The organism is Nocardia sp. NPDC005746 (assembly GCF_040630785.1).
GTDB lineage: Bacteria > Actinomycetota > Actinomycetes > Mycobacteriales > Mycobacteriaceae > Nocardia.
This window is the reverse complement of record NZ_JBEXYE010000010.1, coordinates 170879-227799: the sequence shown is the minus strand read 5'-3', so window position 1 is coordinate 227799 and position 56921 is coordinate 170879. Positions and strand designations below refer to the sequence as shown.

Here is a 56921-nt window from a genome sequence, read left to right as displayed (position 1 = left end):
TGGATGAGCTGATCGGTGGCCGGTACCCGGCCTTCTCCATGAACGCCGGCATCATGCCGAGCGGTACGCCGTACTCGTTCCCCGAGGACCTGCCGAAGGTGAACGCCACCGGCGGCCCGCACTGCGAGAACACCTACGACCTGACGGGCGGCCAGAAGGCCAACTACCTGATGACCGATACCTCGGAGGGTCATATCTGGGCGCCGCCGACGCAGCCGCACGCGTCCAAGACCGTCTTCGAGATTCTTTTCGACCAGCTGCCTGGGGTGGGTAAGAAGTGAAATTCAAACCACACGCCACCACGGTCAAACTCAGCATCTTCGGCATCGCCATGTTGCTGATCCTGGCGCTGCTGGTGGTCGTCTTCAGCCAGATGCGGTTCGCCCGCGAGACCGGCTATCGCGCGGTGTTCACCTCGTCCTCGGGCATGCTGCCCGGGTCGAAGGTGCGGATCGCGGGCGTCCCGGTCGGTTCGGTGAGCCGGGTCTACGTCGGCAAGGACCACCAGGCGCACGTCGAGTTCGACGTGGACCGCAAGTACAAGCTCTACGCCAGCACCAAAGCGGCCATCCGGTACGAGAACCTGGTCGGCGACCGCTACCTCGAACTGATGGACGGCCCGGGCACGGCGACCGCGCTGCGCTCCGGCGGCACCATCGATCTCGACCACACCCAGCCCGCGCTGGATCTGGACATGCTGCTGGGTGGGTTCAAACCGCTGCTGCGCGGCCTGAATCCGACCCAGGTCAACAGCCTGACCGAGGCGCTGCTGCAGATCTTCCAGGGACAGGGCGGCACGCTGGTCTCGCTGCTGAACAGCGGCGGCGACTTCGGCAAGACCCTCTCCTCCCGCGATGCCCTGATCGGCAGCGTGATCGAGAACCTGAAGACGGTGCTGGCCACCATCGACGACCGCGACAAGGCCTTCGGCACCACCCTGGACGAATTGCAGCGTCTGGTCAGTGGATTGGCCGCGGACAAGGACCCGATCGGCGCGGCCCTGCCCCGGATCGCCGGAGCCACCGGTGATCTCACCGACCTGCTCAGGACGGCCCGGCCGGACCTGAAGAACACGGTGGAGCAGTTGGGCCGCGCGGCAACGGTTCTCGACGACGGCCGCGACGAGTTCCAGACGGTGCTCTCGGCGCTGCCGAGTACCTACAAGAAGCTGACCCGCATCGGTGCCTACGGATCGTTCCTGAACATCTACGCGTGCAGCACCGACATCATGTTCACTGGGCCCGACGGCAAGGACGTGCGTCTCGCCCTGCCTGGCAGCCAGTTCGACGGGAGGTGTGGATAGTCATGGGACAACGCGTCATCAATATCGGCGTCGTCGGCATCGTCGTGGTCGTGAGCATCTGCCTCACCGCCCTGCAATTCGATCGGCTGCCGTTCGTCCGCTCGGGCGCGCAGTTCAGCGCGTACTTCGCCGACGCGGGCGGACTGCTGCCGGGTGATCAGGTCCAGGTGGCCGGCGTGAAGTCCGGCCGGGTGGACAAAGTGGCGCTGGACGGCCCGAAGGTGAAGGTCACCTTCACCATGGACGAGTCGATCGTGCTGGGCACGAAGACCACCGCCGCGATCAAGACCAACACGGTGCTGGGCCGCAAGTCGCTCGAGGTGGCTCCGGAAGGGGACGGCGCGCTGAAGCGTGATCAGCCGATTCCCTTGGAGCGCACCACGTCTCCGTACTCGCTCAACGACGCGCTGCAGGATCTGTCCGGCACCGTGAAGGACCTCGACATGGACCGGGTCAACCAGACCCTGGACGCGCTGTCGAGCACCTTCAAGGACACGCCGGCTCCGCTGCGCTCGGCACTGGACGGCATCACCCAGCTGTCCAAGAGCATCAACACCCGCGACAAGGCGCTGACGGACCTGCTGGGCAAGGCCCAGGGCGTCACCAAGGTGCTGTCCGATCGGGCCGCGAAGATCAATTCGCTGCTCGTGGACGGCAACAACCTGCTCGGTGAACTGGATGCCCGCCGGGGCGCGATCAGCCAGCTGATCACCTACATCAACGGCCTGGCCAAACAGCTCAGCGGCTTCGTCAACGACAATCAGGTGGCGCTGAAACCGGCTCTGGACAAGTTGAATTCGGTGCTGGGACTGCTGCAGAAGAACAAGCAGAACATCTCCGACGCGCTCGACGCGCTCGGCCCCTACGCCGGTGCGCTCGGTGAGCAGGTCGGCAGCGGTCCGTATTTCCAGGCGTACATCGTCAACTGGAACAGCCCGATGCTGCAGGCTCTTTCCGACGCGCTGGTCTGGCCGCAGAACCTGCCCGAAGCGCTGAAGAACATGCAGAGCGGCGGCCTCCAGCCTCGCCCGCTGATCACGGAGCTGCCGAAATGACGACTTTGCTCGACAAAATCCGCGGTCTGCCGCGCTGGACCCGCGTGGCGGCGATCGTGGCATTGGCCGCGATCGTGGCCGGGGGTGCGTACACCGGGATCTCCCGGATCGGCAAGCCGCAGATCACCGCCTACTTCCCGTCCACCGTCGGCCTGTACAAGGGCGACGAGGTGCGGATACTCGGTGTCCGCGTGGGCACCGTCGACTCCGTGGATCCCGGCAAGGACAAGGCCACGGTCAAGATGACCATCGACCGCGGCGTCGACATCCCCGCCGACGCCAAGGCCGTGCTGGTCTCCCCGTCCGTGGTGTCGGCCCGGTTCATTCAGCTGGCCCCGGCCTACACCGGCGGCGCGAAGATGCACGACGGCTCGGTCATTCCGCTCGAGCGGACCGCCGTCCCGGTCGAGTGGGACGACATCAAGACCGAATTGAACAAGCTGGCAACGTCTCTCGGCCCGGTCGGCGAGGACAAGCAGGGCTCGTTCGGGCGCTTCGTCAATACCGCCGCCGACAACCTCGACGGCAACGGCCAGGCCTTCCGCGACACCCTCAAGGAGCTGTCGGCCACGCTGACCACGCTGTCGGACGGTCGCACCGACCTGTTCGGCACCATCAAGAACCTGCAGCAGTTCGTGGACGTGCTCTCCAAGAGCAACGACCAGATCGTGCAGTTCGGCGGCCGGCTGGCGTCGGTGTCACAGGTGCTGGCGGGCGTATCCGGTGATCTCGGAGCGGGTTTGGACAATCTGGACTCCGCGGTCTCCGATGTGAAGAAGTTCCTCGACTCGCACGGCGGGGCGCTCAGCACGGACCTGGCGCAGCTCGCCGACGTCACCAACACGCTGGTACAGAGCAAGCCTCAGATCGAACAGGTGCTGCACACCGCGCCGACCGCTCTCGTGAACTTCTATCAGCTGTACAACCCCGCGCAGGGCACGGTCGCCGGCTATCCGGTGTTCGCCGGCTTCAACTCACCTTTGAGCTTCATCTGTGGCTCCATCGACAACCTCTCCACCGGCAACGGCCATGAGAGCGCCCAGATGTGTGCGCAGTACCTGGCCCCGGTGATCCAGAACCTGGCGATGAACTACCCACCGCTGCTCATGAACGACGGTACGGGCGCCACGGCGTTGCCGCGCCAGCTGGTGCCCAGTACGCCCGACGTCGCCGCGCGCTACGCCGGACAGGGCGAACGGGCGCCGGTCGGGATCCCGAACGGGCTTTCGGGCCTCGCCATTCCGGGAGGGAACTGATGAATACTCGTCGCCGCGGGGTGGCGGGCCTGGCGATCGGTGTCGCGGTCGCTCTGAGCGCCACCGGATGTGATTGGGACGGCCTCAACACCGTCTCCATGCCGGGTTCCGCCGGAACCGGTTCCGATGCTTGGCACATCAAGGTGCAGATGCCGAATGTCACCACTCTGACCCGCAATTCGCCGGTCCTGGTGAACGACGTGACGGTCGGTACCGTCACCGGTATCGAGGTGCAGGACTGGCACGCGCTGGTCAGCATCGGGCTCGACAAGGACGTGAAGCTGCCCGCGAACGCCATCGCGAAGATCGGGCAGACCTCGCTGCTGGGCAGTAATCACGTCGAATTGGCCGCGCCGGCCGATATTCCCGCCACCGGGCAGTTGCACGACGGTGACACCATCACGCTGGAGCGGGCGGGACAGTACCCGACCACCGAGCAGACGCTGTCCTCGTTGTCGGTGGTGCTCAACGGCGGCGGTATCAGCCAGCTGGAGAACATCACCCACGAACTGAACACCGCGTTCACCGGCCGCACCGACGCGATCCGCGACCTGCTGCCGCAGTTGAACCAGATGGTCGGGACGCTCAACGCCCAGACCACCGACATCATCAACGCGATGAGCGGGCTCGACCGGTTGTCGGGAACGCTTGTGCAGGAGAAGGATCGGGTCGCGAGCGCGATCGACAACATCCATCCCGCGCTGACCGTGCTCGCGAACAAGCGGGAGCAGATCACCAACGCGCTGACCGCGGCGGGTGACCTCAGCGAGGTGGTCAAACGGATCATCGACAATGCCGGTGACGATCTGAAGGCCGAGATCGCCGATCTGGGACCGACTCTGGAAAAGATCGCCGACACCAGCGACAACTTCACCAGGTCGCTGAACATGATGCTGACCTTCCCGTTCCCCTTCAAGTACATCGACCGGTACATCCGCGGTGACTACATGAACGTGAAGATCACCTTCGACCTGACCGCGGCCCGGCTGGATTCCAACTTCCTGACCGGAACCCCGCTGGGTGGACGGTTCGGCGGTGTGGAGGGTGCGCTCGGCCAAGGAGCCGGTGTGGCGGGCGATCAGGGCGATCCCGCCAAGACTCCGCTGCAGCAGCAACCGTCCTCGACCCAGCCGTCGCCGACCGTGCCCGGCCTGCCGGGCCTGAACATTCCGGGCCTGCCCGCCATTCCCGGAATCACCGTGCCGCAAGGGGATCCGGGCAAATGAAACTGAGTCGCTTCGTCAAGATTCAGCTCGCCATCTTCACCGTGCTGACCGTCATCGGCATCACGGTGATGGGTGGGGAGTACGTGAAGCTGCCCGCCATGTTCGGCATCGGCCGGTACGACGTGACGGTGAAGCTGGCCGCTACCGGCGGTTTGTACGAGCACGCCAATGTCGCCTACCGCGGAACCAATGTGGGCAAGGTGGATTCGGTGGTGCTGACCCCGCAGGGTGTCGACGCCAAGCTGTCCATCGAGTCCGACTTCAAGATCCCGTCCGATGTGGACGCCTGGGTCAAGTCGGTCTCGGCCATCGGTGAGCAGTACGTGGATCTGGTGCCCAAGGACAACCCGCAGGGCGGCAATCTGCGCGACGGTTCGGTCATCCCGGTCGACCGCACCAAGCTGCCGATGGATATCGGCGGCATTCTGGACCGCACCGACCGGCTGCTCTCCAGCGTCGCGGACACCCGCCTGCAGCAGGTGATCGAGCAGGCGTTCCTCGCCTTCAACGGCGCGGGCCCGGATCTGGAACGGCTGCTCGACTCCGCGTCGCTGCTGGTCCAGGAGGCCAAGAACAACACCGATGCCACCAAGGATCTGATCGACAAGATCGGCCCGCTGCTGGACACCCAGATCGAGTCCGACTCCGCCATCCGCGGGTGGACCAAGGATCTGGCCACCGTCACCGATCAACTCCGCGAGCACGATCCGGCGCTGCGCAATGTGATCGACCACGGCCCGGGCGCGCTCAACAAGGCCACCGAGCTGTTCGAGGACTTGAAGCCGACCGTGCCGCTGCTGGCGCAGAACCTGGTCAGCCTCGGCCAGGTCGGCGTCACCTACCACGCCAGCGTGGAGCAGTTGCTGGTCATTTTCCCGCCGCTGATCGGTGCGCTGATGACGCTCGCCAAGGGCAGCCCGACCGAGTACGGCGGCAAGGTCGACTTCAAGATCGGCCTCAATGACCCGAAGGGCTGCACCACGGGCTTCCTGGCGCCTGAGGACCGGCGCTCGCCGGCCGACTACACGGGTCCGGTCCCGGAGACCCCGAAGGGGCTGTACTGCAAGATTCCGCAGAACTCCCCGGACGTGGTCCGCGGTGTCCGCAACAACCCCTGTATGGACGTGCCCGGGAAGCGAGCGGCCACGGTCGAACAGTGCCACGCCCCCGAGGGCTACCAGCCGCTCGGCGACAACCCGGCCTTCGGTAAGCCGAACCCGGTGGACAACAACGGCAAGCCCACGTTCACTCCGAGTTCGCTGGAGACCGGCGGGCAACCGGGAGCCGCGCCTGCGAGTGTGACGACGAGAACGTACGATCCGAAGAGTGGCACGTATCTCGGGCCGGACGGTGTACTCACCCGCCAGGCCGATATCGGGCCCGATGGTTCCGGCATCGTGCCGGCTAACTGGCAAACAATGCTTCAGGAGCAACAACGATGAGTGATCCCACGGTGGTGAACAGCAAGACCCGGCGGAAGGCCGTGCGGTCAGAAGGACCGCCGGTCCACGACGGGGATGCACCCATAGCGGAGGTCACCACCGTGAAGGCCGCGGGTGTCGAGGCTGCTGCCGCGACCCCCGAGGCCGAAGCCCCCGAGGTCGCCGAGACCAGCGTCACGATCGCGAAGACGGTCGTGACGCCGGAAGCCGGCGCCGACGCGGGGGAGGCCGTCGACGCTCCGGACGCGGCGGAATCGGCTGAGCCGGAGGACGAGTCGCTCGAGGTGGTCGAGGGCGCTCCGGCGGTCGCGGCCGACACCGAGGACTCCGAGGCAACCACCGAGGACGAGGAGTCGAAGGATGGCCGCAAGTGGCCGGTCCTGCTGCTCGGCGCCGCGGCGGCGCTGTGCCTGGTCGCGCTGGCGACCAGCCTGATCTTCTGGATTCCGGCACACAACGCCGCGGACAAGAACGAGCAGCTGCGCGCGGACTACACCCAGACCGCCAAGCAGGCCGTCCTCAATATCACCACCATCAAGGTGGACACCGTCAAGGACGACATCAACCGGGTGCTCTCGGTGGCGTCGGGCCAGCTCAAGGACGAATACTCCTCGCGCAGCGATGCTTACGCCGACGTCATCAAGCAGGCGAACGTGAAGGCCAGCGGCCAGGTCGTGGAGACCGCCGTCGAGTCCTACGACGACCGCTCCGCCCAGATCCTCGTCGCCGCCAAGCAGAACCTCACCAACGCCGGCTCGGATCAGCCGCAGCAGCGCGTCTACCGATTCCGTGTGACGATCACCCACGACGGTGACCAGTTCACCGCCTCGAAGCTGGAGTTCGTCTCGTGAGCAAGAACCGCATCCGGATCTCGGCCATCGCGGCCGTCATGGTGGCCATGCTGGCGGCAGCCGGCTGGTTCGGCTACGACGCCTGGCACATGAAGCAGCTCGACCACGCCCGCACCGATTCGGTGGACGCCGCCCGCAAGACGGTCGAGTCGATGTTCAGCTACAACTTCAACTCCGTCGACAAGGAGCTGCCCAAGGTCGCCGACGACCTCTCCGGCGGCTTCAAGGACGACTACCTCAAGCTCGTCAACGAATCCATCGCCCCCGGCGCCAAGGAAAAGCAGCTCACCGTCATCGCCTCCACCCAGGCGGCCGGCGTCATCGACGCCGACACCAAGCACGCCAAGGTGCTGCTGTTCCTCAACCAGATGACCACCAGCAAGGACAACCCCCAGGCCACCGCGAGCGGCAGCCGGGTGCGGGTCGACCTGGAGAAGAGCGGCAACCGCTGGCTGGTCTCCGAGGTCACCCCGATCTGACGAACACCGTGTAAGGCCGTGGCGCGCGGGATAACCCAGCGCGCCACGGCTTTTTCTGTGCGCGGATTTACGACAGCGGGCGACTCTCGCCCGTGCGCGCGTCCTGCCGTCCAGTCGGGTCGACAACACGCCAATCGCCGAAGCCGGTGGAAAGGGGGATGCCGGAGCGGGAGACGGTGCGGTGGGCGGTATTTCGAGACGGTCGATGGGCTAAGTGGAAGCGGACCGTTCAGGATGTAACGCATGGGTACCAAGAACACGCGCTGGACCGCCGCTGACATTCCGGATCTCCACGGGCGCACCGCGATCGTCACCGGAGCCAGTGCCGGCCTGGGGCTCGAGACCGCGCTCCGGCTGGCCGAGCATGGGGCTCGGGTGGTCATGGCGTGCCGCAACGCTGAGAAGGCCGGGGCGGCCGCGGATCTCATCCGTGCGCGGGTGCCGGACGCCGAATTGTTGTTCGTGGAACTGGATCTGACTTCGCTGGAGTCGGTGGGGAAGGCCGCGGTGCGGCTGCACGACGAGGTCGAGCGGGTTGATCTGCTGGTCAACAACGCGGGGATGTTGAGCCGGGCACGGAGTCTCACCGAGGACGGGTTCGAGACGACGTTCGCGACGAATCATCTCGGGCCGTTCGCGTTCACCGGACAGGTGCTGGATTTGCTGCGGGCCGCGCCGGCCGGGCGGGTGGTGGCCGTGACCACGGGGTTCGCCTCCAAGAAGGATGCCCCGATCGATCTCGATGATCTGTTCTTCGAACGGCGCACCTACAAGGGATTCCAGGCTTACGCGCAGTCCAAGCTGGCCAATGTGCTGACCGCGTTCGAGTTGCAGCGGCGGCTCAACGGCACCGACGCCGCAGTGATGTCGATCGCCGCGCATCCGGGGGCGGCCGAATCGGATTTCGCCCAGAACCTCGGGCCCGCCGTCACCTTCCTGTCGCGACCGTCGCTGCGCTGGGTATTCCGGTTCGCCATGCAGACCGTCGAAATGGGTGCGCTCCCAACGCTGCGGGCGGCCACCGACCCCGCCGTCAACCCCGGAGATCTCTTCGGGCCGACCGGCTTCACCAAGGGCTACCCGGTCCTGAACGAACCCAGTGCACAGGCGCTCGATCCGGAACTGGCGGCGCGGGTATGGGAAGCGTCGGAGCGGCTCACCGGAGTCACCTACGCGCTGTAGAAACGGCGAACGCCCCCTGGAATATCCAGGGGGCGTCCGGTTTCCGTGGTCAGCGGCTCAGGCCCGGGTCCACGTCGTCGTCGGTGAGCAGGGCGCTGCCCGCGACGCGGTCGGTGGCCAGGGCGTCGAGGAAGGCTCGGGCCCACCGGTCGACGTCGTGGGTCAGGACCTGGCGGCGCATGGAGCGCATGCGTCGGCGGCGGGTGTCGCGGTCGTCGTCGATCGCGCCGATCAGCGCGTCCTTGACGCTGTCCAGGTCGTGCGGGTTGCACAGGTAGGCCTGCCGCAATTCGGCTGCCGCGCCGGTGAACTCGCTCAGCACGAGTGCGCCGTTGAGGCTGCCCTGGCAGGCCACGTACTCCTTGGCGACCAGGTTCATGCCGTCGCGCAGCGGGGTCACCACCATGACGTCGGCGGCCACGAAGAACGCGATCAGCTCCTCGCGCGGGATGGGACGGTGCAGGTAGTGCACCACCGGATAACCCACCCGGGCGAACTCGCCGTTGATGCGGCCCACCTGGCGTTCGATATCGCCGCGCATCTGCTTGTAGGACTCGACGCGTTCGCGGGACGGCGTGGCCAGCTGCACCATCACCGTGTCCGCGGGGTCGATGCGGCCGTCGTGCAGCAGCTCCTCGAGCGCGGCGAGCCGGATGTCGATGCCCTTGGTGTAGTCGAGGCGGTCGACGCCCAGCAGGATCGTCTTCGGATTGCCCAGTTCCGCACGGATTTTCGCGGCCCGCTCCCGCACATCGCGGCGGCGCGAATACTCGTCCAGTTCCGCGGAGGTGATGGAGATCGGGAACGCGCCCACCCGTACGGTGCGGAAACCCACCTGCACCACACCGAGTTTCGAGCGCACGCCCACATTGCCGCGTGACGTCGGCTGCCCGGCCAGCCTCCTGGCCAGATACAGGAAGTTCTGCGCGCCGCCCGGGAGATGGAAGCCGATCAGGTCGGCGCCGAGCAGGCCCTCGACGATCTCGGTGCGCCACGGCATCTGCATGAACAGTTCCACCGGCGGGAACGGAATGTGCAGGAAGAAGCCGATGGTCAGGTCGGGGCGGAGCATGCGCAGCATCTTCGGCACCAGCTGCAGCTGGTAGTCCTGGACCCACACGGTCGCGCCCTCGGCGGCCACCTTCGCGGTGTACTCGGCGAAGCGCCGATTCACCTGCACGTACGCCTGCCACCACTGGCGGTCGTAGACCGGCCGCACGATCACGTCGTGATACAGCGGCCACAGCGTCGCGTTGGAGAAGCCCTCGTAGTAATCGGCGACCTCGTCGCCCGACAACGGGACGGGATGCAGTTCCAGACCGTCCTCGACGATCGGATCGAGCTCCACGTCCGGGACGCCGGCCCAGCCGACCCAGGCGCCTTTGTTATTGCGCAGTACCGGTTCCAGTGCCGTGACCAGGCCGCCGGGGCTGCGCTTCCAGCGAGTGGTTCCGTCGGGCAGGCGCTCCAGGTCCACCGGGAGCCGGTTGGCGACGACGACGAAACCGGAGCCGGAGCTATCCGGGTGCACGGGTCATTCGCCTCGCGTCGGAGCGATGCCCAGCATCGACAGCAGCATGCGGCATTCGTCGGCGTCGGTGGCGTACGCCGCCACCACCCGCTGTGCCTGGCGAGCGGTTTCGTCGGCGAGCGGCTCCAGATCGTCGTCCGCGATGTCGTTTGCGCCGGTCTTCGCGGCCATCTCATGTCCTCTCGGAGAAGTCTGCTCGGTGCGAGGAGTCCATCGTATCCGCCAGGTAAGTCGGGCCTCGCCGCTGCGTGCATTGCGAGCCCTAACCGCAATGCGAGCGGGGAAGAAACATTCCGTCGGCCCCGACCTATACGGTGGACGCAAAGAGAGTGGCAACACCAGATGTGAGGGGTCGCAAGCATGCCGTTGGCGACGGTGAACGGAATCTCGCTGAACTACCAGGTCAAGGGAGACCGGTCCAAGGGCACCGACGTCAAGGGGTCGGCGCCGCTGGTCGTCATGATCATGGGCACCGGCAGCGGAGGCCGGGTCTGGGAACTGCACCAGGTCCCCGCGCTGGTCGCGGCCGGATACCGGGTCTGCACCTTCGACAACCGCGGCATCGCGCCCTCCTTCGAATCGCCCGCCGGGATCACCATCGAGGACCTGGTCCGCGACACCGTCGCCCTGATCGAATTCCTCGGCGAGGGGCCGGTCTTCCTGGTCGGCCAGTCGATGGGCTCGCGGGTCGCGCAGGAAGTCGCGCTCGCCCGTCCCGACCTGGTCCGCAAGGCCGTGTTCATGGCCGGACACGCCCGGCTCGACCAGTTCCAGAAAACCCTCGGAATCGGCGAGCACGACCTCGACGACGCCGGTGTGCGGCTGCCCGCCAAGTACGAGGCCGCCATGACCGCCCTGATGAACCTCTCCCCGGCCTCGCTGGCCGACCAGCACGCCGCCCGCGACTGGCTCGACCTGTTCGAATTCACCGGCGGCCCGGTCACCCCGGGCGTGCGGGCCCAGCGCCGCATGGACCACGATTTCGACCGCACCGCGGCCTATCGCGGCATCACCGTGCCCTGCCTCGCGCTGGGCTTCGCCGACGATCGGATGATCCCGCCCTACCTCGCGCGAGAGGTCGCCGATATCATTCCGGGTGCCCGCTACCAGGAGGTTCCCGACGCCGGGCACTTCGGCTACCTGGAACAACCGGAGGTCGTCAATAAGATCCTTGTCGAATTCTTCGTGGCCTGAACGAAGTGCAGGTAACCGCCCAGCGGTAACGCCTGCCTTGCTAGGGTCGAATCAACGTCGGGGGCTCGTTCCAACACTGCGGTGGCTGGACGATCCGTCTACGTACCCGTACACAGCGCCAGTATCCAGTGAGGTGAAATGAGCACCAATCCCTTCGATGACGAAGACGGCCGGTTCTTCGTCCTGGTCAACGATGAGGAACAGCACTCCCTCTGGCCGGCCTTCGCCGAGGTTCCGGCGGGTTGGCGAGTCGTGTTCGGCGAGGACTCCCGCGCCGCATGCGTCGAGTACGTCGAGAAGAACTGGACTGACATGCGGCCCAAGAGCCTGCGTGACGCCATGGCGGCGGACGACGCGGCTCGTCAGGCGGCCCAGTCCTGACACTCAGCGGTTAGTCCGATACTGCGCGAACGACTTCCGAACGCGGCCGTCGATGCCACGAGCGTCGACAGGCCGTGTCCCGGTGTTCGCAGTCAGCATCGTTCCGACCGGGAAGCCGGCTTTTCCGCGCAGCCGGCCACCCCGGTTATGATGGCTCCGCTTTCCGCCTCCTTAGCTCAGTGGTAGAGCACCGCTCTTGTAAAGCGAAGGTCGTCAGTTCAATCCTGACAGGGGGCTCGTGCACGAACGCCGGTCGAGACATCGACCGGCGTTCGTCGTATCCGGGGGTCCCGGCGCGTTCGCAGGAAACTCCCAGGGAAGGACCAGCGTTCTCGCGGGCGCGGCGCAGAATATGAGGCCATGACAGGTGTGCCGGCGCAAGGACGCGAACCCGAGGCCAGGGTGCTCGTCGTCGACGACGAGCCGATGATCGTCGAGTTGCTGTCCGTGAGCCTGCGGTATCAGGGCTTCGAGGTCGCCAGCGCCGCCAGCGGGACCGAGGGGCTGGACCGGGCCAAGACCTTCCGGCCCGACGCCATGATCATCGACGTGATGATGCCCGGCATGGACGGATTCGGGCTGCTGCGGCGGCTGCGGGCCGACGGGATCGACGCGCCCGTGCTGTTCCTGACCGCCCGCGACGACGTGGACGACAAGATCACCGGGCTGACGCTCGGAGCCGACGACTACGTCACCAAACCGTTCAGCCTCGAGGAAGTGGTGGCCCGGCTGCGGGTGATCCTGCGCCGCGCCGGACGGTCCGCGCCGGAGACCAAGTCGTCGCGGCTGCGGTTCGCCGATATCGAGCTCGACGACGACACGCACGAGGTGTGGAAGGCGGGCGAACCGGTCGCCCTGTCGCCCACCGAGTTCACGCTGCTGCGGTACTTCCTGGTCAACGCGGGCACCGTGCTGAGCAAACCGCGGATCCTGGACCACGTGTGGCGCTACGACTTCGGCGGCGAGGTCGGCGTGGTCGAGACCTACGTGTCGTACCTGCGCAAGAAGGTCGACACCGGGCCCGATCGGCTCATCCACACGCTGCGCGGGGTCGGATACGTGATGCGGGAGCCGCGCGGTCGCACGGCGGCACAGTGAACGCGGCCGAGGCGGCTCGCGGATTGCGCGGCAAGATCACCGACCGGCTCGCCGCGGTGCCGCTGCGCACCACCCTGGTGCTGGCGCTGGTGTCGCTGGTCGGGTTCGGGCTGCTGGTCTCGGGGATCGCGGTCACCTCGCTCATGCGGAACGTGCTGGTCGAGCGCATCGACCGGCAGCTGTCCGACGCCGCCCACAGCTGGGCCGCGCCCGGCGCGCAACGACCCGAACCGCTGCCCACCGTGCGCGGGCGGGAACGACCCCCGCACCTGTACTGGGTGCAGGTGCGTGACGCGGCCGGGCAGTCGACCCTGACCCTGACCGCCGGGGTGCAGGAACCGGACGTGCCCGCCGATCTGGGCAGCAAGCCGCGCACGGTCGGCTCCATCGGGGCCTCGGGTGAGGAATGGCGGGTGCTGCGTACCGTCAACGACCAGGGCACCAGCACCATCGCGCTGCGCATGGACGAGACGAACTCGCTGCTGGACAAGCTGATCGTGCTGCAACTGGTGATCGGCGCGCTGGTGCTGGCGGCGCTGGCCGCGGTGGCGCGCATGGTGATCCGGCGCAGTCTGCGGCCATTGCGGGAAGTCGAGGGCACGGCCGCCGCCATCGCGGGCGGTGACCTGCATCGGCGAGTTCCGGTGCGCGGCACCGATACCGAGGTCGATCACCTCTCGCAGTCCCTGAACACCATGCTGACCCAGATCCAGCAGGCCTTCGCCGCCACCGAGGCGTCGGAGGAGGCGGCCCGGCGTTCCGAGGCCAAGATGCGGCAGTTCGTCGCCGACGCCAGCCACGAACTGCGCACCCCGCTCACCACCATCAAAGGCTTCTCCGAGCTGTACCGGCAGGGCGCGATCACCGAGCCCGACCTGCTCATGGACCGCATCGAACGCGAATCCAACCGGATGGGGTTGCTGGTCGAGGACCTGCTCATGCTGGCCCGGCTGGACGCGCAGCGGCCCGTCGAACGACGGTCGGTGGATCTGCTCATGCTCGCCAGCGATGCCGTGCACGGGGCGCGCGCCCTGGCGGCGGCGCAACATCCGGAAGGGCCGGAACGCAAGATCGACCTCGAAATCCGGCCCGGCCCCGGCACTTTGGAGATCCTCGGCGACGAGACGCGGCTGCGGCAGGTGCTCGCCAATCTGATCAACAACGCGCTGGTGCACACGCCGCCGGACGCCGAGGTGGCCGTGCGGCTCACACCCGCCACGAGCGAGGTGCTGATCGAGGTGGCCGACACCGGGCCGGGATTGGCCGCCGAACAGGCCGAGCGGGTGTTCGAGCGGTTCTATCGCACCGATGTGTCGCGCAGCCGGGTCAGCGGCGGGACGGGGCTGGGACTGTCGATCGTGCAGGCGCTGGTCGCGGCACACGGGGGAGCGGTATCGGTGACGAGCGTGCCGGGGGAGGGCACGACGTTCACCGTGCGGCTGCCGCGCGCGGAGTCGTGAACCGGGCTGCGAGTTGTCAGCCCTGCGGAGCAGCCGAAGGGTGGATGCGGGCGGTGAGCCGCGGGAGGTGGCTTCACGCGGCGTGGCCACCGGCGGGTGCGCGCTGTGGGCGCGCACCCGGTCGGGTCACTCCGGGACGTTCGCGCCGTAGCCGAGGTCGCGCAGGGCCTGCTTGATCCTGGTCTGGGCCTCGTCCAGGGATTCGACGCTGGGCTGCGGGTCGGCGCCGGAGATGTCGAAGTTGCCCATCGAGAAGGCCGGGAACACGTGCACGTGCAGGTGCGGCACCTCGAGTCCGGCGATGAGCAGGCCCGCGCGCGGGGCGTCCCAGGCGGTGCGCACGGCCTGGCCGATCTTCTGGGCGACACCGGTCAGTCGGGCCATGGTGCCCGGATCGACGTCCTGCCACTGGTCGATCTCCTTGCGCGGCACCACCAGGGTGTGCCCCTGCGTCACCGGGGCGATCGTGAGGAAGCCGACGAATTCGTCGTCCTCCCAGACGAATCGGCCGGGCAGCTGACCGTCGATGATTGCGGAGAAAACAGAAGCCATGAGCTGAGTCTATTGGCCCCTCCGCTCCGCTCCGGGGCCGGTTCGGGGCGCTGGAGGTCTCGTTCTTCCCTCCCTCCGCTCCTCCGCATCGCTTCCCCGCTCCACTCGGTCCGGAACGAGACGCGCCCCGAACACTGGGCGGGGCATCCCGCACCGACGCATGGCAGACCGCTCCCCGGTGCGTGAGTCCAGCCCTTTAAGCTGTCTGCCGTGCGCGTACTCGTCATCGGTTCCGGAGCCCGTGAACATGCCCTCGTCCTGGCACTGCGCAAGGACCCGGCGGTGACCGCGGTCTATGCGGCGCCCGGCAATGCCGGCATCGCCCAGCATGCCGAGGTGCGGGCCGTCGACGCCTCCTCCGGCGACGAGGTGGTGGCGCTGGCTCAGGAGCTGGCCGCCGACCTCGTGGTGGTCGGGCCCGAGGTGCCGCTGGTGCTCGGCGTGGCCGACGCGGTGCGCGCGGCCGGGATCCCGGTATTCGGCCCGTCGGCCGCCGCCGCGCGGATCGAAGGCTCGAAGGCGTTCGCCAAGGACGTGATGAACGCGGCCGGAGTGCGGACCGCGCACAGCGAGATCGTGGATCACCCGGGCGAATTGGATGCGGCGCTGGACCGTTTCGGCCCGACCTGGGTGGTCAAGGACGACGGGCTGGCCGCGGGCAAGGGCGTCGTGGTGACCCCGGACCGGTCGGTCGCCCGCGAGCACGGGGCCGAACTGCTCGAGCAGGGCCACCCGGTGCTGCTGGAGTCGTTCCTCGACGGCCCCGAGGTGTCGCTGTTCTGCCTGGTCGACGGCGAGACCGTGGTGCCGCTGCTGCCCGCCCAGGACCACAAGCGGGTCGGCGACGGCGACACCGGCCCCAACACCGGCGGTATGGGCGCCTACACGCCGCTGCCGTGGCTGCCCGAAGCGACTCTGCAGGCCATCGTCGACGACGTGGTCAAGCCCGTCGCCGCCGAGATGGTGAAGCGTGGAGTGCCGTTCAGCGGCCTGCTCTACGCCGGCCTCGCCATCGGCCAGAACGGTCCGGCCGTGGTCGAATTCAACTGCCGCTTCGGCGATCCCGAGACCCAGGCCGTGCTCGCCATGCTGGACAGCCCGCTCGGTGAACTCCTGCACGCCACCGCCACCGGCACCCTCGACCAGGTCGCCGCACCGCGCTGGAAGGACGGCGCGGCCGTCACCGTGGTGCTGGCCGCCGAGAACTACCCCGCCCGCCCGCGCAGCGGCGACGTCATCACCGGCGCCGAATCCACCGGCACCGGAGTCGAATCCGAGGTGCTGCACGCGGGCACCGCGCAGCGTGAGGACGGTGCGCTGGTCTCCGCCGGCGGCCGCGTGCTCGCCATCGTCGGCCAGGGCGCCGACCTGGTCGAGGCCCGCAAGAACGCCTACGAGCGCCTCGCCGGCATCAAGCTGCCGGGCGGCCACTTCCGCACCGACATCGCGCTGGCCGCCACCGAGGGCCGCATCACGGTGCCGACCGCGAACTGAATCCCGCTCGCCGCGGCCGACTCCGACACCGCGACCGACGAGAGATCGCCCGCCCGAACCTGGTTCGGGCGGGCGATCCGGTATTCGGCTGGAGCCCGGCCATATTCCGCGCTCCAGGCCGGATCAGCCGAGGACGATGCCGCGTTGGGCGAGCCAGGCCTGGGGGTCGACGTGCTGGCCGTTGATGACGATCTCGAAATGCAGGTGGGGGCCGGTGGAGTCGCCGCGGTTGCCGATGCGGGCGATCTGCATGCCCGCCGGGACGCGTTCACCCACGGAGACCGAGAAGTCGTACATGTGGCCGTAGACCGAGATGGCGCCGTCGTCGTGGCGGATGCGCACCCAGAGGCCGAAGCCCTGGGCCGGGCCCGCGTCGATGACCGTACCCGCGGCGACCGCGTAGATCGGTGAACCCAGCGGGGCGGCGATGTCGATGCCCGCGTGGAAAGTGCCCCAGCGCGCGCCGAATCCGGAGGTGAACAGGCCCTTCGCGGGCAACGCGAAACCGCCGACGCCCGGGAGCACGAATCCTGGCGGCAACGTCGCGTCGGGAGACGGGGTCAGCCACGGCTGCGGCTGCCCGGCCACGGCGGCTGCCGCCTCGGCCTTGGCGCGTTCCAGCGTTGCCGCCGCGGCGGCCGAGACCACGGCCTGCTCGCGCAGGTGTTCACCATTGTTGATGGCGTCCAGGTACCGTTTCGACGATTCCCGCGTGGCCTGGATCTGCAGCGGATACTGCACCGGAATGCGCACCGCCACACCGGGACTCACCGCAGCGTCGGTGGGGATCAACCCGAGCGCCCCATCCGCGCTCGCGAACACGAGTACCGCCGTCATCCCCCCGATCAGCACCCGATGCTGAATACTCCACGCCCGCACCACAGGCCACTGCCGCCGCGCCTCCGCACGCCCCCGCCGCGCCAACGCGACGGCTTCGGCCCAGGAGCGCGGTCGCCGCGACCACAATTCGACGGCTCGCGCCCGCACGATCGGCGCGTACGCCCGCAGGGAGGCGATCACCTGCCCGACGAGCTGGACCGCCCACAGCCCGGCTCGCTTCGAAGCCGCTCGGACCCGTGACGGTCTTTCGACGTTCGGCAGCGACCGCAGCCCGGGTGTGTAGGTCTCGGTGGTCCGGCGCTGACGACGCAGATCGGTGTCCACGCTCTGCGGCTCGCCTATTGCGGTGCCGGGTCGAAGGTCGGAGGTGGCCTCGGTGTCCGGCCGCGGCGCATCCTGGGTGGCTTCGGTGGCCGAGTCTCCGCGTCGGAGCTTCCGGAGCATCGCGGTCCCGCCTCGTCGCGGTCGACGGCCGTTGTGCGGTGTGGAGGCGTCCGGGGCGGGGGAGGCGGGTGGCTGTGGGTCGGCGGCCCGGGTGTTCCCGGTGGTTGCTGGTCCCCCCTGCACAGCGGCCTCCTCAGGCATTCGCACGACCGTTCCCGGACAGTCGGGGGAGCGGGTGCTCTACCGTCTGTCGGGTGCGTATCGAATCTCGCCGGTCGACCATTCCACCTTTTTACGTGATGGACGTCTGGAAAGCAGCGGCTGAACGGGCTCGGACCCACGGCGACGTGCTGGTGCTGGCCGCGGGGCAGCCTTCCACGCCCGCTCCGCAGGCGGTTTTGCGGGCCACCAAACAGGCTATGGATTCCGAATTGCTGGGTTATACCGAGACATTCGGGGTTCTGGCGTTGCGGGAGGCCATCGCCGAGCACCATCGGAGCACCTACGGGGTGCGGGTGGAGGCGGACGATGTCGTGGTCACGACCGGGTCGTCCGGCGCGTTCACGCTGCTGTTCCTGGCCGCGTTCGACGCCGGGGACACCGTGGTGGTGGCGCGGCCCGGGTATCCGGCCTACCGGAACACGCTGACCGCGCTGGGCTGTGACGTGGTGGAGCTGGACTGCGGTCCGGAGACGCGGTTCCAGCCGACCGTGGCCATGCTGGAGGCGCTGCCCGAACCGCCCGCGGGGTTGATCGTGGCCAGCCCGGCCAATCCGACCGGCACCATGATCGCGCCGGAGGAACTGGCGGCGCTGGCCCGCTGGTGCGACGAGCACGGGACGCTGCTCATCTCGGACGAGATCTATCACGGCATCGTCTACGACGACACCGAACCGACCTCGTCCGCGTGGGAGACCTCGCGTGAGTCCGTCGTGATCGGCTCGGTGTCGAAGTACTTCTCCATGACGGGTTGGCGGCTGGGCTGGATGCTGGTGCCGCAGTCGCTGCGTCCGGCGCTGCAACGGCTCGCCTCGAATATGACCGTGTGCCCTCCAGCTATTTCTCAGTTTGCGGCGGTGCACGCGTTCGGTCCGGAAGCCAAAGCCGAACTGGACGGTCATGTGAAACGCTATGCGGCAAATCGCCAGCTGCTGCTGTCGGGCCTGCCGAAGCTTCGAATCACCGACCTCGCCCCCGCCGACGGTGCGTTCTATGTCTACGCGGATATCGCGCACCTGACCGATGATTCGATGCGCTGGTGCACCGAGGTACTCGACGCGACCGGCGTGGCACTCGCCCCCGGCATCGACTTCGACACCCGCCACGGCCATCACACCGTTCGCTTCTCGTTCGCCGGAGCCGCCGCCGACATCGAAGAGGCACTGGACCGGTTGGGACGGTATTTGGCCTGATCTGCCAAGAGGATTGAGCGCGGTGGGCAAAATGAACACAGCGCCGCTGATGACTGGCACGATTGCACCGTGACCACTGCGACGACTCCGAAAGGCGAACGGCGTCGCCATGCACTGGTTTGTGCCGCCGCCGAGCTACTGCTCGAGGGTGGCTTCGAGGCGGTCCGGCACCGCTCGGTGGCGACCCGGGCGGATCTGCCGCTCGCGTCGACCACCTACTACTTCGAATCGCTCGAGGATCTGATCGCGCGGGCGGTCGAGTTCTCCGGCACCGCCGAACTCGAGGCCATGCGCCGCCGGGTCGGCGAGGTGACGCACCGCCGCCGCGGCGCGGAGGCGACGGTCGAACTGGTGCTGGACCTGTTGGTGGGCCCCGAGATTCAGGACGAGGACGCACGCGGCCAGTTGATCGCCCGCTACGAACGCTCCGTCGCCTCCGCCCGCCACCCCGAACTACGAGAGGTCCAGCTGCGACTACGCGCCCAGCTGGACGAACTGCTGACCGATGTCCTGCGTCGGTCCGACCGGGTGGTCCGCCCGGAACAGACCCGCCGTCTGGTGGCGGTAGTCGATGGGGCGGTGGTGACCGCGCTCGGTGAGTTCGACCCCCAACCCCGCCGCATGGCGCGCGGGGCGCTCTTGGAGATCATCGACATCGTCGCCCCACCGGCTTAACCCGCAGCACACAGCCGGTAAACTGGCACAACGTGAGTCTTGTGCCGAACGTCCTCGCCACCCGTTACGCCAGCCCCGAGCTGGTTCACCTCTGGTCGCCCGAGAACAAGATCGTGCTCGAGCGGCGGCTGTGGCTCGAGGTTCTCCGGGCGCAGGCCGAGCTGGGGATCGATGTTCCGGCCGGTGTCGTCGAGGACTACGAGCGGGTCATCGATCAGGTCGATCTGAAGTCCATCGCCGAGCGCGAGCGGGTCACCCGCCACGACGTGAAGGCGCGGATCGAGGAGTTCAACGCGCTCGCCGGGCACGAGCACGTGCACAAGGGCATGACCTCCCGCGACCTCACCGAGAATGTGGAGCAGCTGCAAATCAGGCTGTCGCTGCAGCACGTGTACGGCCACGGCGTGGCCATCGCGGCGCGGCTGGCCGAGCGCGCGGCGCAGTACCAGACCCTTGTGATGGCGGGACGCTCGCACAACGTGGCCGCGCAGGCCACCACCCTCGGCAAGCGATTCGCTTCCGCCGCAGACGAATTGGTCATCGCGCTGACCCGGCTGCGGGAGCTCGTCGACCGCTACCCGTTGCGTGGCATCAAGGGCCCGATGGGCACCGCCCAGGACATGCTGGACCTGCTCGGCGGCGATTCGGCCAAGCTGGCGCAGCTGGAGCAGAAGGTGTCCAAGCACCTGGGCTTCGCGAACGTGTTCACCAGCGTCGGCCAGATCTACCCGCGCTCGCTGGACCACGACGTGATCTCCGCGCTGGTGCAGGTGGGCGCGGGCCCGTCCTCGTTCGCGCACACCATTCGGCTGATGGCGGGCCACGAGCTGGTCACCGAGGGCTTCCAGCCCGGCCAGGTCGGTTCCTCGGCCATGCCGCACAAGATGAACACCCGCTCCTGCGAGCGCGTCAACGGCCTGCAGGTGGTGCTGCGCGGCTACGGCTCGATGGCCGCCGAGCTGGCGGGCGCGCAGTGGAACGAGGGTGACGTGTTCTGCTCGGTGGTGCGCCGTGTCGCGCTGCCGGACGCCTTCTTCGCCATCGACGGCATGATGGAGACCTTCCTGACCGTGCTGGCCGAGTTCGGTGCCTACCCGGCCGTGGTGGACCGCGAGCTCAACCGCTACCTGCCGTTCCTGGCCACCACCCGCATCCTGATGGCGGCGGTGCGCGCGGGTGTGGGCCGCGAGACCGCGCACGAGGTCATCAAGGAGCACGCGGTGGCGGTGGCGCTGGCCATGCGTGAGCAGGGCCGCGAGCCCGATCTGCTGGACCGTCTGGCCGCCGACGACCGGATGCCGCTGGACCGGGCCGCCCTGGACGCGGCGCTGGCCGACCGGTCCGCCTTCATCGGCGCGGCCGAGGCGCAGACCGCCGAGGTGATCGCCCAGGTGCAGAAGCTGGTGGACGCCGACCCGGAGGCGGCCCGCTACACCCCGTCGCCGATCCTGTAGGGGTACAACGACTCTCGGATCTCGCCCCCGGCTCCTGAACGGAGCCGGGGCGAACGAATATGTGGCGAGTGGCGCGGGATCGGTTCGCCCGTCAGTCGGTGGAGCCGTGGTGGCGGACGGGCAGCGTGGTGCGGGATCGTAGTCGATGGAGCCGCGGTGGCGGCCGGGCAGCGGGTGGCGCGCGCTTAAGCTGCGGGCATGAATCCTTACACGATCTTCGCCGAAATCGTCGCCGGTCGGGCCCCGTCCTCGAAGGTGTACGAGGACGAGGATTGCCTGGCGTTCATGGACATTCGGCCGGTGACGCCGGGCCATGTGCTGGTGATTCCGAAGGTGCCGGCGCGGAGTCTGGCGGAGCTGGATCCCGCGATGGGCGGCAAGCTGTTTCAGGTGGGGCAGCGGATCGCGGCGGGTCTGCGGGAGTCCGAGGTGGGCTGCGACGGCGTGAACTTCTTTCTGGCCGACGGGGTGACGGCGGGTCAGGAGGTGTTCCATGTGCATCTGCACGTGATTCCGCGCACTCCGGGGGATGGTTTCGGGTTGCGGGCGCGCCCGACTTCCCCGGCGCGCGCGGACCTGGATTATCTGGCGGGATCTATCAAGGGGGCATTGGCCCGAATTGCCCTGAATTCATAGCTGCCTCGCATTACCATATCTGAACCGTCTGGTTTGCCAAGGACACGCCATAACCGCATTCCCCGACACCACGCGAGTTTCTCGAGTTACGTTGGATTGCGATCGTGGTGGGCTGATGGAGGTGGGGAATGCGCAGGAAAGCCGTTGCCGCAGCTGTTTTGGCAATTGCCACAGGCTTGCTGTATCCGGTGGCCGCGTCGCCTGCTACCGCCGGCGCCGCCCAGGTGGTCCGGGTCGACGAGTTGAGCGCCACCCGCTCGGCGCTGTTCATCGACTCCGCGGCCATGGGACGCGTCATCCAGGTGCAGGTGCTGCATCCCACCGGGAGCGGCGAGCGCCCCGCCTACTACCTGCTCGACGGTCTCGATCCCGGCGCCGTCCAGAGCACCTGGACCAATGCCACCGACGCGGAGCCGTTCTTCCAGGGCAAGAACGTGAACGTGGTGCTGCCGATGGGCGGCCAGGCCAGCTACTACACCGACTGGGTGTCCGACGATCCGCGCTTCGGCCGCTACCGGTGGGAAACCTTTCTGACGCAGGAACTTCCGCCGATCATCGACGGGTATTTCGACGGTAACGGCGTGAATGCCATCGGCGGCCTGTCCATGGGCGGGATCGCGGCGTTCGTGCTGGCGGTGCGGCATCCGGAGATGTACCGGGCGGTGGCGGGCTACAGCGCCTGCCCGGACACCACCATCGCGCAGGGTGCCATGATGTTCTCGGTGGCCAATCGCGGCGGGAATCCGCTGAACATGTGGGGCGCGCCGGGCGGTCCGGTCTGGGCCGGCCACAATCCGGCGGTGCTGACCGAGGCGTTGCGCGGCAAGACCATCTTCCTGTCCACCGGCACCGGCCTGCCCGGTCCACACGAGCTGGAGATCAAGCCGCAGTTGCCGGAGAACATCTTCTTCGGCGGTCCCATCGAATTCGGGGTGGACGCCTGCGTCACCGCGTTCGAACAGCGGTTGCGTTCGTTGAACATTCCGGCGCGGGTGGAACATTCACCGGTGGGCACGCATTCGTGGTCGTACTGGGAGGACACGCTGCACAATTCCTGGCCGACCATCAGTGGGGCGTTAGGGGCCTGAACATGGTCGCCGCCCGGGCTCGAACGGCGTTGAGCCCGGCTCGTTTCGAGCCGGGCTCGGTCGAATCAGGCTCCGGGCCGGTTGAATTCGCCGTCCTTGGCACCGGCGACGAAGGCCTCCCACTCGCCGGGAGTGAAGATCAGCACCGGGCCGTCCGGATTCCGGGAATCCCGTAAGCCGATGTTTCCACTGGCCAGGAAGGCGATTTCGACGCCGTCGGCGCTGTCGTCCCCGCGCCGCCACACCGCGTCGGCTTCGATCACGCGGTTCTTCGCTTCCACTATCGCCTCCCCTGTGCGCAGACCAGCAGGACTGGTCGGTGATGTAGATCGCACTCATCATGCCAGTGTTTGTGAAGGGTTCGGATCGGATATTCCATCTTCTGTCAGCGGAAGGAGGTATGTGGTGCGCACGCCATGGTCCCCGCAACGCGCAGCCCCGGTCTCCGACAGCTGTGCGGTGGTTCCCGAGCGGTTCTCGGTGGAATTGGCCCACAGCATCCTGCGGATCCACCGAAGTTGCCCCACCGATCAATGTGCTCGCCGGAAGGCGGCCGTTTTCTACCTGTACGAGCAGCGTCTGACGGCCCTGCCGAGGCAGCGCCGCGCCCGTTGACCCCCACCGCGGGGTTCCCCACTAAGTTGGTCCCATGGCTTTGGACAGTGGGAGCACGACGTCAGTCAGCGGCGCGGTGGTGGCGCCGATCGCCAAGCGGGTGCCGACGGAGCGCGTGCACCACGGGGACGTCGTCATCGAAGAGTACGAGTGGCTGCGGGACAAGGAGAATCCCGAGGTCATCGCGTATCTGGAGGCGGAGAACGCCTATACCGAGGCGCAGACCGCGAAGCTGGGCCCGCTCCGGGAGAAGATCTTCGAGGAGATCAAGGGGCGGACCCAGGAGACCGACCTGTCGCTGCCCACCCGCATGGGCGACTACTGGTACTACTCGCGCACCTTCGAGGGCAAGCAGCACGGTGTGCACTGCCGCTGCCCGATCGCCGACCCGGACGACTGGACCCCGCCCAAGCTGGAGCCCGACGTCGAGATCCCGGGCGAGGAGATCGTGCTCGACTCCAATGAGCTGGCCGAGGGCCACGACTTCTTCGCGCTCGGCGCGTACTCGCTGAGCCACGCCGGCGACATGCTCGCCTACTCGGCCGACACGCTCGGCAACGAGCGGTACACCCTGCGCATCAAGAACCTGCGCACCGGTGAACTGCTGGCCGACGAGATCCCGAACATCGCGCCCGGCGCGACCTGGTCACTGGACGGCACCCACGTCTTCTATCAGACCCTCGACGACTCCTGGCGGCCCGACAGCGTGTGGCGGCACCGGCTGGGGACCGAGCAGTCCGCGGACGTCCGGGTCTTCCACGAGCCGGACGAGAGCTTCTGGGTCAGCATCGGCGCCACCCGCTCGGAGCAGTTCCTGGTCATCATGACCGGTTCCAAGATCACCACCGAGAATTGGATCCTGGAGGCGGACAACCCCGAGGGCGAGTTCCGGGTACTCATCCCGCGCCGGGAGGGCGTGGAGTACTCGGCCGAGCACGCCGTCATCGGCGGCGAGGACAAGCTGCTCATCCTGCACAACGACGTGGTGGACGGCGTGAAGGCGGTCAACTTCGTGCTGGCCGAGGCCCCTCTGGCCGAGCCCGCCGCCATGAAGATCCTGATCCCGCACCGCGACGATGTCCGGCTCGAGGACATCGACGCCTTCGCCGACAAGCTGGTGCTGAGCTACCGCCGCGAGGCGCTGCCCCGGGTCGCGGTGTGGCCGCTGACCGCCGATGGCTACGGCGAGCTGAAGGACATCGACTTCGACCTGGCCCTGTTCTCGGCCGGGCTGAGCGCGAACCCGGAGTGGGAGCAGCCCATGCTGCGCATCGGGCTCACCTCCTTCATCACCCCGACCCAGGTGTACGACTACGTGCCCGAGACCGGTGAACTGCTGCTGCGCAAGGAGCAGGTGGTGCTCGGCGGCTACGACGCCGACGAGTATGTGCAGCAACGGGATTGGGCGGTGGCCGCGGACGGCACCCGGGTGCCGATCTCGCTGGTGATGCGCCGTGAGACCGCGGCCGCGATGGGCGGGGACGCGGTGGCGGAGCCGAAGCCGTTGCTGCTCTACGGGTACGGCTCCTACGAGGCCGCCATCGACCCGTACTTCTCGGTGGCGCGGCTGTCGCTGCTGGACCGCGGCATGGTGTTCGCGGTGGCGCACGTGCGCGGCGGCGGTGAGATGGGCCGGCTCTGGTACGAGCACGGCAAGACCCTCACCAAGAAGAACACCTTCACCGACTTCGTCTCCGTCGCACGGCATCTGGTGGATTCCGGGGTGACCGCGCCGGACCGCATGGTGGCCGACGGCGGCAGCGCGGGCGGCCTGCTCATGGGCGCGGTGGCGAACATCGCCCCCGAACTGTTCGCGGGCATCCTGTCCAACGTGCCGTTCGTGGACCCGCTGACCTCCATCCTCGACCCCTCCCTGCCGCTCACCGTCACCGAGTGGGACGAGTGGGGAAACCCGTTGGAGGACAAGGAAGTCTACGAGTACATGAAGTCCTACTCGCCGTACGAGAACGTCACGGCCCAGGACTACCCGGCGATCCTCGCCATCACCGGTCTCAACGACACCCGCGTGCTCTACGTCGAGCCCGCCAAGTGGGTGGCCAAACTTCGCGCCACCAAGACCGGCGACTCGCAGCTGCTGCTCAAGACCGAGATGAGCGCCGGCCACGGCGGTGTGAGCGGACGCTACGAGAAGTGGAAGGAAGTCGCGTTCGAGTTCGCGTGGGTGCTCGATACCGCCGGGGCGGCGGACAACTAGCAACCCTCGACGGCGGCCGGATCCTCGGCCGCCGTCATTTCTTCTTGGCCTTGGACTTGCGCGCCGCGTGTTTGTGTTTGCCGGTGGCGGACTTGGTCTTCGTGCCGGTGGCCGACTCGCCATCGGTCTTCGCGCGCCCGCCGAGCTCGGCCTTGATCTTCGCCTGGAGCTCCGCGGTGGGCACCGCCGCGTCGGCGTTGTGGGTGAAGCCGCCCGCGTCCTCGCGGGTGAGCGAGGTCGTCAGCGGGTGCTTGTCGAGCACCTTCATGCCGCGGGCCAGGTCGTCGAGCAGCAGATCGGCCATGTCGTGGGTGAATCCGTGCCGCAGCACGGCCCGCATGATGGTCTCGTCCGCGCGGTCGGCGGGCAGCGGGTAGGCCGCGATCAGCCAGCCCCGGGTGCGCAGCCGGTCGGACAGGTCGTAGAGGCTGAGCTTCGACGTGCCCGACGTCTTCCAGGAGACCGCTGTGATGCCGTGCCGGGGGTCGGAGTCGTGGATGAGTTCGAACGGCCCGGCCTCGGTGAGCCCCTCGGCCAGATGCTGTCCGGCGCTGTAGATCGCGGTCTGCACATTGCGGTAGCCGGTGCGGCCGAGCCGGATGAAGTCGTAGTACTGGGTGACGGCCTGCCCGCCGGGCCGGGAGAAGTTCAGATTGAAGGTGGGCATATTGCCGCCCAGATAGTCGACGTTGAAGATGAGTTCCTCGGGCAGGTCCTCCTTGGTGCGCCAGATCGCCCAGCCCGCGCCCAGCGGGGCGAGGCCGGTCTTGTGGCCTGAGGCGTTGATGGACTTGACCCGGGGCAGCCGGAAGTCCCAGCGGATCTCGGGCGCGCAGAAGGGGGCGAGGAAGCCGCCGCTGGCCGCGTCGACGTGGATCGGGATATCGAGTCCGGTCCGGTCCTGGATTTCGTCGAGGGCCCGGCTGACGCCCTCGACGTCCTCGAACAGGCCGGTGAAGGTCTGGCCGAAGGTCGGCACCACCATGATGGTGTTCTCGTCGCAGTAGGCGGCGATGTCGTCGGGGTGCATCGTGTAGCGGTCGCCGCGCAGCGGAATCTGTCGGATCTCCACGTCGAAGTAGCGGGCGAACTTCTCCCAGCACACCTGCACCGGTCCGCACACGAAGTTGGGGATGCCGCGCCCGCCGCGCTTGCGCCAGCGGAATTTCGCGGCCAGCCCGCCCAGCATGGCGGCCTCGCTGGAGCCGGTGGTGGAGGTGCCGAGAGTGCCCAGGGCGTCGGGGGAGTTCCACAGATCGGCGAGCATGTGCACGCAGCGCTGCTCGAGCTCGGCGGTCTGCGGGTACTCGTCCTTGTCGACGATGTTCTTGTCGAGGCACTCGTTCATCAGCCGCCGGGCCTCGTCGTCGACCCAGGTGGTGCAGAAGGTGGCCAGATTCATCCGGGAGACGCCGTCGAGCAGCAGTTCGTCGTGCACGATCTGGTAGGCGACCTGCGGGAAGATCTCGTGTTCGGGAAAGCCCCCGTGCGGTGCGGCGCGCTTGATGCCGGGCATCGCGAAGACGTCGTCGGGTTCCAGAATGCCGGTCATGAGGCTCCGATCTCGCGCGCACCACGGTTTGCCACATCGATGGTAGCCAGGTCATCTCATCGAAACTGGTTCTGCAAGCTACCGTTTCGTAATCGAGAGATAGTTGCTGAACGGTTACTATTCAGCCTTGCGGCGGGGGACGGGTTCGGTGTTCTGCCTGGAAAGGACCAGTGATGACCGGCACGGTGACCAAGGGGGCTACGGCCACCAAGTGCATGTCGTGGGTGACGCTGGCGCTCATGACGACCAGTTCGGTGGCGAGTCTGCGCGCCGCGCCCACCATGGCGGTCTACGGGTTGGCCTGTGTGTTCCTCCTACCTGCTGCCCGCGCTGCTGTTCCTGCTGCCGACCGCGTTCGTGGCCGCCGAGCTGGCGTCCGGATGGGCGGGCGGCGTGTACAAGTGGGTGAGGGAGGGGCTCTCGCAGCCGCTGGGATTCCTTGCGGTGTGGTGTCAATTCGCCATGACGATCTTCTACTACCCGAGCCTGCTGGCTTATGTGGCAAGCACTTTCGCGTACATCATCGATCCGTCGCTGGCCTCCAACGGGTTGTACGTGGCGATCGTCATCATCACCATCTAATGGGTGGCGGTGTTCGTGTCCTCGCAGGGCACCAAAACCGTTGCGGGCCTGTCGAGTATGGGGCTGATCATCGGCACCCTGATACCGGAGTCCTATGCGGGCATGGAGATGAACGCCGTGCACGTGTCCTCGGCTGCCCCGATCAGCTCGCTTCCTACCTGAAGAGCGTCGGCGACCTGAAGACTGGTGCCACGGTCGATTCCGACGACCACCACTGACCACGGGAGGACGCCCATGACCAGTACCGTTGAAACCGAGGACGATTCGACCACGGCCGCCCTGCGCGCGGCGGTGAAGGAACTCATGCCGCGGGCGAAAAGCGATCTCGCCCAGCTCGTCTCGTTCAAGTCGGTGTACGACGCCCGGCAGTTCCCGATCGAGGAATGCGAGAAGACCGCGAAGTGGGTGGCCGACGCCTTCAGGGCGGAGGGCCTCGCCGATGTCGGACTGTACGAGACGCCCGACGGCAGCAAGGCCGTGGTCGCGCGCAGTGAGACCCCCGCGGGCGCGCCGACCATCATGCTGTACTGCCACTACGACGTGCAGCCGCCGCTCGACGGCGCCGCCTGGCAGACCCCGGTCTGGCAGCTCACCGAGAAGAACGGCCGCTGGTACGGGCGCGGCGCCGCCGACTGCAAGGGCAATATCGTCATGCACCTGACCGCGCTGCGGGCGCTGCGCAAGGTCTACGGCGACGACTTCCCGGTCGGGCTGGTGCTGGTCTCGGAGGGCTCCGAGGAGCAGGGCACCGGCGGCCTGGAGGAGTTCGTGCCCGGCCATGCCGACCTGCTGCGCGCCGACACCCTGCTGATCTGCGACTGCGGCAACTTCGCGGTCGGCGTGCCCACCTTCACCCAGACCCTGCGTGGCAATGTGAACGTGGTCGTCACCGTCGAAACCCTGTCCGGCCCCATGCATTCCGGCATGTTCGGCGGCCCGGCGCCGGACGCGCTCGCGGCCATGATCCACCTGCTGGGCACACTGCGCGACGCGGAGGGCAACACCACCGTCGACGGTCTGCGCAACGACCAGGTGTGGGAGGGGCACGACTACCCGGAGGCCCAATTCCGTTCCGACGCGGGCGTTCTCGACGGCGTCGACCTGGTGGGCGGCGGCAAGGTGGCCGACATGCTGTGGGCGCGACCGGCGCTGACCGTGCTCGGTATGGACGTCCCGGCCGTGGTCGGCTCCTCGGCGGCCATCCAGCCGAAGACCCGGGCGCGCCTCAACCTGCGTATCCCGCCGGGCACCAGGCCGGACGAGGCACTGAAAGCCCTGACCGCGCACCTGAAGTCGCACGCGCCGTGGCACGCGAAAGTGACCGTGGAGACCGAGGCCACCGGCTCGCCGTTCGTCGGCAGCACCGACGGCCCGGCGCGGCAGGCCATGTCGTCGGCCATGGAGGCCGCCTACGGGCGGCCCGCGACCACCGAAGGGCAGGGCGGCTCGATCCCGCTGTGCAATGTCTTCGCCGACACCTATCCGGAGGCCGAGATCATGCTCATGGGGGTCGAGGAACCCAAGTGCCTGATCCACGCGCCGAACGAGAGCGTCGATCCGACGGAGATCGAGAACATGGCGCTCGCTGAGGCGCTCTTCCTGGCTTCCTACCGTTAGGGCAGGTCAGCGGTATTTTTTCGCGTTCTGCCGTGCGGGCGCCGGAGTCGGTGAACACTGAACTGGTCATTTCGGTCAGAGAAGGGAAGGTTCGCCGACTCGAGGGAGCCAGCATGAAGCACGGCAGAGCCCCGGCCACCGCGGCCGCGTTCCTCACCACCGTCACACTGTCATCGCTGTTCATCACCTCCGGCACCACCACGGCCGCCCCGGAAGACGTCACCGTCACCGCGAGCCTGGCCGGCAGAACCGCCTCGATCACACTCGACAACGGCAGCTTCGCCGTCGAGAACGGCAATCTCGTCATCCGCGAGCCGGGCGGGCAGGTCGTCCGCACCCTGGCGCTGTACTACAAGGTCGACGACCTCCAGTACCCGATCCGGGCACTGGTCTCCGACCAGTCGGTCGAGCTGACCCCGGAATCCGATCGCGGCCAGGCCACCCTCGACCCCGCCCCTGGCACCCTGCCCCTGCCCGGCACCCAGCAGCAGCAACAGGACAGGTTCGACACCACCGTCGCGCAGGGCGCGGCCATCGGCGCGCTCGCCGGCGGCATTCCGGGTGCGGCGGCGGGCTGTGCCCTCGGCGGGGGACCGGGCGCGGGCGTCGGAGCCATCGCGGGCGGTGTGCTCGGGTTCATCGCGGGCATCATCGCGGCAGCGCTGCTGGCGCCGATCGTCGTCTCCGGCGAGATGGCGCTGGCGCCCGGATTCGCGGCGGCCGGTGCGGCGCTCGGCGTCGCGGGCGGTGCGATCACCGGCACCGTCGGCGGCTGCACCCTGGGCGCGGCCATCATCGGCGGCGCGAGTGCCCTGGTCGGCGCTCTGGTGGGCGCCGGGGTCGGGGCGGCGGTCGCGCAGTTCACCACGAATCCGCCTCCACCGCAGTAGTTTCCACGAACTCGCGCCGCCGGGCGGTGGCCGCTCCCGCCCGGCGGCGCGGAATCAGAATTCGGCGTTGTCCTCGGGTTCCACGACCCGGAATTCGGTATTGGCCGGACCCATTTCGGCCAGTCGACCGAAATAGATGCCCTGCGCCGCGGGCTCGATGATCCCGTAGTGGATGGGGAAGGCGATGCGGGGATTTACCGCCCGCAGGTAATCGACGGCCTCGCTGATACGCATCCACGGTGCGACGGCGGGAATGGCGAGAACACCGACCGGTGTCGGCGGAACCCACAGTGAATCACCGGGGTGGACGAGTTGGGACGGATCTTCCGCGGTGCCGAGTTGGAAGACAGTGTTGTCTATTACCGGGATCTCGGGGTGGATGACCGCGTGCCGGCCACCGCCGCCGGTAATTTGGACTTCACCGACTTTCAGAACATTTCCGGCATGGACCGCCTCCCAGGGCTCACCCCGCTGCAGCGCGGTCTGCGGGTCAGACAACAGCCTGGCCTGCGGATTCGCCTCGATCAGGGCCCCGATTCGGTTCGAGTCGATGTGGTCGGGGTGCTGATGGGTGACCGCGATCGCGTCCAATCCGGTGATGCCCTCGAATCCGTGCGAGAAATTGCCCGGATCGAATAGGATCTTCGCGCCGTTCAGTTCCACCAGAATGCAGGAATGTCCGAAATGGGCTATGCGCATGGGACAACGGTAGCCCCGCACCGGCCTGGGACGCTCCGTCAGTCGCCCCTGGTCGCGGCGGACCCCGCTGTGGCGCAGGCCACGGACGGTCGGCCCCGGCGCGGCCCGCGCCGCCCACGCCAACTACGCTGATCAGCGATACCCCCCGCTCGGCCTGGCATGCATGGACCGAGCGCCGCCCCACCAGCTGAGGAGCAACGCGTGGCACGTGTCGTGGTCGAGGTGATGCCGAAGGCCGAGATCCTGGATCCGCAGGGACAGGCCATCGTCGGAGCGCTGGGGCGTCTCGGGCACCCCGGGATCTCGGATGTGCGGCAGGGCAAGCGATTCGAGCTGGACGTCGCCGACGACGTCAGCGACGCCGATCTCGAGCAGATCGCCGAAACGCTGCTGGCCAACGTCGTGATCGAGGACTGGAAGGTCGTCCGGCTGTGAGCGCCCGCATCGGTGTCATCACCTTCCCGGGCACGCTCGACGACGTCGACGCCGCCCGGGCCGTGAAACTGGCCGGATCCGAGCCCGTTTCGCTGTGGCACGCCGATGCCGACCTCAAGCAGGTCGACGCGGTCGTGGTCCCCGGCGGGTTCTCCTACGGCGACTACCTGCGCGCGGGCGCCATCGCCTCGATGGCCCCCGTCATGGGTGAGGTCATCAAGGCCGCCGAGCAGGGCATGCCGATCCTGGGCATCTGCAACGGCTTCCAGATCCTGTGCGAGGCGGGCCTGCTGCCGGGCGCGCTGACCCGCAACGAGGGCCTGCACTTCGTCTGCCGCGACCAGTGGCTGACCGTCGAGCAGACCGACACCGCCTGGACCACCCGCTACGAGCCGGGCGCCCAGATCCTCATCCCCGTCAAGAACGCCGAGGGCCGCTTCCAGGCGTCCGCCGAGGTGCTCGACGAGCTCGAGGGCGAGGGCCGCGTGGTCTTCCGCTACGCGGGCGGCAACCCCAACGGGTCGCAGCGCGATATCGCGGGCATCACCTCCGCGAACCGTCGCGTCGTCGGCTTGATGCCGCACCCCGAGCACGCCACCGAGCCGCTCACCGGCCCCAGCGACGACGGCCTGGGCCTGTTCCTGTCCGTGCTGGACAGCCTGGTCTCCGCGTAATCACGCGAGCACAACCGAACAACTAGATCCCGTCGAGGATCTCGAAGTCGATGCCGCCCGCCCTGGCCAGCCAGGTCGGGCGGATCGCTTGTCGGCCCTCGAATCCGAGCTCGCCCCACGGGGTTTCGATGACCGGACGGTCCGCGATCGCGGACTGGATCCGCCGCACGTCCAGCGATCCGGCCAGCTCGGCCATGCCGCGCAGGGCGTGAATGGCCTCGTAGCTGGTGTTGCTGAAATTCGTCAGGGAGGGCGCGAAGCCCCCGTGTAGTCGGCGATACCGGTTCTGTCGTTCCCGGTCGTGCGGGCCGTTCACGAAGAACCCGGACGGCACGAACAGATTGTGGTTCGCGCCGCCGCCCGCGGCCAGCAGCACGTTCTCGTCCACCGCCGGGCTCACCCGGACCTGCTGCGCCGTTCGTCCGGTGCGGGTGAACTGCACATTGAAGCGGGCCACGTCCGCGCCCACCAGCAGCACGATCACCCCGTCCGCCCGATCCAGCCGCGGATCGTCGAGGAAGTCCCGGAAATCGTGGGTGTTCATGGGCACGAACACCTCCAGCGGGATCAGGTCCGGATCCGTGAGCGCGGCCCGCACGGCCGCCGCCGTGCGCCGGGGCCACACGTAATCGTTGCCGATGATCGCCCAGCGGCGCGCGTCGCAGGAGCGGCGCAGCCAGTCCAGGGCGGGCAGGATCTGATGCCGGGGGTCCGCGCCGATCATGAACAGGCCCGCGGGAGCCGAAGCCGAGTTCAGGCCCTCGTGATCGGTGGCGAACAGATACGGCACCCGCCCCGCGGTCTCCCGCTCCACCGCCCGCCGCACCGCCGAGGTGTGCCATCCCGTGACCGCCCGCACCAGGCCGGTGGCCAGCAGCGCGGACACCTCCGCCGCCACTACCGACGGTTCCCGGCCCCCGTCTATGTGGGTGACGCGCAATTCTCTTCCCAGAATTCCGGTACCGGAGTTGATTTCTTCCAACGCCAGAGAAATGGCCGCCTCGCAGGAAGGCCCGAAGATACCGCCGGGACCCTGCTGCGGAACTATGTTGATGATCTCGAAGACGTTCTCGGGATTCCCGTCGAACGGGGACATCGGTTACCCTTCCCCTCGTTCAAGCGGTTTTTCTGACGGGCGGGAAATATGGCGACAATTCTAGGTGGATTTTCCACCTTGCATGGAGCCCTCCGGGCGGCCGAGCGGAGTTGGCTTCGTCACCTGGACGCCGCGCTGTGCGCGCGACGGCTCACCGCCGACCAATGGTGCATGCTCACCAACCTCTCCGCCGACATCGGCATCACCATGAGTGAACTGGCGACGCGGGCCCAGCTGGCCCCGTCCTCGGCCACCCGGCACGCCGACCATCTGGCTGAGCGCGGACTCATCTTCCGGGTCGCCGCGGCCGACGACCGCCGCCGCATCCTCATCGGATTGAGCCGCCGCGGCGAGGAACTCGTCGCCGAGGTGCGCGCCGAGGAAGCCCGCGCCGAGGCCGAAATGCGCCGCAGTCTCGGCAGTGACGACTACCTCGAACTGGTCCGCCTGCTCGGCCGGGTCGCCGAAGCCCCGCTCCCCGGGAACTGAACCGAGGTTCCTTAGTATCGGGGGATGCCTGTTGCCGAGACCACCGCGACCGCCGCCGGCCTGTGTGAATTCATCGATGCCTCCCCGTCGCCGTTCCACGTCTGCCGAACTGTCGCAGCGGAACTCGACGACCTCGGCTTCACCCGGCTCTCCGAATCGGCGCCCTGGCCCTCCAGCAGCGCGGGCCGCTACTACGTGGTGCGCGGCGGCTCGCTGGTCGCGTGGGCGGACGGCGGACCCGGCGCGCCCACCGGCTTCCGCGCCGGGCAGGCCACGCCCTTCCGCGTGGTCGGCGCACATACCGACAGCCCCAACCTGCGGGTCAAGCAGCACCCGGACCTGGCCGTCGCGGGCTGGCAGCTGGTCGGGCTGGAACCCTACGGCGGGGCCTGGCTGAACTCCTGGCTCGACCGCGACCTCGGCATCTCCGGGCGGCTCTCGGTGCGCGATGGAAACATGGTGCGGGAGCAGCTGATTCGCATCGACGAGCCGCTCCTGCGGGTGCCGCAACTGGCCATCCACCTCTCCGACGACCGGCGCGGGGTACAGCTGGACCCGCAGCGGCACGTGAACGCGGTGTGGGGGATCGGCGGCGAACCGCGATCGTTCATGGCGTTCATCGCCGAACGGGCCGGCGTCGAGGCGGACGCGGTGCTCGGCTGGGAGCTGATGACCCATGATCTGGTGCCGTCCAGACTGATCGGCCGCGCCCTGGATCTGGTGAGCGCGCCCCGGCTCGACAACCAGGGCACCTGCTACGCCGGGCTGCGCGCCTTCCTGGCCGCGATCGACGAACCCGGCGCGGCGGTTCCGGTGCTGGCCATGTTCGATCACGAGGAGGTCGGCAGCCAATCCGACCGCGGCGCGCAATCCGACCTGCTGCCCACGGTGCTCGAACGCATCGTGCTCACCCGCGGCGGCGGCCGCGCCGAATACCTGGCGGCCCTGGCCGGTTCGATCTGCGCTTCGGGCGACATGGCGCACGCGACCCACCCCAACTACCCGGACCGGCACGAACCGGCCCACCGCATCGAGGTGAACGGGGGACCGGTGCTCAAGGTCAACCAGAACCTGCGCTACGCCACCGACGCCACCGGCGCGGGCGCCTTCGCGCTCGCCTGCGCGCAGGCCGACGTGCCGCTGCAGCGCTACGTGCACCGGGCCGACCTGCCCTGCGGCTCCACCATCGGGCCGATGACCGCGGCCCGCACCGGCATGCCCACGGTGGATGTCGGCGCGGCCCAGCTGGCCATGCACTCGGCGCGGGAAATGATGGGCGCGGCCGATGTGGCCGCGTACGCGGCGGCGCTCGCGGCGTTCCTGACGCCGGAAGCCGTGCGCTGATCCAGCTTCCGACACGACGAAGGGCCGCCCGCACGATCCGTGCGGGCGGCCCTTTCGCTTCGGGGTACTAGGCGTTCGACAGCTCGGCGTCGGCCGCCGCGGGCTTCGGGTGATACGTCAGTGCCGCCACCACGAACACGATCAGCGTGAACAACACGTAGCTGTTGCCGACGATCTGCTGCCACCAGTTCCAGGTGAGCTCGCGGTCGTGGTCGTGCGGGAGCAGCCACATCGGGCCGATCGCGAACATCACCACGGCCGCGCCGACCGCGCCCAGGAACCACGGATTGCGGCGGCCGCGGGAGATCGCGTCGGCGGCCACGATCAGCGCGGGCGCGATCCACACCCAGTGATGCGACCAGGAGACCGGCGAAACCAGCAGCACCGCCGCGGCATTCACCATCAGCGCGGCCACGTTCGAGCCGGCGTCCAGCAGTCGCTTCATCCACAGCGCGGCCAGCGCCACCGCGGCCACCGACAGCACCAGCCAGATCAGCGTGGACATCGAGGTCGAGTAGCCGAGCCGGAACACGAAACCCTTGATCGACTGATTGCCCGCGTACCAGGGCGGGCCGATGCGGCCGGTGTCGGCCAGCGTGTGGAACCAGTACTCCGGCGAATCGTGCGGGAACAGTACGAAACCGGCCGCCACCGCGCCGATGGCCGACACGATGAGCGTGATCGCGCCCTTCCAGTCCTTACGCAGCAGGAAGTAGAGGAGATAGCCGCCCGGAGTCAGCTTCACCGACACCGCGATACCGATCAGCATGCCGCGCGGCCAGAAGGTCTTGCGCGCCAGGCAGTCCAGCGCGACCGCGGCCATCAACACCAGGTTGATCTGCCCGAACCCGTAGGTCTGGCGGATCGGTTCCAGCAGTTGCAGCACGGCGACCGCGCCGATCACGATGGCCAGGCGGGTCTGCCAGGCCAGGGTCGGCCGGATCCGGTCCAGCACCACCCACAGCGTCACACCCAGCGAGGCGATCGACACCGCGAGCACCGCCCACTCCGCGATCGCCAGGGGCATCAGGGCCAGCGGCGCGAAGAACAGCGCGGCCAGCGGGGGATAGGTGAACGGAAGCCCGAGCCCGAAAACCGGCGGCATCGGCCCGTACAGATCCTTGCCGTCCAGCCAGGCCCGCGCACCGTTGCGGTACACCTGCAGGTCGATGTATCCGTGCCAGAGCTTGGCCTGATAGCTGATGAAAGCGGACACCGCGAACAGTGCGACCGCGACCAGGAGCAGCTCTCCCTGCCGTCGAGTCAGCCCTGCAGGCGTGGTCACGGGTTGTTCGGTCGGATCCGCGACCCCGGATCGATCGTTCACCGCCACAGACTAGCTCCCCCGCCTCCCCGAGACTTCAGCGCACGGCTCGGGTGCCGTGGCCCGAACTGCATGCGGACCGGCGGTCAGGAGCCGAAACGATTTCGGGCGTACGCGGCGAGTTACCCCGGTCGGCGGCAAATCAGTTGGCGCTTCGGCATACGAAACACGTAGTGGGTATGGGCGGGGCTGTGAGTGTCGAGAAGTGGTCCCGGACACAGCGATGGGCGGGGTAAGGGCCTGATTTGGTCGGCAATTAGACTCGGTGCGTATCTCGCCGACATCCAGCAACGCGGGCATTCGCTTCCGACCTGCCCGGCCGAAAGGACTCTGGTATTCCCGTGACCAGCCACGTCGATACCGTCAGCAACGCCGCGGCCACCTCGGACCACCCGCAGCCCTACAAGGAACTCGGCCTCAAGGACGACGAGTACGCCCGGATCAAGGAGATCCTCGGGCGCCGTCCCACCGACGCCGAGCTCGCCATGTACTCGGTGATGTGGTCGGAGCACTGCTCCTACAAGTCCTCCAAGGTGCACCTGCGCTACTTCGGTGAGACCACCACCGACGAGATGAAGAAGTCGATGCTCGCGGGCATCGGCGAGAACGCCGGCGTGGTCGACATCGGCGACGGCTGGGCGGTCACCTTCAAGGTCGAATCGCACAACCACCCCTCCTACGTGGAGCCCTACCAGGGCGCGGCCACCGGCGTCGGCGGCATCGTGCGCGACATCATGGCCATGGGCGCGCGCCCGATCGCGGTGATGGACCAGCTGCGCTTCGGCGCGGCCGACCACCCCGACACCCGGCGCGTGGTCGACGGCGTCGTCCGCGGTGTCGGCGGCTACGGCAACTCGCTGGGCCTGCCGAACGTGGGCGGCGAGACCGTGTTCGACTCGTCCTACCAGGGCAATCCGCTCGTCAACGCGCTGTGCGCGGGCGTCATGCGGGTCGAGGACCTGCACCTGGCCTTCGCCTCCGGCAAGGGCAACAAGATCATCCTGTTCGGCGCGCGCACCGGCCTCGACGGCATCGGCGGCGTGTCCGTGCTCGCCTCGGACACCTTCTCCGGCGACGAATCCGGCTCCGGCCGTAAGAAGCTCCCCAGCGTCCAGGTCGGCGACCCGTTCGCCGAGAAGGTCCTCATCGAGTGCTGTCTCGAGCTGTACCACGCCGGACTCGTGGTCGGCATCCAGGACCTCGGCGGCGCCGGCCTGTCCTGCGCCACCTCCGAACTGGCCGCGGCCGGTGACGGCGGCATGCTGGTCGACCTGGACCAGGTCCCGCTGCGCGCCGCCGGCATGACCGCCGCCGAGATCCTGTCGAGCGAATCGCAGGAGCGCATGTGCGCGGTCGTCACCCCCGAGAACGTGGACGCCTTCATGGCCGTCTGCAAGAAGTGGGACGTCAACGCCAATGTCATCGGTGAGGTCACCGACGGCGACCGCCTGGTCATCACCTGGCACGGCGAGACCGTCGTCGACGTGCCGCCGCGCACCGTCGCCCACCAGGGCCCGGTCTACGAGCGCCCGGTGCAGCGGCCCGCGGATCAGGATGCGCTGAACGCGGATTCGGCCTCGCACCTGAACCGTCCGCAGACCGGCGACGAACTGCGCGCCACCCTGATGAAGATGCTGGCCAGCCCGCAGCTGTGCTCGCGCAAGTGGATCACCGAGCAGTACGACCGCTACGTGCGCGGCAACACCGTGCTCGCCGAGCACGCCGACGCCGGCGTGGTCCGCATCGACGAGGAGTCCGGCCGCGGCATCGCCCTGGCCACCGACGCCTCCGGCCGCTACACCAAGCTGGACCCGTACACCGGCGCGCAGCTGGCGCTGGCCGAGGCCTTCCGCAATGTCGCCGTCACCGGCGCCACCCCGAAGGCCGTCACCAACTGCCTCAACTTCGGTTCGCCGGAGGATCCGGGCGTCATGTGGCAGTTCCAGCAGGCCGTGCGCGGTCTCGCGGACGGCTGTGCGGCCCTGGGCATTCCGGTCACCGGCGGCAACGTGTCGTTCTACAACCAGACCGGCCAGACCGCCATCCTGCCGACCCCCGTGGTCGGCGTGCTCGGCGTCATCGACGATGTGCACCGCCGCATCCCGACCGGCCTGGGCACCGAGCCCGGCGAGACCCTGATCCTGCTCGGCGAGACCCGTGACGAGCTCGACGGCTCCATCTGGGCGCAGGTCGAGCACGACCACCTCGGCGGCCTGCCCCCGAAGGTCGACTTCGCCCGCGAGCAGCTGATCTCCGAGATCCTGGTGTCCGGCTCCCGCGACGGCATGGTCTCCGCCGCGCACGACGTCTCCGAGGGCGGCCTCATCCAGACCGTCGTCGAGGCCGCGCTGGCCGGCGAAACCGCCTGCCGCATCATCCTTCCCGAGGGCGCCGACCCGTTCGTCACCCTCTTCTCCGAGTCCGCCGGTCGCGTCCTGGTCGCCGTCCCCCGCTCGGAGGAAACCCGCTTCACCAAGATGTGCGACGCTCGCGGCCTCCCGTGGGCCCGCATCGGCGTCGTCGACGACGGCTCCGACTCCGTCGAGGTCCAGGGCCTGTTCAAGGCCACCCTCGACGAGCTCCGCGCCGCCCATGAGGGCACCCTCCCCGCCCTCTTCGGCAACGCCGACCACTGAGCGGTCGCCCGCGGCGCTGAACCGTAGCGGCCGCACAGCCGTAGGAATGATCGAGAGCCCGCCCGGTTCGTCCGGGCGGGCTCTCGCCATCCACGGCCACGGCCGGTGGCCGACGCGGTACACATGTTGCGCTTTGTGATCTCCCGCCGATATCAGACCTGTTGGTGCTCGGGTGGTTCCCGCGCGCCTTCGACGTATTCACATCGGCTGCAAAGGAATCGAACACCACCATGGCCGCGCCGGTCGTCTTCACCAGCAACTATTCCGATATGTCGAACGACGAGGGCTTCCAGTGGGACTTCCACTGCGACCGATGCAGAACCGTCTACCAGTCGGCGTTCCAGCAGAACTACCTCTCGCGAGGCCGCGGCCTGCTGCGCGTGCTGCGGGACCTGTTCGGTGACCGTTTCAGCGTGCTGAACAAGGCATCCTCGGCCGCCGACAGCTACTCCAACAGCTGGGGCAGCTCATCCTCGAGCACCAAGGACAAGGCCTTCGCCACCGCCATCAGGGACGTGGAGCCGAACTTCCGGCAGTGCGGGGGCTGCGGTTCCTGGATGTGCGCACGCAACTGCTGGAACGAGCAGGTGGGACAGTGCACGGGTTGCTCACCCCTGGTCCAGCACGAGATCGCGCGGGCGCAGGCCGCCGCCCGCGGTGAACAGATCCAGGAAGCGGCGCGGCAACAGGATTGGGCCCAGCAGCACGACATCTCCACTCCGGCCCGGGTTCTCTGCCCGACCTGCGGTTCCAACACCACCGGCGGTCGGTTCTGCGGAGCCTGCGGCACTGCTCTGGACCTGCGTTCGGGCTGTCGCGGCTGCGGGCATCAGATCCCGGTGGGGTCGGCGTTCTGCTCGAATTGCGGGCAAGGTCAATAGCGGTCCACCCGCACGAGAGCCCGCCGGATTCCTCCGGCGGGCTCTCGCCATATCCCGTGCGGGACAGCTCGATCGAGTTGTCGCCGCGCCGTGCACCTAGTGGAACAGGCTGCTCAGCAGCGGGCCGATCACCGGAATCGAACTCGCGCTACCGGTTCCGGTCGTCGGCGGCGTCGTGGTGGGCGGAGTCGTCGTCGGGGTGCAGCTCGCTCCGGCGGGAGCGCTCTGAACCACATGGACGTTGGGGATCATGGAGTCGATGATCGCGTTGGGGCCGAGCGCCGAGTCGTAGGCGAATGCCCCGAGGGCGGTGTCTCCCGCATAGGTGGGTGCCCAATTCACGGTCATGCCCTGGCCCGCGACATACGGCAGGGTAGCGATGGTGGTGGTCGTGCCCTGCGGGGCGGGCGACCAGACGAACGTGATGCTCGAGTAGCCCGCGGCCTGGGCCATCAATGCCGTGGCGTCGGTGGCGGACAGGCTGATCGTGTAGGTGGTGCCGACGCAGTAGGCCTGCGAGGCCTGCAGCTGCAGGGTGTTCACCACGCCCGCCGACGCGGTCGTCGCTGTCGCGATCGCGGCCGCCCCCACCGCGGCCATGGCAGCGAATCCGATGCTCGAGTGGCCCAGGATCGACTTCTTCATACTCTTGTACTCCCCTAACCAAACCCCTTGGAGATCAAGGGGACGGCCAGCGTATCCGAGCGGGGCGACAAGTCAGTTGATCTTGAAAGGATCGTGTTCGGCCATCAGTTTCTCCATGCGGGCCTCGTCGATGCGCTGGTGCACCTTCGACGATTCATGCTGGTCGCGAATGACTTTCGCGAGGGTGAAGCTACTGCTGACCAGGAACAGCATGGCCATCAGGAGGAAGCCGCGCTGCCAGATGTCGAGGGGGAGGTAGGCGATGCCGATGATCAAGGCGCAGAAGCTGATTCCGAAGGCGATCGCGGCCTGCGCCAGAAACGCCGTGGTGGACTTGGTCTGTGCGCTGGGGTTGCTCATGAATCCGAGTGTGGCTGTCGCGCGGTCGAATCGACCGAGTACATCTACTCGAGTCGGGTCGGTAGAAGCCGTGCCCGACACGCCCGGGTGATGGCCTCTCTCACACGTGGGGCTCCCCGGATTCGGGCCGGTTGCGTCCATACTTGACGGGTGCTGGACTCCGCCCACGCCCTGACCCGGTTGCGCACGCGCGCCGCCGTGGTCGCGCGGCGGGCGGAGGGCATCATCGACCTCAATCACACGGGGTTGGTGGTGGCGACCATCTTCTTCGCGTGGTCGGTGACGCCCTCGCTGGTGCCGCGGGATTGGTTGTTCCAGGGCCTGATCTCCGGGATCAACGCCGCCATCGGGTACGGCGTCGGGTGCGTTCTGCAATGGGCCTTCCGGCGGTGGGTGCGGCCGCGGATTCCGGTCGAGACCCCGCCCGAATGGGTGCGCTACCTGGTGAAGGTCGTCGTGGTCGTCGCGTGCGCCCTGGTGGCGGCCGCCATGCTGGTGCTGTCCGCGGACTGGCAGCGCGAGATCACCAGCCTCATGAACATGGAGGGCACCACCCGCGCCGCGTATCTGCGCACGGGCGGGCTGAGCGTGGCGGTCGGCGCGCTCGTCGTCGCCGTCTACCGGACGCTGCGGGAGACGGTGCGGTTCCTGGCTCGGCTGCTCAGCCGGTGGGTGAAGGTGCCGCCCGCGCTCGCGCCCGCGATCGGGGCGCTGCTGCTGACCGTCCTGATCGTGACCCTGTTCAACGGTGTCGCCACCCGGGCCTTCTTCGCGGTCGCGAACTCGGCGTTCAGTGTGCGCAACGACAAGATGAGCGACTTCGCGGTACAGCCGATGAAGCCGGAGCGTTCCGGGAGTCCGGCCTCGCTGGCCAAGTGGGAGACGCTGGGGTCGGAGGGACGGTGGTTCGTCTCGCACGGACCCGATCCGGTGTTGATCAGCGCTGTCACCGGAAAGCCCGCGCGCGAACCGATTCGGGTCTATGTGGGACTGAAATCGGCGACCCAGGACATGCGCGAGGAGGACATGGCCGTCGCCGAACTCCAGCGCACCGGGGCCTTCGACCGCAAGGTGCTGGTGCTGGCCACCACCACCGGGACCGGCTGGGTGAACGGGGAGGCGGCCGCCGCGCTCGAATACATGTGGGGCGGCGACACCGCGATCGTCGCGTCCCAGTACTCGTATCTGCCGAGCGTGCTGTCGTTCCTGGCGGACCGCGAGAAGGTCGCGGCCAACGGGCGCACCATGTTCGACGCGGTGTACCGGGCCTGGTCGCAACGACCGGCTGACCATCGGCCCAAGCTGCTCGTGTACGGGGAGAGCCTCGGCTCGCAGGGCTCCGAATCCGCCTTCGACGGACTGGCCGATCTGCGCTCCAAGGTCGACGGCGCGCTGTGGGTGGGGCCGCCCAACTCGAATCGACTGTGGCGGCAGTTCGTTCAACGCCGCGACCCGGGCACCCGGGAAGTGGATCCGATCTACGCCGACGGGCTGGTGGTCCGATTCGCCGCCACCGCCGAGGATTTGAACCGGCCCTCGCCGGAGTGGCGCAAGCCGCGCATCGCCTACCTGCAGCATCCGTCCGACCCCATCGTGTGGTGGTCGTCGGATCTCATCTTCTCCCAACCGGATTGGCTGTCCGAACCGCGCGGCGCGGACGTGTCCTCACAGATGCGGTGGTGGCCGTTCGTCACCTTCTGGCAGGTCGTCGCCGACCTCACCAACGCCCAGGGCGTCAGCGACGGGCACGGCCACCGGTACGGCTCCCTGGTTCTCGACGGCTGGGCCGCGGTCGCCGCGCCGCCGGACTGGACGCCGGTCCTCGGGGAACGCATCCGCACCCAGATCGAGCTCGCGGAGGCGTACGAGCGGGCGGTCAAGTAGCGTGCGCGCCCGGGCCCGCGCGCTACTGCGTCCGAAAGCCCTGGCCGCCATGGCGATACCGCTGATCTGGAGCAACCACCTGCTCCCGGCCCTGCGCCTGGATGTGCGCGGCCGCACCGCCGCCAACACCGGCTACGCGCTCGCGTACACCCTCGCCTTTCGGGGAGACCCGACCTTCGGGTCCCGCCGCGGCATCCGGGCCGGAGCCGTCGCCGCGGGCACCGTGCTGTCCGGCTACGCCGCGGCCCTCGCCATTCCGGCCGCCCGCCGCCACCTGGCCGGACTCGCCGACCGGGGCCCCGGCGTCTCCACCCTGGAATGGGCCGCCCTGCACATTCCCGGCGGCACCGTCCTGACCGAGGAACTGGTCTACCGCTCCACCCTGACGCCGCTGCTGGAACGCACGGCGGGCGAGATCGGAACCGTCGCGGGCGCACTGGTTTTCGGCCTCTCCCACATCCAGCCCGCGCGTGCCGCCGCCGACCCGATCGCCGGCACCGTCGCCCTCACCACGGGGGCGGGCCTGGTGTTCGACCTGCTGCGCCGCCGCACCGGCAGCGCCACCGCCCCGGCCCTGCTGCATCTGGCCCTCAATGCGGGCGGAGCCCTCGCCCCTCGACTGGCCCGCCGCCTCGCGCAGTAGCCTCACGGCATGGCGCGACGAGGTACGGTGGATCCGGCGGAGGTGCGAGCGGCGGTCGCCGCGGTGGGGGAGTGGCTGCGCGACGACTCCGCGCCCGCGCCCGCCCGCACCGAGATCGCGGCGGCGGTCCGCGGCACCGCCCGGGCGCTCGCGGCCGACGCCCCCGGACACTCGGTCGAGGTGCGGGTTCCGCCCTTCGTCGCCGTCCAGTGCATCGAGGGTCCCAGGCACACCCGCGGCAATCCGCCCAATGTCGTCGAAACAGATGCTCGGACTTGGCTGTTGCTGGCGACCGGTCTGCTCGACTTCGGCGCCGCGGTGGAATCGGCCGCCCTCACCGCCTCCGGCAGCCGGGCGGGCGAGGTCGCGCGCTGGCTGCCGGTCGTCCCGCTCTGAGTGCTACGCCGCCGCGTCCGGCAGGGTCGCGGGCTTGCGCTCCAAGCCCTTCCGGTCGTAGAAGCGCGTGATGAACAGGCCGAACACCACGCCGATGGCCAGGCCGAGCAGCGCCATCCAGACGCCGCGGGTCAGGCCCGCCTGCCCGTCGCCGAAGAAGTAGAGGATCGAGCGGGTGCCCAGGAACACCTGGTGCATGGGCTCGAACGTGGCCAGCCAGCCGAAGTACTTCGGGGTCGCCTCGATCGGGATGGTGCCGCCCGAGGACGGCAGGCCCAGGATGATGAACACGATCAGATTGATGATCAGGCCGGCGGTGCCGATCGCGGCCAGCGTCGAGGCGCAGGTGAAGCCGACGGCCGTGATCACCAGCGCGCCGTAGAGGAACAGCAGGAGCGGTCTGTCGATCGGCATGCCGAGCAGCGACGCGATGCCCTCCAGCGCCCCCGACACCACCACCGCCATCACCGCGATCGCCGACCACTTGATCAGCAGCGTGCGCACCCGCGAGATGGACGCGCGCGGATAGTGCACGTACCAGGGACCCCACTCGGTGGGCAGGAATCCGAGGGCGGAGTCGATGAGCTGGTGGATGATCATCGCGCCGACCATGCCGACCAGCAGGAGCAGCAGGCTGTAGAAGAAGGCCGTCAGCCCCTCGCCGGAACCGCCCGGGAGCGGCCGGAACTGTTCGGTCACGATGTCCAGCGGCTGCGCCAGCACCAGCCGGGTCGCGGCGGACAGTTCGGTCGGGGGCGCGCCCGGCGGCGGAGTCAGCTGCTTGGTGACCTGATCGGTCAGCTGCTTGCCGACCTCGGCGTTCACCTGGGTGAGAGCTTGCTCACCGAACTTCTGCACCACCGCGGTCGCGAACGCGCCGGTGCGCGGATTGGTCTGCAGCGTCAGCACCGGCTTGGTGATCTCGCCCGGCACCACGCTGCCGACCCCGAGAATGCCGAGCCGCTTGGAGAAGTCGCTGGGAATGATGATGGTGCCGTACACCCGCGCCGACTGCATCTGCAACTGCGCCTCGTTGATGCCGAGCACCCGCAGATCGATCTTGTCCGCCGGGACCGCCTTGGTGAGACCGTCCGCGACCTGATCGCCGAAGTTCACGTGCTGGACCTCATCGCCGGTCTTCAGATCGTCACCGACATCCTGGTTCACCAGGGCGATCGGGAAATCGTGCAGATTCTTCTCCGGGTCCACGACGTAGTCGAGATACATGACGCCCAGGAGCGAGGCCAGCAGCGTGACCACCACGATCGGGAACGCCCACCGGATCGGGCTCAGATGCCTGCGTCGCGGACCGGTTTCCGTGCGACCGGTGCTGTCGGTGCTCGCCACCGTCGCACGCTAACAGCAAACCGCCTGCCATCTCCGTTATCCCAACGGCGGGTTGCCTTGCGGTTACCCGTAGAATGGCTCTCGCCCCCAGCCCGCCGAACAGGGAGCAAACGGTGAATCTCCCCGCCTCCGCCACGACCGTTGATCAGGACGAGAACGAACCGCGCGAAGAGTGTGGTGTGTTCGGTGTCTGGGCACCGGGCGAAGATGTGGCAAAGCTCACGTATTACGGACTATACGCATTGCAGCATCGCGGACAGGAGGCGGCGGGCATCGCGGTCGCCGACGGCTCGCAGGTGCTGGTCTTCAAGGATCTCGGCCTGGTGAGCCAGGTCTTCGACGAACAAACCCTGGCCGCCATGCCCGGCCACGTGGCCGTCGGTCACTGTCGTTACTCCACAACCGGTTCCACCACCTGGGAGAACGCGCAGCCGATCTTCCGCACCACCGCGGTCGGCACCGGAATCGCTTTGGGCCACAACGGAAACCTGGTCAACACCGCCGAATTGAGCGCCCGCGCACGGGAACTCGGGCTGGTCACCGGCCGCCTGGCGGGCGGCATGGCCGCCACCTCGGACTCCGACGTGATGACCGCGCTGCTCGCGCACGCTGCAGCCGACAAGAGCATCGAGCAGGCCGCCATGGAGCTGCTGCCGACCCTGAAGGGCGCGTTCTGCCTCACCTTCATGGACGAGCACACCCTCTACGCCGCCCGCGACCCGCACGGGGTGCGCCCGCTGTGCCTGGGCCGCCTCGACCGCGGCTGGGTGGTCGCCAGTGAGACCGCCGCCCTCGACATCGTGGGCGCCTCGTTCGTCCGCGAGATCGAGCCGGGCGAACTGCTCGCCATCGACGCCGACGGCGTGCGCTCCCTGCGCTTCGCCAACCCCACCCCCAAGGGCTGCGTCTTCGAATTCGTGTACCTGGCCCGCCCCGACTCCACCATCTCGGGCCGCTCGGTGCACGCCACCCGCGTCGACATCGGCCGCCGCCTCGCCGCCGAACACCCCGTCGAGGCCGACCTCGTCATCCCGGTCCCGGAATCCGGCACCCCCGCCGCCGTCGGCTACGCGCAGGGCTCCGGCGTCCCCTACGGCCAGGGTCTGATGAAGAACGCCTACGTGGGCCGCACCTTCATCCAGCCCAGCCAGACCATCCGCCAGCTCGGAATCCGGTTGAAGCTCAACCCGCTTCGCGAGGTGATCCGCGGCAAGCGGCTCATCGTGGTCGACGACTCCATCGTGCGCGGCAACACCCAGCGCGCGTTGATCCGCATGCTGCGGGAGGCGGGCGCCCTGGAGATCCACGTCCGGATCGCCTCCCCGCCGGTCAAGTGGCCCTGCTTCTACGGCATCGACTTCGCCTCGCGCGCGGAGCTGATCGCCAACGGCGCGGGCCCCGACGGCATCGAGGGCGAGAGCCTCGACGACATGGTGGAGGGCGTGCGCCGCTCCATCGGCGCGGACAGCCTCGGCTACATCTCCCTCGACAGCATGGTCGCCGCCACCGAGCAGCCGCGCTCGCGGCTGTGCTGCGCCTGCTTCGACGGCGAGTACCCGATCGCGCTGCCGGTGGAGACCGCCATCGGCAAGAACGTGCTCGAGGGCATGCTGTCCGGCACCACCGAAACCGAGCTGCTGGCCGACAACGCCAACGCCTCGGCGCTGAGTCGCCCCTAGCGCTGAGCGCTGAGTGGCCACCGCGCAAGCGGTCTCGGCGCCCGCTCGCGCAATCGCGAACGGGCGCCGTGGCTTTCCCGTGACAACCCGCCCGCACGCATAACGGGTGGACGGTCGCAACGCCGTGCGCCTCCGGTGCGCAACGGCGCTCCTGCTAGCGTGAGCAGGCATCTATCCGACGATTCGGCTTGGAGCTCTCCCCGACAATGACTGAACAGACCCCCAGTGGTGCCGGTGCCTCGTATGCGGCGGCCGGCGTCGATATCGAAGCCGGTGACCGCGCAGTCGAGCTGTTCGCGCCCCTGGCCAAGAAGGCCTCCCGCCCCGAAGTGCAGGGCGGCCTCGGCGGCTTCGCAGGACTGTTCGCACTGAAGGGCGGCTACAAGGAGCCCCTGCTCGCCGCCTCCACCGACGGCGTCGGCACCAAGATCGCGGTCGCGCAGGCGCTCGACAAGCACGACACCATCGGCCTCGACCTGGTCGCCATGGTCGTCGACGACCTGGTGGTCTGCGGCGCCGAACCGCTGTTCCTGCAGGACTACATCGCCGTCGGCAAGGTAGTGCCCGAGCGGGTGGCGCAGATCGTGTCCGGCATCGCCGAGGGCTGTGTCATCGCCGGATGCGCGCTGCTCGGTGGCGAGACCGCCGAGCATCCCGGCCTGATGGGCGCCGACGACTACGACATCTCCGGTACCGGTGTCGGCGTCGTCGAAGCCGACGCCGTGCTCGGCCCCGACCGCGTCCGCCCCGGCGACGTGGTGATCGGCATGGGCTCCTCCGGCCTGCACTCCAACGGCTACTCGCTGGCCCGCAAGGTGCTGCTCGACATCGACCGCATGTCCCTCACCGGGCACGTCGAGGAATTCGGCCGCACCCTCGGCGAGGAGCTGCTCGAGCCGACCAAGATCTACGCCAAGGACTGCCTGGCCCTGATCGCCGAGACCGACGTGCGCACCTTCTGCCACGTGACGGGCGGCGGCCTGGCCCAGAACCTGGCCCGCGTGCTCCCCGCCGGACTCGTCGCCGAGCTCGACCGCGGCACCTGGAACCCGGCCCCGGTCTTCAAGATGATCGCCCAGCGCGGCCGCGTCGAGCGCCTGGAGATGGAGAAGACCTTCAACATGGGCGTCGGCATGGTCGCCGTCGTCGCGCCCGAGGACGCCGACCGCGCGCTGGCCGTCCTCACCGCCCGCCACATCGACTGCTGGACCCTCGGCACGGTGAAGAAGGCCAAGGACGCCGACGCCGCCCGCGTCGCGCTGGTGGGCGACCACCCGCGCTTCTAGCAGACAGAGAACGGCCCCGGCACTCGCGAGAGTGCCGGGGCCGTTTGTCTTTTCGCCGGTAGGAAGGGGGACCGGCTAGTTGTTCGCCGCGGATGCTCAGCGAATGGCCCTGACCTCGGGGCATATCGACGTGCTAAAGGGGAAGGCCATAGTGGGCCTCCCCCTTACACGGCGAAAATCCGAGGTCAGCGACGCCAGTCGTCGTAGTCGTCTTCGTCCCAGCCCGCACGCGAGTCCTTCGCGTCGTGCTCGTCGGAAAGCACAGCACCACTCAGCTGCGTGTCGGAGGGACTCCCCGACAGTTCGCGCTGAAGGCTCGTGAAGTCGGTCGACGGTGAGCTGTACTTGAGCTCCCGTGCAACCTTGGTCTGCTTTGCCTTAGCCCGGCCACGGCCCATGGCTGACCCCCTCGCGTCACTGCGGGGCGGCCTGGGGTGGGTTTGGCGGCCCCGTTCGAATTAATACTCTTCCTGACGAACACTTTAGCGTGTGTCAGGCGGTCGCGCTTCCAGGAGTGGGGGATAAACGTCCCGGGGCCGGGACCGGCGACGACCGGGCGATCCTGAAAACCCTGCGGACCGGCGACTACAGGACGCCGGGAATCGCTCGAATGATGCCGACGCGAGCTCCGCCGCCCAGCACCGCGGGCGTTGCCAGCTCAGCGTGCGCATCGGTCCACTCGACCCCCATACGCTGGAGAATGGCCAGCGTCAGCGGAAGCCGCGCGCGATCGGCGCCGTCATCGATCTTGTACGCGAAGGCCGAACCGTCCGGCAGCGCACCCGCGTGCACCCCGTCCGCGCCGATCTTGCACACCAGTCCCGGCGTCGCGGACATAACGCGAAAATCGGGGCCGTCCGTGCCGGAAATCACTCGCGGATAAGCACGGATCGCGTCCGCGACGCGGCGTTCCGGCGAACCCTCGGGCGCGGTGGCGAAACCCGCGTAGGCGCGGGCCAGATTCACCAGCGACACCGGCACGATGGGCAGGCCGCACCCGTCGATGCCGAGATCGGTCTCCGGCTCACCGGTCACCTCGGCCACGGTGTCCAGCACCGCCTGCTGCAACGGGTGCCCGACCTCGAGATAGCCGCGGGTCGGCCAATCATTGATCACGCAGGTGGCGAGCATGGCGGCGTGTTTGCCGGAGCAGTTCATGAAGATCCGTCGAGCCGCCTTGTCACGGTCGGCGCCGGCCAGCACCCGGGCCCGGGCCTGCTCCTCGAACGGCAGATCCGGCGGGCACTCCAGGTCGTCCTCGGTGAAACCGAAGCGGTCCAGCAACCGCCGCACCAACTCCACGTGATCGGGCTCGCCGAAATGTGAGGCGGTGGCGATGGCCAGCTCGGCGTCGTCCACCGGTTCGAAACCGTTGCGCAGCAGGGTGAGCGCCTGCAGCGGCTTGTTGGTGGAGCGCGGGAAGATCGGGCCGTGCACCGCACCCACCTCGACCAGCGGCTCACCGTCGGGGCGCAGCACCACCGCGGAACCGCGGTGCACGCACTCGCGGAAACCGGACCGCACCACCTCGACCAGGTCGACGCTCATCGGTGCCCCTTCGCTGTCATCGGGCCGCCGCGGCATGGCGGCGGCGGTGACGGTCGATCTGCATGCGGACGTCGTCGGAGAGGGTGGGCTCGGCGGATTCCAGCAACTCCAGGCGCGCGGGGTCCGCGCCGGCGAACAGATCGCGGACCGTGACGCCGTGCTCGGGGATGTGCACCACCCGCACCTCGTCGCCCGCGCCGATCCCGCCCTCGGTCAGAACCCGCAGGTAGGCGCCCGTATTCGCCTGGGCTGTAAAGCGTTTCACCCACTGCGGCTCACCGGTGCGCCACTGGAAAGTGGCGCACGGGACCCGCGGGGCGGACACCTCGAGCAGGGTGTCGCCGATGGCCCAGCGCTCACCGAGCACAGCGTCACTGACGGGGAGCCCGGCGATGCGCAGGTTCTCGCCGAACCAGCCCGCCGCGAGTTCGCGGCCCAGTTCGGTGGACCAGCGCCGCGCGTCCTCCTCGGCGTAGGCGTAGACGGCCTGGTGGGCGCCGCCGTGATGCTTGGTGTCGCACACGTGGTCGCCGTCCAGGCCGAGGGCCCGGACCGGAACCCGGTGCGGCACCGGACGTTTGTCGATGGCGGTGCGGCCCACCTTCGAGGACTTGGCCGGCACCTCGAGTTCGGCGTGCACGACGCAGACGGCCAGCACCCGGCCGACAGGGGCGGCGGTCATCGGCCGCGCAGCTTCTCGACGGCGAGCCGCCCGGCCTGCGGTTCGTCGTGCGCGGGCACCGAATCCGGGTCGATGGCCGCCGCGCACGGGCCGGCCACCAGTTCGGTGTCCGCCGGGATGGTGCGTTTGATCAGGGCCAGCGCGATCGGGCCGAGTTCGTAGTGGTCGATCACCGTGCCCAGCGTGCCGACCGCGCGGCCGCCCGCCGTCACCGGATCACCGGGCGCCGGACGGGAATCCGCCGAGCCGTCCAGGTGCAGCAGCACCAGGTGCCGGGGCGGCTTGCCGAGATTGTGCACCCGCGCGACCGTCTCCTGACCGCGGTAGCAGCCCTTGTTCAGGTGTACGGCGCCGTGTTCGGCGGGGCCGCCGATCCAGTTGACCTCGTGCGGGATGGTGCGATCGTCGGTGTCCAGGCCCAGACGGGGGCGCAGGGCGGCCACCCGCAGCGCCTCGAACGCCCACAGGCCCGCGGCCGCCGCGCCCGCGTCGCGCAGCGTGGTCCACCAGGCGGCGAGCTGATCGCGGGGGACCAGCAGGTCGAAGGAGTCGGCGGTGGGCCAGGGCATGCGGCGCAGGAAGCCGCCGCCGGGCAGCGGGACCGCGCGGTAGGTGTCGGGTAGGGCGGGCACGCCCAGGGCGGCGACGAGGTCGGCCGCGGCCGGGCCCAGCAGGCTCAGGACCGCGTGGTCGTTGGCGTCGACGGGCTTGGCGTCGGCCCAGAACACCATCTTCTGCAGGAAGCTCAGCAGTTCGGGTCCGCGCGCGCCTTCGGTGTCGATCCACACCGTGCCGTCGAGTTCGGTGAGCACGAAGTGGTTCAGCACGCGGCCGTTGAGATCGAGGTCCAGGTTCTCCGCGGACTCCCCGTCACCGAGATCGGCGACGGCCTGGCTGGAAATGGTGTGCAGCCAGCTCAGTCGTTCCTTGCCGGTGATCGAGAGCACGAACCGGTGGGAGCGATCCACCACCGCGACCCGCTCCGCCGCCGCGCGCTGCTCCCCGAAGGGATCGCCGTAATGCCACGCGACCGCGGCATCCGGTGACTCCGGCAGCCCCGCGACAGCCCCTGGAACCTGCAAGATCGAACTGGCAACCGAGGAGGACACAACTCCACCCTAGCGGCTCGCGGCGACAGGCCTCGAGCGCACGGCCCGGGAGCCGGACCCGGACCGATGTCGTCCCAGGGACGCGCCGGTGGCGCATTTGGGCAGGTTTGAAACGCGAGCCCTGCTTCCAGCAGGTCGTGGCAGGTGGCTTGACGGGCCGGGTGGCACAGTATGGCACCCAGGACCCGTCGACTCCCCTAGGCTCATCGCATGGTGGAACGGGTTCTGGTGACACTCGACGGCGCGATCCGGGATCCGGACGCGCCGTTGTTGTATGCGGACGATATCGGTGCGTTGCGGGGCGACGGCATCTTCGAGACGGTGCTGGTGCGCGACGGCGTTCCGTGCGCGCTGGAAATGCATCTGGCGCGGCTACGGCGCTCGGCGGAGGCGCTGGATCTCCCCGCGCCGGACCTCGAGGCGTGGCGGTTCGCGATCGAACTGGCCGCCGAGGAATGGGGCAAGGACCGCGAGGGCACCCTGCGGATGGTCCTGACCCGCGGACGTGACAGTGATCACGGCGGAGGGGGCGAACGTCTGGCGAACAAGACGGGAGATCTGGCCGGAGCCGAACCCGCCACCACCGGTTACGTTTTCGTGGTCGGAGTCCCCGCGAGGGTGGAAAAGGCGCGCACCGAAGGCGTTTCGGTGATCACCCTCTCCAAGGGCATCTCCATCGACCTGGCCCAGAACGCGCCGTGGCTGCTGATGGGCGCGAAAACCCTGTCGTACGCGACGAATATGTCCGCGCTGCGGTTCGCCCAGCGGATGGGCGCCGACGACGTCATCTTCACCAGCACCGAGCACCGCGTCCTCGAGGGTCCGCGCTCGACCGTGGTCGTGCAGCGCGACAACCAGCTCATCACCCCGCCCGCCCGCCACGGCGTCCTGCCCGGCACCACGCAGCGGGCGCTGTTCGCGCAAGCGGAGAAGGCGGGCTGGGAGTGCCGCTACGAGCCGCTGTTCACAGCCGACCTGATCACCGCGGACGCCGTGTGGATGTTGTCCTCGATCACCCTGGCCGCGCGGGTCAATTCGCTGGACGGACTGCGCATGTCGCCGCCGGACAATGCGGCCGAGATCGTCGAGATGGTGAACCGCGGCATCGCGCTCCCCGGGAGCCTCGCCGACTGGTAGTCCCGATCACGTTCCAGCAAATATCGGGCTTGATGTGGCGAGGCATACGTTGATCCGCGCCTCCTGACGCGTAGTCTCTGTTACTACGTCATGTCGTAGATCGGCAGGGAGGTCGGATGAGCGTCGTAGATCTGGCGCGCTGGCAGTTCGGAATTACCACCGTCTATCACTTCATCCTGGTGCCACTCACCATCGGCCTCGCACCGCTCGTCGCGGGCATGCAGACCGCGTGGGTGATCACCGGTAAGGAGCACTGGCTCAGGCTCACAAAGTTTTTCGGCAAACTGTTCCTGATCAACTTCGCCCTCGGCGTCGCCACCGGCATCGTGCAGGAATTCCAGTTCGGCATGGGCTGGAGCGAATACTCCCGCTTCGTCGGCGACGTGTTCGGCGCCCCGCTGGCCATGGAGGCGCTGGTCGCCTTCTTCATGGAATCGACCTTCCTGGGCCTGTGGATCTTCGGCTGGACCAGACTGCCGAAAAAGCTCCACCTGGCGTGCATCTGGCTCGTCGCCATCGGCACCAACGCCTCCGCCTACTTCATCATCGCCGCCAACTCGTTCATGCAGCACCCGGTCGGCGCGGAGTACAACCCGGAGACCGGTCGCGCCGAACTGCACAGCATCTGGGCGGTGCTCACCAACAACACCACCCTCGCCGCCTTCCCACACGTGATCGCCGGAGCCTTCCTCACCGCGGGCACGTTCGTGGCCGGCATCGCCGGCTGGTGGATGGTGCGAAATGCCCGCAAGGCCAAGGCGGAAGGGAACGAGGCACTCCTCGAGGACGCCCGCACCATGTGGCGGCCGAGCGCGCGCATGGGCCTGTACGTCGTCCTCATCGCCGCGGTGGCGCTGATCTTCACCGGTGACATCCAGGGCAAGCTGATGTTCAAGCAGCAGCCCATGAAGATGGCGTCCGCCGAATCGCTCTGCCACACCGAGACCGATCCGGACTTCTCCGTGCTGACCGTCGGCACCCACAACAACTGCGACAGCGTGGACCACCTCATCGAGGTGCCCTACGTGCTGCCGTGGCTGGCCACCGGCGAATTCACCGGCGTCACCTTGCAGGGCGTCAAGGACCTCCAGGTCGAGTACAACCAGAAGTACGGTGTCGGCGACTACCGGCCCAATCTGTTCGTCACCTACTGGTCCTTCCGCGCCATGATCACCTGGATGGCCGGCTCGATCCTGTTGGCGCTGGCCGGATTCTGGGTCACCCGCCGCGGGCGGATCCCGGACCAGACCTGGTTCAGCTGGCTGTCGCTGATCGCGATCGCCACCCCGTTCCTGGGCAATATCTCCGGCTGGATCTTCACCGAGATGGGCCGCCAGCCCTGGGTCGTCGCACCCAACCCGACCGGCGACCAGCACATCCGGATGACCGTGCAGCAGGGCGTCTCCGGGGTCTCGGCGGGCACGATCCTCACCTCGCTGATCGTGTTCACCGCGCTCTACGGGCTGCTGGCCATCGGGTGGTTCTATCTGATGCGCCGCTACGTGATCGCCGGACCCGAGCAGGCATCCACCCCGGACACCCCGAAGATGACCGGGGAGCCCGTCGAGAAGCTTTCCTTCGCCTACTAGGAGCCGAGGATGAGTCTCCCTGAATTCTGGTTTCTGCTGATCGCGGTCCTGTTCACCGGCTACTTCGTGCTGGAGGGCTTCGACTTCGGCGTCGGCATGCTGATGCCGATCATCGGGCGCGGTGACGAGCAGAAGAAGCGCACCGTGCTCAACACCATCGGACCGGTGTGGGACGGCAACGAGGTGTGGCTGCTCACCGGCGGCGGCGCCATGTTCGCCGCCTTCCCGGAGTGGTACGCCAGCCTGTTCTCCGGGTTCTACCTGGCGCTGCTGCTCATCCTGGTCGGGCTGATCGCGCGGGCCTGCGCCATCGAATGGCGCGGCAAGATCAACGACCCACGCTGGCGCACCTGGTGCGACATCGGCATCGGTCTGGGCTCCTGGATCCCCGCCCTGGCCTGGGGCCTGGCCTTCGCCAACATCGTGCACGGCGTGCAGCTCAACGAGCGCAAGCAGATCGAGGGCAACTTCTTCGACCTGCTCAACCCGTACGCGCTGCTCGGCGGGCTCACCACGCTGCTGCTGTTCATGCTGCACGGCGCGATGTTCATCGCCCTCAAGACCGGCAACGACGTCCGCGACGACGCGCAACGCATCATCCGCGTGCTGTTCGTGCCCACCGCCGTCGTGGTGGCCGCCTTCGGCGTCTGGACCCAGCTCGCCCACGGGCACGGCTGGACCTGGATTCCGCTGGCGCTGGCCGTGATCGGACTGCTGGTCGCGGGCTTCGCCGCGAGCCAGGGTCGCGACGGCTGGGCGTTCACCGGCACCGCGATCACCATCGCGGCCGCCACCGTGCTGCTGTTCGGGTCGCTGTTCCCGAATGTGCTGCCGTCCACCATCAACGACGCGTTCAGCCTCACCGTCGACGGCCGCGACGGCACCGTCGCCGCCTCCTCCACCCACTACACGCTGGTGGTGATGAGCTGGGTCGCGGTGGCGCTGGTCCCGGTCGTGCTGGTCTACCAGGCCTGGACGTACTGGGTGTTCCGCAAGCGGCTCACCATGGAACAGATCCCGGCCCCGATCGGGCTGCCCATGGAATCCGCGAAGAGCTGAACCCGGGGCGCGCCGCCCCGCCGGAAGGCCCAGGGCGGCGCGTCTTTTCGCAGAGGAGATCGACCATGGCACGACCGGTGGACCCGCGGCTGTGGCGGCACGCCCGCTCCGCGCGCCGGTATCTCGGACTCAGCGTGGGACTCTCGCTGGTCACCACCGGATGCATCGTGATCGGGGCGCTCGCCCTGGCCCGGGTGCTCGCCGGGGTGATCACCGAACCGGACCAGCGCCGGATCGGCTCCTGGACGGTCGAATTGGCGGTGTTCGCGATCGCCGTGCTGTGCCGGGTGACGGCCACCTGGTGGCAGTCCCGGCTCGCGCACCGAGCCGGGGCGCAGGTCGTGGCCGAACTCGAGACCGCCGCCCTGAAAGCCGGGGCCCAGCTCCCGCCGCGTGAATTGGAGAGCCGCCGTGCCGAACTCGCGGTCGTCGTCGGCTCCGGGCTCGGTGGGCTGCGTGCCTACCTCGCGGGGTATCTGCCCGCCCTGATCCTGGCCGCTCTCGTGCCCCCGGTGGTGCTGGCCGTCATCGCCGTCCACGACTGGGTGTCCGGCGCGATCATCGCTGTCACGCTGCCGCTGATCCCGATCTTCATGATCCTCATCGGGCTGCTCACCCAGGGGAAGTCCGCGGACACGCTGGCCGCCGCCACCCGCCTGTCGGACCAGCTCCTGGACCTGTTCGCCGGAATGCCGACGCTGCGCGCGCTCGGCCGCGAGACCGGTCGCACCGCGACGAACGGCCGAGCCGACACGGCCGGCCCGAATCCCACCGCGGGAAACGATGATCCGCCGCGCAGCATGGCGGGCCGGGTCCGTGAGCTCGGCGACGCCCTGCACCACCGGACCATGTCCGCGTTGCGTCTGGCCTTCTTGTCGTCGATGGTGCTGGAGATGCTCGCCACGCTCTGTGTGGCCCTGGTCGCCGTCTCCATCGGCATGCGCCTGGTCTTCGGCCACACGGGCCTGTACGCGGGCCTGCTCGCCCTGATCCTCGCTCCCGAGGTCTACCTCCCGCTGCGCGCCGTCGGCGAACGCTTCCACGCCGCCCAGGACGGAATGGCAGCCGCCGAACGGGCATTCGCGATTCTCGAACCGGGTCCGGGGACCACGCCCGCCGTTCCCGCCGGAACATCGCATCGGAACCTGCTCGGCCACATCGACATCCGCGATCTGAGCGTCGCCGCCCGCGACGGCAACGCGCCCGAAGGACTGTCCGCCGCCGTCCGCCCCGGCGAGGTCACCGTCCTCACCGGTCCCAACGGCTGCGGCAAATCGACCGCCCTGCAAGCCGTTCTGGGCCTCATCACCCCGGACGCCGGAACCGTCACCATCGACGGCACCCCGGTCCCCGACCTGGACCCCGACGAGTTCTGGTCCCATGTGGCCTGGCTTCCGCAGCGCCCGGTCCTGATCCCCGGCACCCTCCGCGCCAACCTCGAACTGCTGGGACCGCCATCGGGCGAGGACCAGATCGAAGCCGCCTGCGCCGCCACCGGTTTCGACGCCGTCCTCG

55 protein-coding genes and 1 tRNA gene (2 of these 56 running past the window's edge) are annotated in these 56921 nt (G+C 68.4%); 40 read left to right on the top strand and 16 right to left on the bottom strand.

The features are described from left to right. The 9 genes from ABZ412_RS20820 to ABZ412_RS20780 all read left to right on the top strand — a co-directional run. On the top strand, window positions 1–281 hold the end of the coding sequence (locus tag ABZ412_RS20820; RefSeq protein WP_357282732.1) for an MCE family protein. It extends 961 nt beyond the left edge of the window; only the last 281 of its 1242 coding nucleotides appear in the window; its start codon lies beyond the left edge, outside the window; it ends in the stop codon at window positions 279–281. Next, window positions 278–1303: an MCE family protein gene (locus ABZ412_RS20815; RefSeq protein ID WP_357282731.1), complete on the top strand. Its 1026-nt coding sequence runs from the start codon at window positions 278–280 to the stop codon at window positions 1301–1303. The genes ABZ412_RS20820 and ABZ412_RS20815 overlap by 4 nt, the downstream gene beginning before the upstream one ends. 2 nt (window positions 1304–1305) lie before the next feature. Then, on the top strand, window positions 1306–2358 hold the full coding sequence (locus ABZ412_RS20810; RefSeq protein WP_357282730.1) for an MCE family protein: 1053 nt from the start codon (window positions 1306–1308) through the stop codon (window positions 2356–2358). Continuing rightward, window positions 2355–3614 carry an MCE family protein gene (locus ABZ412_RS20805; RefSeq protein ID WP_357282728.1) on the top strand — a complete coding sequence of 420 codons (1260 nt, stop codon included), beginning with the start codon at window positions 2355–2357 and terminating at the stop codon, window positions 3612–3614. Before ABZ412_RS20810 ends, ABZ412_RS20805 begins: the two co-directional genes overlap by 4 nt. Next, entirely contained in the window at window positions 3614–4840 is a 1227-nt protein-coding gene (locus tag ABZ412_RS20800; RefSeq protein WP_357282727.1) for an MCE family protein, read from the top strand. Before ABZ412_RS20805 ends, ABZ412_RS20800 begins: the two co-directional genes overlap by 1 nt. Then, window positions 4837–6282, top strand: a complete 1446-nt coding sequence (locus ABZ412_RS20795) for an MlaD family protein (protein ID WP_357282726.1) — start codon at window positions 4837–4839, stop codon at window positions 6280–6282. Before ABZ412_RS20800 ends, ABZ412_RS20795 begins: the two co-directional genes overlap by 4 nt. Continuing rightward, entirely contained in the window at window positions 6279–7133 is an 855-nt protein-coding gene (locus ABZ412_RS20790) for a hypothetical protein (RefSeq protein WP_357282724.1), read from the top strand. The genes ABZ412_RS20795 and ABZ412_RS20790 overlap by 4 nt, the downstream gene beginning before the upstream one ends. Then, on the top strand, window positions 7130–7612 hold the full coding sequence (locus ABZ412_RS20785) for a h domain protein (RefSeq protein WP_357282723.1): 483 nt from the start codon (window positions 7130–7132) through the stop codon (window positions 7610–7612). The genes ABZ412_RS20790 and ABZ412_RS20785 overlap by 4 nt, the downstream gene beginning before the upstream one ends. Before the next feature lie 243 nt (window positions 7613–7855). After that, entirely contained in the window at window positions 7856–8794 is a 939-nt protein-coding gene (locus tag ABZ412_RS20780) for an oxidoreductase (protein ID WP_357282721.1), read from the top strand. 49 nt (window positions 8795–8843) lie between these two features. Here the strand turns inward: ABZ412_RS20780 and ABZ412_RS20775 are convergent, their stop codons facing one another. Together ABZ412_RS20775 and ABZ412_RS20770 are read right to left on the bottom strand one after the other, a co-directional pair. After that, the gene (locus ABZ412_RS20775) at window positions 8844–10325 is read right to left on the bottom strand and encodes a trehalose-6-phosphate synthase (protein WP_357282720.1); all 1482 of its coding nucleotides are present in this window, start codon (window positions 10323–10325) and stop codon (window positions 8844–8846) included. A gap of 3 nt (window positions 10326–10328) precedes the next feature. Further along, window positions 10329–10496 carry a hypothetical protein gene (locus ABZ412_RS20770; protein ID WP_167659823.1) on the bottom strand — a complete coding sequence of 56 codons (168 nt, stop codon included), beginning with the start codon at window positions 10494–10496 and terminating at the stop codon, window positions 10329–10331. A 189-nt stretch (window positions 10497–10685) separates the two neighbouring features. Between ABZ412_RS20770 and ABZ412_RS20765 the strand changes: the two genes are divergently transcribed. The 5 genes from ABZ412_RS20765 to ABZ412_RS20745 all read left to right on the top strand — a co-directional run bounded on the left by ABZ412_RS20765 (window position 10686) and on the right by ABZ412_RS20745 (window position 14458). Next, window positions 10686–11519 carry an alpha/beta hydrolase gene (locus ABZ412_RS20765; protein WP_357282719.1) on the top strand — a complete coding sequence of 278 codons (834 nt, stop codon included), beginning with the start codon at window positions 10686–10688 and terminating at the stop codon, window positions 11517–11519. Window positions 11520–11657: 138 nt separating this feature from the next. Further along, entirely contained in the window at window positions 11658–11900 is a 243-nt protein-coding gene (locus ABZ412_RS20760; RefSeq protein ID WP_019931522.1) for an MbtH family protein, read from the top strand. Window positions 11901–12065: 165 nt separating this feature from the next. Next, window positions 12066–12137 (top strand) — tRNA-Thr (locus tag ABZ412_RS20755). Window positions 12138–12260: 123 nt separating this feature from the next. Then, the gene (locus ABZ412_RS20750) at window positions 12261–12998 is read left to right on the top strand and encodes a response regulator transcription factor (RefSeq protein ID WP_357282717.1); all 738 of its coding nucleotides are present in this window, start codon (window positions 12261–12263) and stop codon (window positions 12996–12998) included. Beyond that, window positions 12995–14458: a HAMP domain-containing sensor histidine kinase gene (locus ABZ412_RS20745; RefSeq protein WP_357282715.1), complete on the top strand. Its 1464-nt coding sequence runs from the start codon at window positions 12995–12997 to the stop codon at window positions 14456–14458. Before ABZ412_RS20750 ends, ABZ412_RS20745 begins: the two co-directional genes overlap by 4 nt. A 126-nt stretch (window positions 14459–14584) precedes the next feature. Here ABZ412_RS20745 and ABZ412_RS20740 read toward each other — a convergent pair whose 3' ends face one another. Next, window positions 14585–15010: an HIT family protein gene (locus tag ABZ412_RS20740; protein WP_357282714.1), complete on the bottom strand. Its 426-nt coding sequence runs from the start codon at window positions 15008–15010 to the stop codon at window positions 14585–14587. Window positions 15011–15220: 210 nt separating this feature from the next. On the opposite strand from ABZ412_RS20740, the gene purD reads away from it, so the two are divergent. Then, entirely contained in the window at window positions 15221–16504 is a 1284-nt protein-coding gene (purD, locus tag ABZ412_RS20735; RefSeq protein ID WP_357089695.1) for a phosphoribosylamine--glycine ligase, read from the top strand. Window positions 16505–16627: 123 nt separating this feature from the next. On the opposite strand, the gene ABZ412_RS20730 is transcribed toward purD, so the two are convergent. Further along, window positions 16628–17788, bottom strand: a complete 1161-nt coding sequence (locus ABZ412_RS20730; protein WP_357282712.1) for a M23 family metallopeptidase — start codon at window positions 17786–17788, stop codon at window positions 16628–16630. A gap of 194 nt (window positions 17789–17982) precedes the next feature. Between ABZ412_RS20730 and ABZ412_RS20725 the strand changes: the two genes are divergently transcribed. The 5 genes from ABZ412_RS20725 to ABZ412_RS20705 all read left to right on the top strand — a co-directional run bounded on the left by ABZ412_RS20725 (window position 17983) and on the right by ABZ412_RS20705 (window position 22993). After that, entirely contained in the window at window positions 17983–19140 is a 1158-nt protein-coding gene (locus tag ABZ412_RS20725; RefSeq protein ID WP_357282711.1) for a pyridoxal phosphate-dependent aminotransferase, read from the top strand. A gap of 69 nt (window positions 19141–19209) precedes the next feature. Beyond that, window positions 19210–19815 (top strand): TetR family transcriptional regulator, encoded by a 606-nt coding sequence (locus ABZ412_RS20720; protein WP_357089689.1) that lies wholly within the window; start codon window positions 19210–19212, stop codon window positions 19813–19815. A gap of 32 nt (window positions 19816–19847) precedes the next feature. Next, a complete protein-coding gene (gene purB, locus ABZ412_RS20715; RefSeq protein WP_357282709.1) occupies window positions 19848–21269 on the top strand; it encodes an adenylosuccinate lyase in 1422 nt (473 codons plus the stop codon). Between the two features lie 198 nt (window positions 21270–21467). Then, window positions 21468–21905 carry an HIT domain-containing protein gene (locus ABZ412_RS20710; RefSeq protein ID WP_357282708.1) on the top strand — a complete coding sequence of 146 codons (438 nt, stop codon included), beginning with the start codon at window positions 21468–21470 and terminating at the stop codon, window positions 21903–21905. 128 nt (window positions 21906–22033) lie between these two features. Continuing rightward, a complete protein-coding gene (locus ABZ412_RS20705; protein WP_357282707.1) occupies window positions 22034–22993 on the top strand; it encodes an alpha/beta hydrolase family protein in 960 nt (319 codons plus the stop codon). A 65-nt stretch (window positions 22994–23058) separates the two neighbouring features. Here the strand turns inward: ABZ412_RS20705 and ABZ412_RS20700 are convergent, their stop codons facing one another. After that, a complete protein-coding gene (locus tag ABZ412_RS20700; protein WP_357282705.1) occupies window positions 23059–23274 on the bottom strand; it encodes a DUF397 domain-containing protein in 216 nt (71 codons plus the stop codon). Between the two features lie 368 nt (window positions 23275–23642). Between ABZ412_RS20700 and ABZ412_RS20695 the strand changes: the two genes are divergently transcribed. Continuing rightward, the gene (locus ABZ412_RS20695; RefSeq protein WP_357282703.1) at window positions 23643–25823 is read left to right on the top strand and encodes a S9 family peptidase; all 2181 of its coding nucleotides are present in this window, start codon (window positions 23643–23645) and stop codon (window positions 25821–25823) included. Window positions 25824–25857: 34 nt separating this feature from the next. Here the strand turns inward: ABZ412_RS20695 and ABZ412_RS20690 are convergent, their stop codons facing one another. After that, window positions 25858–27375, bottom strand: a complete 1518-nt coding sequence (locus ABZ412_RS20690; RefSeq protein ID WP_357282702.1) for a glutamate decarboxylase — start codon at window positions 27373–27375, stop codon at window positions 25858–25860. A 303-nt stretch (window positions 27376–27678) separates the two neighbouring features. Here ABZ412_RS20690 and ABZ412_RS20685 point away from each other — a divergent pair, with 303 nt between their 5' ends. The 4 genes from ABZ412_RS20685 (at window position 27679) to ABZ412_RS20670 (ending at window position 30464) form a co-directional block, all read left to right on the top strand. After that, the gene (locus tag ABZ412_RS20685) at window positions 27679–27957 is read left to right on the top strand and encodes an amino acid permease (protein WP_357282701.1); all 279 of its coding nucleotides are present in this window, start codon (window positions 27679–27681) and stop codon (window positions 27955–27957) included. 3 nt (window positions 27958–27960) lie between these two features. Then, on the top strand, window positions 27961–28119 hold the full coding sequence (locus ABZ412_RS20680; protein ID WP_357282699.1) for a hypothetical protein: 159 nt from the start codon (window positions 27961–27963) through the stop codon (window positions 28117–28119). Window positions 28120–28191: 72 nt separating this feature from the next. Further along, window positions 28192–29574, top strand: a complete 1383-nt coding sequence (locus ABZ412_RS20675) for a dipeptidase (RefSeq protein WP_357282697.1) — start codon at window positions 28192–28194, stop codon at window positions 29572–29574. Between the two features lie 113 nt (window positions 29575–29687). Beyond that, the gene (locus ABZ412_RS20670; RefSeq protein ID WP_357282696.1) at window positions 29688–30464 is read left to right on the top strand and encodes a hypothetical protein; all 777 of its coding nucleotides are present in this window, start codon (window positions 29688–29690) and stop codon (window positions 30462–30464) included. A 54-nt stretch (window positions 30465–30518) separates the two neighbouring features. Here the strand turns inward: ABZ412_RS20670 and ABZ412_RS20665 are convergent, their stop codons facing one another. Further along, a complete protein-coding gene (locus tag ABZ412_RS20665; protein WP_357282694.1) occupies window positions 30519–31163 on the bottom strand; it encodes an MBL fold metallo-hydrolase in 645 nt (214 codons plus the stop codon). A gap of 201 nt (window positions 31164–31364) precedes the next feature. On the opposite strand from ABZ412_RS20665, the gene purS reads away from it, so the two are divergent. Continuing rightward, on the top strand, window positions 31365–31598 hold the full coding sequence (gene purS / locus ABZ412_RS20660) for a phosphoribosylformylglycinamidine synthase subunit PurS (RefSeq protein WP_357089657.1): 234 nt from the start codon (window positions 31365–31367) through the stop codon (window positions 31596–31598). Further along, window positions 31595–32272 (top strand): phosphoribosylformylglycinamidine synthase subunit PurQ, encoded by a 678-nt coding sequence (gene purQ / locus ABZ412_RS20655; RefSeq protein WP_357282692.1) that lies wholly within the window; start codon window positions 31595–31597, stop codon window positions 32270–32272. Before purS ends, purQ begins: the two co-directional genes overlap by 4 nt. Window positions 32273–32294: 22 nt before the next feature. Here the strand turns inward: purQ and ABZ412_RS20650 are convergent, their stop codons facing one another. Continuing rightward, window positions 32295–33368: a substrate-binding domain-containing protein gene (locus ABZ412_RS20650; RefSeq protein WP_357282690.1), complete on the bottom strand. Its 1074-nt coding sequence runs from the start codon at window positions 33366–33368 to the stop codon at window positions 32295–32297. 78 nt (window positions 33369–33446) lie between these two features. Between ABZ412_RS20650 and ABZ412_RS20645 the strand changes: the two genes are divergently transcribed. Continuing rightward, complete coding sequence (locus ABZ412_RS20645) at window positions 33447–33857, top strand: MarR family transcriptional regulator (RefSeq protein WP_357282689.1); 411 nt, start codon at window positions 33447–33449, stop codon at window positions 33855–33857. 24 nt (window positions 33858–33881) lie between these two features. After that, a complete protein-coding gene (locus ABZ412_RS20640) occupies window positions 33882–35201 on the top strand; it encodes a M18 family aminopeptidase (RefSeq protein ID WP_357282687.1) in 1320 nt (439 codons plus the stop codon). 67 nt (window positions 35202–35268) lie between these two features. Here ABZ412_RS20640 and ABZ412_RS20635 read toward each other — a convergent pair whose 3' ends face one another. Continuing rightward, the gene (locus ABZ412_RS20635; protein ID WP_357282685.1) at window positions 35269–36528 is read right to left on the bottom strand and encodes a glycosyltransferase 87 family protein; all 1260 of its coding nucleotides are present in this window, start codon (window positions 36526–36528) and stop codon (window positions 35269–35271) included. 338 nt (window positions 36529–36866) lie between these two features. Here ABZ412_RS20635 and purL point away from each other — a divergent pair, with 338 nt between their 5' ends. Both purL and ABZ412_RS20625 read left to right on the top strand, forming a co-directional pair. Further along, window positions 36867–39161: a phosphoribosylformylglycinamidine synthase subunit PurL gene (purL, locus tag ABZ412_RS20630; RefSeq protein ID WP_357282684.1), complete on the top strand. Its 2295-nt coding sequence runs from the start codon at window positions 36867–36869 to the stop codon at window positions 39159–39161. A gap of 230 nt (window positions 39162–39391) precedes the next feature. Continuing rightward, window positions 39392–40042, top strand: a complete 651-nt coding sequence (locus ABZ412_RS20625) for a zinc ribbon domain-containing protein (protein WP_357282682.1) — start codon at window positions 39392–39394, stop codon at window positions 40040–40042. 96 nt (window positions 40043–40138) lie between these two features. Here the strand turns inward: ABZ412_RS20625 and ABZ412_RS20620 are convergent, their stop codons facing one another. Both ABZ412_RS20620 and ABZ412_RS20615 read right to left on the bottom strand, forming a co-directional pair. Next, complete coding sequence (locus tag ABZ412_RS20620; RefSeq protein WP_357282680.1) at window positions 40139–40687, bottom strand: hypothetical protein; 549 nt, start codon at window positions 40685–40687, stop codon at window positions 40139–40141. A 72-nt stretch (window positions 40688–40759) separates the two neighbouring features. Next, complete coding sequence (locus ABZ412_RS20615) at window positions 40760–41047, bottom strand: YiaA/YiaB family inner membrane protein (RefSeq protein ID WP_357089635.1); 288 nt, start codon at window positions 41045–41047, stop codon at window positions 40760–40762. 150 nt (window positions 41048–41197) lie between these two features. Here ABZ412_RS20615 and ABZ412_RS20610 point away from each other — a divergent pair, with 150 nt between their 5' ends. The 3 genes from ABZ412_RS20610 to ABZ412_RS20600 are packed head-to-tail and all read left to right on the top strand — an operon-like array spanning window position 41198 to window position 43970. Continuing rightward, the gene (locus tag ABZ412_RS20610) at window positions 41198–42931 is read left to right on the top strand and encodes an alpha/beta hydrolase (RefSeq protein WP_357282679.1); all 1734 of its coding nucleotides are present in this window, start codon (window positions 41198–41200) and stop codon (window positions 42929–42931) included. 1 nt (window position 42932) lies between these two features. After that, on the top strand, window positions 42933–43574 hold the full coding sequence (locus tag ABZ412_RS20605) for a CPBP family intramembrane glutamic endopeptidase (RefSeq protein ID WP_357282677.1): 642 nt from the start codon (window positions 42933–42935) through the stop codon (window positions 43572–43574). 9 nt (window positions 43575–43583) lie between these two features. Continuing rightward, window positions 43584–43970 carry a sterol carrier family protein gene (locus tag ABZ412_RS20600; protein WP_357282675.1) on the top strand — a complete coding sequence of 129 codons (387 nt, stop codon included), beginning with the start codon at window positions 43584–43586 and terminating at the stop codon, window positions 43968–43970. A gap of 3 nt (window positions 43971–43973) precedes the next feature. On the opposite strand, the gene ABZ412_RS20595 is transcribed toward ABZ412_RS20600, so the two are convergent. Then, the gene (locus ABZ412_RS20595) at window positions 43974–45317 is read right to left on the bottom strand and encodes an ABC transporter permease (RefSeq protein WP_357282674.1); all 1344 of its coding nucleotides are present in this window, start codon (window positions 45315–45317) and stop codon (window positions 43974–43976) included. A gap of 113 nt (window positions 45318–45430) precedes the next feature. On the opposite strand from ABZ412_RS20595, the gene purF reads away from it, so the two are divergent. Both purF and purM read left to right on the top strand, forming a co-directional pair. Then, complete coding sequence (purF, locus tag ABZ412_RS20590; RefSeq protein ID WP_357282672.1) at window positions 45431–46996, top strand: amidophosphoribosyltransferase; 1566 nt, start codon at window positions 45431–45433, stop codon at window positions 46994–46996. A 206-nt stretch (window positions 46997–47202) separates the two neighbouring features. Then, window positions 47203–48282, top strand: coding sequence for a phosphoribosylformylglycinamidine cyclo-ligase (gene purM, locus ABZ412_RS20585; protein WP_357282670.1), 1080 nt, complete (start codon window positions 47203–47205; stop codon window positions 48280–48282). Window positions 48283–48467: 185 nt separating this feature from the next. Here purM and ABZ412_RS20580 read toward each other — a convergent pair whose 3' ends face one another. The 4 genes from ABZ412_RS20580 to ABZ412_RS20565 form a co-directional block, all read right to left on the bottom strand. After that, window positions 48468–48680: a DUF3073 domain-containing protein gene (locus tag ABZ412_RS20580; RefSeq protein WP_213558229.1), complete on the bottom strand. Its 213-nt coding sequence runs from the start codon at window positions 48678–48680 to the stop codon at window positions 48468–48470. A gap of 187 nt (window positions 48681–48867) precedes the next feature. Then, window positions 48868–49830 (bottom strand): asparaginase, encoded by a 963-nt coding sequence (locus tag ABZ412_RS20575; protein WP_357282668.1) that lies wholly within the window; start codon window positions 49828–49830, stop codon window positions 48868–48870. 16 nt (window positions 49831–49846) lie between these two features. Further along, the gene (locus tag ABZ412_RS20570) at window positions 49847–50512 is read right to left on the bottom strand and encodes an MOSC domain-containing protein (RefSeq protein WP_357282667.1); all 666 of its coding nucleotides are present in this window, start codon (window positions 50510–50512) and stop codon (window positions 49847–49849) included. Continuing rightward, complete coding sequence (locus ABZ412_RS20565; RefSeq protein ID WP_357282665.1) at window positions 50509–51621, bottom strand: folate-binding protein; 1113 nt, start codon at window positions 51619–51621, stop codon at window positions 50509–50511. Before ABZ412_RS20565 ends, ABZ412_RS20570 begins: the two co-directional genes overlap by 4 nt. 210 nt (window positions 51622–51831) lie before the next feature. Here ABZ412_RS20565 and ABZ412_RS20560 point away from each other — a divergent pair, with 210 nt between their 5' ends. The 4 genes from ABZ412_RS20560 to ABZ412_RS20545 all read left to right on the top strand — a co-directional run. Beyond that, the gene (locus ABZ412_RS20560; RefSeq protein ID WP_357282664.1) at window positions 51832–52758 is read left to right on the top strand and encodes an aminodeoxychorismate lyase; all 927 of its coding nucleotides are present in this window, start codon (window positions 51832–51834) and stop codon (window positions 52756–52758) included. Window positions 52759–52874: 116 nt separating this feature from the next. Next, window positions 52875–54347: a cytochrome ubiquinol oxidase subunit I gene (locus ABZ412_RS20555; RefSeq protein WP_357282662.1), complete on the top strand. Its 1473-nt coding sequence runs from the start codon at window positions 52875–52877 to the stop codon at window positions 54345–54347. A gap of 9 nt (window positions 54348–54356) precedes the next feature. Then, a complete protein-coding gene (cydB, locus tag ABZ412_RS20550; protein ID WP_357282660.1) occupies window positions 54357–55406 on the top strand; it encodes a cytochrome d ubiquinol oxidase subunit II in 1050 nt (349 codons plus the stop codon). Between the two features lie 65 nt (window positions 55407–55471). Next, window positions 55472–56921: the 5' portion of an ATP-binding cassette domain-containing protein gene (locus ABZ412_RS20545; RefSeq protein WP_357282659.1), read on the top strand. The gene runs 404 nt beyond the window's last position; 1450 of the gene's 1854 nt are visible here — the first part of the coding sequence; the start codon lies at window positions 55472–55474; its stop codon lies off the right edge, out of view.

Excerpts from the sequence above, each read along its gene's own strand:
- ABZ412_RS20810 (WP_357282730.1), top strand. The coding sequence starts at position 1,306 with ATGGGACAACGCGTCATCAATATCGGCGTCGTCGGCATCGTCGTGGTC.
- ABZ412_RS20805 (WP_357282728.1), top strand. The coding sequence starts at position 2,355 with ATGACGACTTTGCTCGACAAAATCCGCGGTCTGCCGCGCTGGACCCGC.
- ABZ412_RS20800 (WP_357282727.1), top strand. The coding sequence starts at position 3,614 with ATGAATACTCGTCGCCGCGGGGTGGCGGGCCTGGCGATCGGTGTCGCG.
- ABZ412_RS20795 (WP_357282726.1), top strand. The coding sequence starts at position 4,837 with ATGAAACTGAGTCGCTTCGTCAAGATTCAGCTCGCCATCTTCACCGTG.
- ABZ412_RS20790 (WP_357282724.1), top strand. The coding sequence starts at position 6,279 with ATGAGTGATCCCACGGTGGTGAACAGCAAGACCCGGCGGAAGGCCGTG.
- ABZ412_RS20780 (WP_357282721.1), top strand. The coding sequence starts at position 7,856 with ATGGGTACCAAGAACACGCGCTGGACCGCCGCTGACATTCCGGATCTC.
- ABZ412_RS20770 (WP_167659823.1), bottom strand. The coding sequence starts at position 10,496 with ATGGCCGCGAAGACCGGCGCAAACGACATCGCGGACGACGATCTGGAG.
- ABZ412_RS20765 (WP_357282719.1), top strand. The coding sequence starts at position 10,686 with ATGCCGTTGGCGACGGTGAACGGAATCTCGCTGAACTACCAGGTCAAG.
- ABZ412_RS20760 (WP_019931522.1), top strand. The coding sequence starts at position 11,658 with ATGAGCACCAATCCCTTCGATGACGAAGACGGCCGGTTCTTCGTCCTG.
- ABZ412_RS20750 (WP_357282717.1), top strand. The coding sequence starts at position 12,261 with ATGACAGGTGTGCCGGCGCAAGGACGCGAACCCGAGGCCAGGGTGCTC.
- ABZ412_RS20740 (WP_357282714.1), bottom strand. The coding sequence starts at position 15,010 with ATGGCTTCTGTTTTCTCCGCAATCATCGACGGTCAGCTGCCCGGCCGA.
- ABZ412_RS20730 (WP_357282712.1), bottom strand. The coding sequence starts at position 17,788 with ATGCTCCGGAAGCTCCGACGCGGAGACTCGGCCACCGAAGCCACCCAG.
- ABZ412_RS20710 (WP_357282708.1), top strand. The coding sequence starts at position 21,468 with ATGAATCCTTACACGATCTTCGCCGAAATCGTCGCCGGTCGGGCCCCG.
- ABZ412_RS20705 (WP_357282707.1), top strand. The coding sequence starts at position 22,034 with ATGCGCAGGAAAGCCGTTGCCGCAGCTGTTTTGGCAATTGCCACAGGC.
- ABZ412_RS20695 (WP_357282703.1), top strand. The coding sequence starts at position 23,643 with ATGGCTTTGGACAGTGGGAGCACGACGTCAGTCAGCGGCGCGGTGGTG.
- ABZ412_RS20690 (WP_357282702.1), bottom strand. The coding sequence starts at position 27,375 with ATGACCGGCATTCTGGAACCCGACGACGTCTTCGCGATGCCCGGCATC.
- ABZ412_RS20675 (WP_357282697.1), top strand. The coding sequence starts at position 28,192 with ATGACCAGTACCGTTGAAACCGAGGACGATTCGACCACGGCCGCCCTG.
- ABZ412_RS20670 (WP_357282696.1), top strand. The coding sequence starts at position 29,688 with ATGAAGCACGGCAGAGCCCCGGCCACCGCGGCCGCGTTCCTCACCACC.
- ABZ412_RS20665 (WP_357282694.1), bottom strand. The coding sequence starts at position 31,163 with ATGCGCATAGCCCATTTCGGACATTCCTGCATTCTGGTGGAACTGAAC.
- ABZ412_RS20650 (WP_357282690.1), bottom strand. The coding sequence starts at position 33,368 with ATGTCCCCGTTCGACGGGAATCCCGAGAACGTCTTCGAGATCATCAAC.
- ABZ412_RS20640 (WP_357282687.1), top strand. The coding sequence starts at position 33,882 with ATGCCTGTTGCCGAGACCACCGCGACCGCCGCCGGCCTGTGTGAATTC.
- ABZ412_RS20625 (WP_357282682.1), top strand. The coding sequence starts at position 39,392 with ATGGCCGCGCCGGTCGTCTTCACCAGCAACTATTCCGATATGTCGAAC.
- ABZ412_RS20620 (WP_357282680.1), bottom strand. The coding sequence starts at position 40,687 with ATGAAGAAGTCGATCCTGGGCCACTCGAGCATCGGATTCGCTGCCATG.
- ABZ412_RS20615 (WP_357089635.1), bottom strand. The coding sequence starts at position 41,047 with ATGAGCAACCCCAGCGCACAGACCAAGTCCACCACGGCGTTTCTGGCG.
- ABZ412_RS20600 (WP_357282675.1), top strand. The coding sequence starts at position 43,584 with ATGGCGCGACGAGGTACGGTGGATCCGGCGGAGGTGCGAGCGGCGGTC.
- purM (WP_357282670.1), top strand. The coding sequence starts at position 47,203 with ATGACTGAACAGACCCCCAGTGGTGCCGGTGCCTCGTATGCGGCGGCC.
- ABZ412_RS20580 (WP_213558229.1), bottom strand. The coding sequence starts at position 48,680 with ATGGGCCGTGGCCGGGCTAAGGCAAAGCAGACCAAGGTTGCACGGGAG.
- ABZ412_RS20575 (WP_357282668.1), bottom strand. The coding sequence starts at position 49,830 with ATGAGCGTCGACCTGGTCGAGGTGGTGCGGTCCGGTTTCCGCGAGTGC.
- ABZ412_RS20570 (WP_357282667.1), bottom strand. The coding sequence starts at position 50,512 with ATGACCGCCGCCCCTGTCGGCCGGGTGCTGGCCGTCTGCGTCGTGCAC.
- ABZ412_RS20560 (WP_357282664.1), top strand. The coding sequence starts at position 51,832 with ATGGTGGAACGGGTTCTGGTGACACTCGACGGCGCGATCCGGGATCCG.
- ABZ412_RS20555 (WP_357282662.1), top strand. The coding sequence starts at position 52,875 with ATGAGCGTCGTAGATCTGGCGCGCTGGCAGTTCGGAATTACCACCGTC.
- cydB (WP_357282660.1), top strand. The coding sequence starts at position 54,357 with ATGAGTCTCCCTGAATTCTGGTTTCTGCTGATCGCGGTCCTGTTCACC.